This window comes from uncultured Sphingomonas sp., assembly GCF_964250165.1.
In the GTDB taxonomy this organism is placed as follows: domain Bacteria; phylum Pseudomonadota; class Alphaproteobacteria; order Sphingomonadales; family Sphingomonadaceae; genus Sphingomonas.
This window is the reverse complement of sequence record NZ_CAXUEK010000004.1, coordinates 1-53,604: the sequence shown is the minus strand read 5'-3', so window position 1 is coordinate 53,604 and position 53,604 is coordinate 1. Positions and strand designations below refer to the sequence as shown.

The following is a 53,604-nucleotide window of genomic DNA, read 5'->3' as shown; positions in this document are numbered from 1 at the left end:
AGCTGCGCTTCGTGCTGCTCGCCGCCGACGGGGCGGTCGACTTCGCCGAGGCCAATCTCGATCTGGCGGTGCGCTGGGGCGAAGGGCCGGGGGCGGAGGAGGGCGAGGCGATCGAGTCGGAGGGGCTGGTGACGGTCGCCGCGCCCGGCGGCGGCGCGGCGGGGACGATCGCCTGGCCGGGGCTGCCCGATCCTACCGCCCCGCTGCAGGTCGGCGATGCCGGGCTGGCGATCGACGCCGCGGCGGCGGGGCTGGGCCGCGCGACGGTGCCCGAGCTGCTCGCGCGCACCGACCTCGGCACCGGACGCGTCGTCGCGCTGGACGAGGCGCGGCCGAGCGCGCACGGCTATTGGCTGGTCGCCCCGCTGCCGCAATGGCGCCAGCGCAAGGTGCAGGCGCTGGTCGACGCGCTGACGGCATGACGCCGATCCTTGCGACGGAGCGGCTCCGGCTGCGGCCGGCGCGGGTCGACGATGCCGAGGCGCTGCACCCCGGCTATGCCGATGAAGCGGCGATGCGCTACTGGTCGCACGCGCCCCACACCGATCCGGCGCAGACCCGCGCGAAGCTGACGCGCAACCTGGCGGCCGAGGGCTGGCGCATGTGGGTCGCGACGCTGGCCGACGACGACCGGGCGATCGGCACGGCGTCCGTCCACGATACCCGGCCGGGCGAGGTGGCGGAGATCGGCTATTCGCTGGTGCGCGCCCACTGGGGCCGCGGGCTGGCGCGCGAGATGGTGGCGGCGCTGCTCGACCGGCTATTCCGCGCCGAGGGGCTGCGCCGCGTGTTCGCCGACACGGACCCGGACAATGCCGCCTCCAACCGCCTGCTGGCGGCGCTCGGCTTCACGCTGGAGGGGCGGCTGCGGGGCGAATGGCGGACGCATCTCGGCGTGCGCGACTCGCTCATCTGGGGGCTGCTCGCCGACGAATGGCTCAGTTCTTCAGCTTCCACCCGCTCCGCAGCAGCGCATAGCACAGCATCGCCAGCGCCGCGTCCGCCACCAGCATGATCGCGCCGCCCAGCCGCACCGGCGAGTCGGCGAAGCCCAGGAAACCGTAGCGGAAGCCCGAGATGATGTAGAAGAACGGATTGGCGTGGCTGAACGCGCGGAACGCCGGCGCCAGCCGGTCGACCGAATAGAAGGTGCCTGACAGCAGCGACAGCGGCGCGATCACGAAGTTGGTGACCGCGGCGGCATGGTCGAACTTCTCGGCCCAGATCGAGGTCAGCACGCCCAGCAGCGCCAGGAACGCGGCGCCCATGAACCCGAACCACAGCACCGCCAGCGGGTGCACCGGCGTGACGTGGACGCCCGGATACAGCGCCATCGCCGCCCAGCAGATCAGCCCGACGAGGAACGCCCGCGTCATCGCGCCGCCGACCAGCGCGGTCAGCAGCTCGCCGGTCGAGAGCGGCGGCTGGAGATAGTCGACGATCGTGCCCTGGATCTTGCCGACCAACAGCGAGAAACTGGCGTTGGCGAAGGCGGGCCCCATCATGCCCTGGCTGATGATGAGGCCGGGCGCGATGAAATCGGCGAAGGGGATCACCGTGCCGCCCACCTGCACCGGCCGCCGCGCGCCGGTCGAGACGGTGAAGACGATCAGGAACAGCAGCGTGGTGGCCGCGGGCGCCCACAGCGTCTGGAGCTGCACCTTGAAGAAGCGGCGCACCTCCTTCACATAGAGGGTCTTCAGGCCGCCCCAATTGACGTTGCGGATCACCGGCTCGCCGGGCGCATGTCCGATCGCAGAGGGTGGCCGGGTGCTCATGGGGGGCGGGTAACCGCTGGGGCCGCCGCCCGCAACGCTTTAAGGAACGTGCATGTCCTGGACCGACGACCGCATCGACCAGCTCAAGACGATGTGGGAGGCGGGGCAGACCGCCAGCCAGATCGCCGACGCGCTGGGCGGGGTCAGCCGCAACGCCGTGATCGGCAAGGCGCATCGCCTGGGGCTGCAGGCGCGCCCCTCGCCGGTCAGGCCCAACGAGCCGGAGGCCGTCGCGCCCGAGCCGGAGCCCGTCGCGCCGCCACCCCCGCCCGCGCCCGAGCCGGTGCGCGAGGCCGCGCCCGCGGAACCCGCCACGATCGAGGTCGACGACGATGCCGCCCCGTCGCCCTCGCCGCCGCCGCTGCCGCCGGCACCGGTGATGCGCTCGGTCGGCCCGGGCGGCTTCGTGCGTCAGACGCCGGGCGAGCAGCAGCCGCCGTCGCAGCCCGCGCCGCCGCGCCGGCTGGTCCCCGCCAAGCCTTCATCCGAAGTCGCCGGCAAGACCTCGCTGCTCGACCTCAACGACCGCATCTGCAAATGGCCGCTCGGCCATCCCGGCGAGCCCGACTTCCACTTCTGCGGCGACAAGGTGAATCCCGGTTTCCCCTATTGCGTCGCGCATTGCGGGCATGCCTATCAGGCGCAGCTGCCGCGCCGCGATCGCCGCGCGCCGCCGCCGCTGCCGTTCGGCGGGCCACGCGTGCGCTGACGCAAGGGGCAGCGCTGCTGCCGCCCGGTTTCCCCGAACTTCCACTATATTCCACAAGCGTGGATCGCGGCGGGCCCAAGGTGGTCCGCCGACGGCGGAGCGTGACGGCCGCAGCTTGCCCGTCGCTCCCGCGTCCCCCATACGTTCCCCATGGCCGACGACCTGTTCGCTTCCCCGCCCGCGACCTCGGGCGCCTATGACGCTTCCGCCATCGAGGTGCTGGAGGGGCTGGAGCCGGTGCGGCGGCGGCCGGGCATGTATGTCGGCGGCACCGACGAGCGCGCGCTGCACCACCTCGCCGCCGAGGTGCTGGACAACGCGATGGACGAGGCGGTGGCAGGCCATGCGACGCGGATCGAGGTGACGCTGGAGCCGGGCAACCGGCTCACGGTTGTCGACAACGGCCGCGGCATCCCCGTCGATCCGCACCCGAAGTTCCCGGACAAGTCGGCGCTGGAGGTGATCCTGTCGACGCTGCACTCGGGCGGCAAGTTCGCGGGCAAGGCCTATGCGACGTCGGGCGGTCTCCACGGCGTGGGCGTGTCGGTGGTCAACGCGCTGTCGAGCGATACGGTGGTGGAGGTCGCGCGCGACCGCCAGCTCTATCGCCAGCGGTTCGCGCGCGGGCAGACGCTGGGGCCGCTGGAGCATGTCGGCGCGGCGCCCAACCGGCGCGGCACGACCGTCGCCTTCACGCCCGACGCGGAGATCTTCGGGCCGGAGCTGCACTTCAAGCCGCAGCGGCTGTATCGGCTCGCCCGGTCCAAGGCCTATCTGTTCGCCGGCGTCGAGATCCGGTGGCGGTGTGCGCCCGAGCTCCTCGGCGACGACACGCCCGCCGAGGCGGTGTTCCAGTTCCCCGGCGGGCTCGCCGATCATCTGCGCGAGCAGGTCGGCGGGCGCGAGTGCGCGACGGCCGAGTTCTTCTCGGGTGCGCAGGATTTCCCGAAGGCCTCGGATGGAGCTGGGGCGGGCCGTGTCGAATGGGCCGTCGCCTGGCCGCTGTGGAGCGACGGCAGCTACAGCTGGTATTGCAACACCATCCCGACGCCCGACGGGGGCACACACGAGCAGGGGCTGCGCCAGGCGCTGGTGCGCGGCCTGCGCCAGTTCGGCGAGCTGGTGAAGGACAAGCGCGCGAAGGAGCTGACCGCCGACGACGTGATGGTCGGCTCCGAGTTGATGCTCTCCGTCTTCGTCCGCGAGCCGCAATTCCAGTCGCAGACCAAGGACCGGCTGACCTCGCCCGAGGCGGCGGGGCTGGTGGAAAAGGCGCTGCGCGACCATTTCGACCATTGGCTCTCGGCGCACATGGATCGCGGCAAGGCGCTGCTCGGCTATGTCGTCGAGCGCATGGAGGATCGCCTCCGCCGCAAGCAGGAGCGCGAGGTCAAGCGCAAGACCGCCACCTCCGCGCGCAAGCTGCGCCTGCCCGGCAAGCTGACCGACTGCGCCAGCGACAGCCCCGCGGGGACCGAGCTGTTCATCGTCGAGGGTGATTCGGCCGGCGGCTCGGCCAAGCAGGCGCGCGACCGCAAGACGCAGGCGATCCTGCCGATCCGCGGCAAGATCCTGAACGTGGCGTCCGCGACCGCCGCGAAGATCGGCGCGAACGCCGAGATCGCCGACCTGATCCAGGCGCTCGGTTGCGGCACGCGCAAGGATTGCGACGTGGGGGCGCTGCGCTACGAGCGCGTCGTCATCATGACCGACGCCGACGTCGACGGGGCGCACATCGCGACGCTGCTGATGACCTTCTTCTTCCAGGAGATGCCGGACCTCGTGCGGCGCGGCCACCTCCACCTCGCCCAGCCGCCGCTCTACCGGCTGACGAGCGGCGCGAAGTCGCTTTATGCCCGCGACGATGCGCACCGCGCTGCGATCGAGGCGGGACCGTTCAAGGGCAAGAAGGTGGAGGTCTCACGCTTCAAGGGGCTGGGCGAGATGAATCCCATGCAGCTGCGCGAGACCACCATGGACCCCAGGACGCGCGGCATGATCCGCATCACCCTGCCGCAGGAATATGAGGAGCGCGCCGGCGTGCGCGACCTGGTCGACCGGTTGATGGGCAACAACCCCGCGCACCGCTTCGCCTTCATCCAGGAGAATGCGGGGCGGCTGGAAGAGGAGGCAATCGACGCATGACGGCGTCAGCGTCATCTACTCCATTTGGGTGATGCGCGGCACCGCCATCGCGGTTCTGCTTGACGACGGCGCGCGCGAGTCGCGCCTCGGCGTTGAGGGGGAACAGATGCGACTCCGTTTGCTGGTGTGCGCGATTGCGACGGTTGGTCTATCTTCGGCCAGCGCCGCGTCGGTCAGGATCTATACGGATCAGGGCGAGTTCATCGCCGCGCTCGAACGGTCCGTCACCGCCGATCTCAATGCTCTGGGCAATGGCTTCTACGGCGGTCGCAGCTACGGCCCGGGGAGCTTGTCCGACCATGGCGTGACGGTGCGGAGCACCAACGACTACATCTTCTCCAGCAACAACAACGCCTACGGCCCGGGGTCCTACTTGCAGATCCAGCAAGGAACCCCGACCGACGCCACGTTCAGCGTGGCCACGGCGGGGAACGCCTTCGGTTTCAACGTCGCGGGCGGCGCGCCTATTTCGCTGACATTTGGGAGCGACACGGTCACCCTGCCGATCAACGGCTACCCGACCTTCTCGTATATCGGCTTCATCGCGGATCATGCCGGCACGAGCGTCACGCTGTCCAGTCCGGGCGGCGGCGTGGACGTGGACAACATTACCTTCGGCAACGGCGATGGCGCCGGTTATGCGCCGCGCGAATATGCCGGCGGCACCCCGGACGACCCGCAACGGCTCTCCGGCACCGCCGTCACCGACGTCGGCGGACACATCTCCGGCCAATACGGACCGCAGGCCTATGTCGGCTTCGACTGGGCCGGGGGCGACTTCACCGCACTGGGTGCGCTGACCGGGGCGGACCCGGCCGCGACGTTCAGCTTCAATCTCTACGCGAGCGGCGACCCTCTCAACCCGCTCACCACGGTGTCGCTGACGAACGCCAACAGTTTCTCCGGCTTCCTGTCGCGCAGCCTGGCGGCGGGTTCCTATAGCATCGGGTTCACGACCACGAGCGCGTTCGACCCGGATTGGACGATCCGCTTCGAAACGCCGGTCGCCGGCGACGCCTCCGCAGCGCCCGAGCCGGCGACCTGGGCGATGACGGTCGCCGGGTTCGGCCTGATCGGCGGCACGATGCGGCGTCGTGCCAGAGTGCCGGCCAGGGCGTGAATCGGCCCCTGCGCTAACGGAGGGCGACGCGCCGGTGACGTGGGGTTGTGACGCTCCGGTCGCGCCGGTATGACGGGAGAGGGCGGTCCAGCGCGGGCCGCCCTTTCGCGTTAGGAGCTCGTACCGTGGCGATCACCCCCCTCATGCCCGTCTACCCGCGCTGCGGGGTGAGGCCGGTGCGAGGCGAGGGCTGCTACCTCTATGGCGAGGACGGGACGCAGTATCTCGACATGGCGGCCGGCATCGCGGTCAACGCGCTCGGCCACGCGCATCCCAAGCTGGTCGAGGCGATCGCCCGCCAGGCGGCGACGCTGATGCACGTCTCCAACCTCTACGGCAGCCCGCAGGGCGAGCGGCTGGCGCAACGGCTGGTCGACCTCACCTTCGCCGACACGGTGTTCTTCACCAATTCGGGCGTCGAGGCGGTGGAATGCGCGATCAAGACCGCGCGCCGCTTCCACCATGCGGAGGGCAACCCGCAGCGGAACACGCTGATCTGCTTCAACCAGGCGTTCCACGGCCGCACGCTGGGCGCGATCTCGGCGACCAACCAGGCGAAGATGCGCGACGGCTTCGAGCCGCTGCTGCCCGGCTTCGTCTATGCGCCGTTCAACGATCTCGACGCCGCGCTGGCGCTCGTCGACGACCGCACCGCGGGTTTCCTGGTCGAACCGATCCAGGGCGAAGGCGGGGTGTCGGTCGGCACCGACGCGTTCCTGCAGGGCTTGCGCGCCGCCTGCGATGCGCATGGCCTGATGCTGGTGTTCGACGAGGTGCAGTGTGGCTACGGGCGCACCGGCACGATGTTCTACCACGAACAGGTTGGAATCGTCCCCGACATCATGGCGGTGGCGAAGGGGATCGGCGGCGGCTTCCCGCTCGGCGCGTGCCTGGCGACCGAGCAGGCCGCCAGGGGCATGGTGGTCGGCACCCACGGCTCGACTTATGGCGGCAACCCGCTCGCCATGGCGGCCGGCGAGGCGGTGCTGGACGTGATGGGCGAGCCCGGCTTCCTGGCGCATGTCGGCGCGATGGGCGAGCGGCTGCGGGCGTCGCTGGAGCAGATGATCCCCAATCACGATCACCTGTTCCAGGAGGTGCGCGGCAAGGGACTGATGCTCGGGCTCAAGCTGAAGCCGCCGGTCGAGGCGCGCGCGTTCGTGGGCTTCCTGCGCGACGAGTACCGGCTGCTGACGGTGTCGGCGGGCGAGAACGTCGTGCGCATCCTGCCGCCGCTGGTGATCGACGAGCACCACATCGCCGAATGCGTCGAGACGCTGAGCGCGGCGGCGCGCGTGTATGTGACGCCGAGCGATGACTGAGGCGATTTTACTCCTGCCCCGCTCTGCGGGGGAGGAGGACCGCGTCGCGTCAGCGGCGTGGTGGAGGGGGCGCGGCGGCGAAGCCGACGCTGGCGCGGCAGCCCCCCACCACCATGCTTCGCATGGTCCCCCTCCCCCGCGGAGCGGGGGAGGAGAATAGCCGTGCGCCACTTCCTCTCTTTCTCCTCCGCCGGCGCCGACGGGGTCGCCGCGATCCTCGCCGATGCGCTCGACCGCAAGGCGGCGCGGGCCGGCTGGCCGAAGGGCAGGGCGGACGCCGACGCGCCGCTCGCTGGGCATGTCCTCGCCTGCGTGTTCGAGAAGAACTCGACGCGCACCCGCGTCTCCTTCGACGTGGCGATGCGCCAGCTCGGCGGCGCGGCGCTGGTGCTCGACAGCGCCACCAGCCAGCTCGGCCGCGGCGAGACGGTGGCGGACACCGCGCGCGTGCTGAGCGGCTATTGCGACGCGATCATGTGCCGCACCGACCAGCACGCCAAGCTGGCGGAGATGGCGGCCCATGCCACCGTCCCGGTCATCAACGGCCTGACCGACGCGTCGCATCCGTGCCAGATCATGGCCGACCTGCTGACCATTCTGGAAACCGGCAAGGCGCTGCCCGGGCTGAAGGTCGCCTGGCTGGGCGACGGCAACAACGTGCTCGCTTCGATCGTCGAGGCGGCGTCCCTCCTGCAGTTCGACGTGGTCGCCGCCTGCCCGCAGGGGTTCCAGCCCGCCGAGGCGGCGATCGCGGCGGCGTCGGGGCGGGCCCGCGTCGTCGCTGACCCGCGCGAGGCGGTGGCGGACGCGGACGTGGTCGTCACCGACACGTGGATCTCGATGGGCCAGGATCATGCCGAGACCAAGCTCCGGGCGCTCGCCCCCTATCAGGTCGACGCGGCGCTGATGGCGGCGGCGAAGCCCGACGCGAAGTTCCTGCACTGCCTGCCCGCGCATCGCGGCGAGGAGGTGACGGCCGACGTCATCGACGGCCCGCAATCGCTAATCTGGCCCGAGGCGGAGAACCGCCTGCACGCGCAGAAGAGCATCCTGCGCTGGTGCTTCGGCCAGATCGGCTAGACGGAGGCTCGGTTGATCGGGACGCGCGCGATCACCACCTGACGGCATGATCAAAACGCCAGCAGATATCGACCGCGCGCTCGGTTTCGCCATCCCCGGTCGCCATGCGCGTGGCCGCCTCGTCCGGCTCGGGGCGACGCTGGACAGCATCCTGCGCGCGCACGCCTATCCGCCCGCGATCGAGCGCCTGCTCGCCGAGGCGCTGACGCTGACGGCGCTGATCGGCGCGACCCTGAAGGACCCGTCCGGCCAGCTGACGATGCAGACCCGCGCGGAGGCCGGCGTCGTGCGGCTGCTGGTCTGCGACTATCGCGGTGGCGAGCTGCGCGGTTACGTCGACTATGACGCCGTCGCACTCGCCGCGGCGCCGGTTGAGCCGGACGTCCAGGCGCTGTTCGGCGCGGCCTATCTCGCCATCACCTTCGACCTGGCGTCCACGGGCGAGCGGTATCAGGGGATCGTGCCGCTCGACGGCGCGACGCTGGCGGCGGCGGCGGAGCATTATTTCGTTCAATCCGAGCAGATCCCGACGCTGGTGCGCGTCGGCATCGGTCGGGGCGCGGACGGCGGCACGATCGCGGGCGCGCTGCTGCTCCAGCACCTGCCCGAGGGCGAGGAAGGGCGCGAGCGGCTGCACGTGCGGCTCGATCACCCCGAATGGGAGCATGTCGCCATCCTCGGCCAGACCATCGCGGCGACCGAGCTCGCCGATCCGGCGCTGCCGCTGGAAACGCTGTTGTGGCGGCTGTTCAACGAGGACGAGGTGCGCGTGCTCGCCGCCACACCCGTCGCGCGCGGCTGCCGCTGCGATCCGGACCATATCGCGGGCGTGCTGGCGCGGTTTCCGGCCGACGAGCGGGCCGCGATGGCGGACGCGGACGGCATGATCCAAGTCGACTGCGCCTTCTGCGCGCAGGCGTTCCGCGTGCCCGCCGAGCCACGATCGCCTGATCCCTATTAACCTGGTCTTCATTTCTCCCCGGCTATCCGGCTCCCGTGCTTCGGCACGCTTTTCTCCCTTGATGAACGCCTCGGGCCGCCTTCGGGCGGCCCCTTTTTCGTTGCGGCGCGGCAGGGGCGCGCCTAGCTCCGATGGCATGACCGCACCGCTCGCCGTGGCGCTCGTTTCCGGCGGGCTCGACTCGATGGTCGCCGCCGCCGGCGCGCGTGCGGACGGCTTCGGCCTGCTCGCGCTCTCGATCGATTACCATCAGCGCCATCGCGTCGAGCTGGACGCGGCACACCGCGTCGCCACCGCGCTCGGAGCGGAGCGGCACATCGTGCTGCCGCTCGATCTGTCGGCGTTCGGCGGCTCGGCCCTGACCGCTGACATCGCCGTGCCCAAGGGCGGCGTCGAGCCCGGCATCCCCGTCACCTACGTGCCGGCGCGCAACACGATCTTTCTCGGCCTGGCGCTCGGCTGGGCGGAGGCGGCCGGCGCGCGCGACCTGTTCATCGGCGTCAACGCGCTCGACTATTCGGGCTATCCGGATTGCCGGCCCGAGTTCATCGCCGGCTTCGAGCGGCTGGCGGAGCTCGCCACCAAGGCCGGCGTGGAGGGCAGCCCGTTCCGCATCCACGCCCCGCTCCAGGCGATGACCAAGGCCGACATCGTGCGCGAGGGGATGCGGCTCGGGCTCGATCTGGGGCTGAGCTGGTCCTGCTACGATCCGACCCCGGCCGGCCTGCACTGCGGGCGGTGCGACAGCTGCCGGCTGCGCCACAAGGGTTTCCTCGACGCCGGCGTCCCCGATCCGACGGCTTACGCGCAGGTCCCGTGAGCTACGCCGTCAAGGAAATGTTCCTCACGCTCCAGGGGGAAGGCGTGAACGCCGGCCGGCGTGCGGTGTTCGTGCGCTTTGCCGGATGCAACCTGTGGTCCGGCCGCGAGCAGGATCGCGCAACCGCGGTGTGCCGGTTCTGCGACACCGATTTCGTCGGCGTCGACGGCGCGGGCGGCGGCCGCTTCGCCGATGCGGACGCGCTGGCCGACGCCGCGCAGGGGTTCTGGGGCGCGGGGACCGAGGACCGCTTCGCCGTGCTCACCGGCGGCGAACCGATGCTCCAGGTGGACGATGCGCTCGTCGATGCGTTGCACGCGCGTGGCTTCCGTATCGCCATGGAGAGCAACGGCACGTTGCCCGCGCATCCGCGCATCGACTGGCTATGCATCAGTCCCAAGGCAGGCAGCAGCGTGGTCCAGCGTGCGGGCGACGAGCTGAAGCTGGTCTGGCCGCAGCCGGGCACCGATCTGGCGGCGCTGGATACTTGGGATTTCGCCCACCGCCTCATCCAGCCGCTCGACGACGGGGATGCCGAGGCGAACCGCGCCGCCTGCGTCGAGCTCATCATGGCGCAGCCGCGCTGGCGGCTGTCGCTCCAGACCCACAAGCTGCTGGGTCTGCGCTGATCCTAGTTCGCGGCAGTCGCCACCGGCGCCGGAGGCCAGGCCAGCGCGCCGCACTTCTTGGCGACCCACAGCCCCTTCTTGTCCCAGCACACCGGATCGAAGCGCGGCAGCGCGGTGCCGTCGGCGACGTGGACGAAGCCGGGGCGCACCTCGTCTCCCCAGGAGCCGAACAGGCTGTTGCGCATCTGCTGCAGCCGGTCAGCCGCGAGGGCGCCGAACTGGCCGCGCGGCTGGAACACCGCGTCGCGGCCGATCGCCGCGGCCGTCTGGCAGAAACCGAGCTGGCCACCGACGGTGACGAAACTGGAATAGGTGCGGGTGCCGAACTGGTCGAGCGCCTTCTGCCCCGCGCCGGCGGCTTTGTTGGTGCGGGCGAAATATTTGGTCAGGATCCGTTGCGATCCGTCGAACTCGGCGTCGTGGTCCTTCAGGACGGCGTTGTAGTTGGGCACGGTGAGCAGGGTCGGCTCGAACTGGCATTGCAGCGCGGCGACGTTGAGCGCGGCGCGCATGTTCCAGACCATCGCGGCGCGCACTTCGGCGGGCGTCGCGTCGGGCAGCTTCTGGCTGAGGACGCCGGGTTCGCCGCCCGTCACCGTCGCGCCGTCGAACCGGTGGCTCTGGAGGTGGAACTGCGCGGCCGCCGGCCCGGCGAGGGCGAACGCAGCGGCGGCGGCGAGGGCGAGGCGGGAGACGATCATGGGGGCGGCTTCCTCCACTGAAGCGGTGACTTGGACGGATTCTACCCCCTGGCGAATCCAAACCCAAGCCTTTCCAGCGTGCTGAGCCGCCCGATTGCCACACTGTTGCGACGAACGCCCGCGCCACACGCGAGAAAGGGCCGCCCGGCATCCCGGACGGCCCCGCATCGCACGCTCGCCTAGCGAACGAGATTACATGTTGCCGGTGGTGTTCGCCGACATCGTGTCGTTGGCCGACATCGTGTCGTTCGACATCGCCGTGTCGTTGGCCATTGCCCCCGTGTTGGCGCCGCTGTCGACGGAGGTCATGTTGTCCGTGGCCATCGTGTCGGTGTCGCCAGTGGCGTTCATGTCGGTGACCATGGTGTTGTCGGTCGTGGTGGTGTCGGCCTTGGGGCCACAGGCCGAGACGGCCAGTGCCGCGCCGACGAGGACCGAGCCGGTCAGGACCTTGGAAATGAGTGCACGCATATGAAGCTCCCTAATGATAAAGGATTTGGACCGGCTTGGCTGCTCGAAACTCCCAAATCGCCGTGGGTATTAACTGCTACGCGCAAGTCCCTCAAGCCTCGATTTTGTGCGGACAAGAAAGAGTTTGCAGGAACTCGGCCGCGGTGAACGCCAGCGCCGCGTCAAAAGTTGCAAGATCGCCCTGGCGGCCCAGGGCGGCGAGGCTCGTCACGGGGTATTCCGCCAGCCCACACGGCACGATTCCTTCGAAATGCGTGAGATCGGGCGCGATGTTGACCGCGAAGCCGTGCAGGGTGACCCAGCGCCTGACCCGCACGCCGATCGCGCCGATCTTCGCCTCGCGGCCCCGGTCGAGCGTCCAGATCCCCACCCGGCCGGGCGCGCGGAACGCGGCGACGTCGAGCCGGGCGAGCGCGGCGATCACCCAGCCCTCCAGCGCATGGACGTAGCAGCGGACGTCGCGCCCGCGCCGGTTGAGATCGAGCACCGGATAGCCGATCCGCTGGCCGGGGCCGTGATAGGTATAGCGGCCGCCGCGCCCCGCCGCGACCACCGGAAAGCGCGGATCGATCAGTTCCGACGCTGCGGCGCTGGTGCCGGCGGTATAGACCGGCGGGTGCTCCAGCAGCCAGATCAGCTCGCCCGCCGCACCGGCCGCGACGGCGGCGGCGCGCGCCTCCATCGCCGCCAGCGTTTCGGCATAGGGCGACAGGCCGGGGCTGACGCGCCATTCGGGCAGGGGAAGCGGCTCCACGCCCGGGATGTGCGGCGGGGTGGGCGTCGGCGCAAGGTTGCCCGCCGCGCCCGTGCCGCCTACACGGCGGCGCGTAGCGGGAGGGCGACATGGCGAGGATCGGCGACGTCTGGGACAGCACGACGGATGTGCTGGCGGGCAGGGCGGGCGTGATCGCGCCGCTGGCGCTGGTGGCGTTCGTGCTGCCGTCCGCGGTGCAGAACGCCATCCGGCTCTACGGCGCGCCAGGCCCGGGCGCCGCGGCGCTCGTCGCGCTGATCGGACTGGCGGGGCTGCTGGCGAACCTCTGGGCGCAGCTCGCGATCATCGCGGTGGCCAGCCATCCGGCGACGGACCGCGCCGAGGCCGGGCGGCTCGCGCTGCGCCGGCTGCCGGCCAACCTCCTCGTGCTGCTTGTCCTGTTCGGGCTGGGCGTGCTGCTGGCGCTGCCGGTGGTCGCGACGCTGATCGCCACCCATTACGATTTCACCGCCGCGGCCGCTTACAAGGGAACGGGTACGATGCCGTCGATCGCGCCCGGCGCGTTCGGCTTCCTGGCGCTCTATTCGCTGGTCCTGATCGGGCTGGGCCTGTGGATCAGCGCGCGGCTGTTCCTGGTCAACGCCGTCATCCTGAACGAGCATCGCGCGCTGGGCGCGCTGCGCCGCTCGTTCGAACTGACCCGCGGGCTGACGTGGAAGCTGATCGGCGTCGCGCTGCTGTTCTTCGTGGTGTTCACGGTCTCGCTGCTGGCCGCACAATCGGTGGTCGGGATCGTGTTCCGGCTGGTGCTGGGGCCCGAGAACATCGCCACCGCGCAGTTCATGGCGGCGATCGCGGCCGCGCTGGTGACGGCGGCGTTCACCTCGGTCGTGCAGGTGTTCGCGGCGCGGCTGTATGCGGCGGTGACGGGCGGCGGGAGCGCGCCGGTCCCGGCATGAGGGTGACGGCCGCCGGTGTGGTGGCGGACGCGGCGGCCCTGGCCCGCCGCGACCGCGCGCTCCTGCTTGCGGTGGCGGGGCCGTTCTGGTTCCTGCCGGCCTATGCGCTGGGTTTGCTGCTGCCCGCGCCGCCGAAGCTGCCGCCGACCGCCGACATGCCCGCGCGCGCGCAGGTGCTGGCGCAATGGCTGACCGCGCAGGCGCCCTGGTATCTGCTCGCCTTCGGGCTCGGCTTGTGGGGCTCGGCAACCGTCTACCGGCTCTACCTCGACGAGACCCGACCCAGCGTGGCGACCGCGCTGCGGCGCGGCGCGGCGCTGTGGCCGCGCCTGTTGCTGGCGAGCGGCCTGGTGGCGCTGATGGCGGGGGCGGGCCTGCTGCTCTGGGTGCTGCCGGGCATCTATGTCCTCGGGCGGCTGCTGCCTGCCGGGCCGGCGCTGGCGGCCGAGCCGCGGCTGTCCGCCATCGCCGCGGTCGCACGCGCCTTCCGGCTGACGCGCGGCTCGGGCGGCGCGCTGGCCGTGGTGACGGCGGCGGTGCTGGGGATCGGCTGGCTCGCCGCCGAGCCGCTGCTGCTGCTCGAAGGATGGCTGCGCGCGCAAGGCGACGGGGGCAATCCGATCGCCATCGCCATGGTCGATGCGGGCGCGGCGGCGGTGTCGGCGGCGACCGCGCTCGCCTCGGCGCTGCTGGCGGTGTCGGCCTATCGGCGGCTGGTCAGGTAGGGAACCTGGGGCGCGCAGTCTTCGGGCAGCACGCCCAGCGCGCGCGGGTCGGCGAACGTCTCGATCGTGCGGGCGATCGGCGTGAAGCCCTGCGCGCGGTAGAAGCCGAGCGCGGAAGGGTGATCGAGCGTGCAGGTGTGCAGCCACACCCGCGTGACGCCCGGCCGCCACGCGCGCGCCAGCGCCTCCGCCATCAGCCAGCGGCCCAGCCCGCGCCCCGCCAGCTCGGGCGCGAGCGCGAAATAGCTGATCTCGCAGGCGCCGGCGACGCGGATGTCTAGCTCCAGCATGCCGACCTCGATCCCGGCGCGATCGACCGCGGCGTAGACCTCTACGGAAGAATCACGAATGATCGCCAACAGTTGCGCGTCGTCCATCACGAGCCGCGAGAACCACAGCCAGCGCGCGCCCACACGCCGGAACAGCGCCCGGTAAGCGTCGGGCGCGGGCGCGGGCCACCGTACCAGCCGCAGCGGCGCGTCGGGCAGCGGCCGCGGCCTGGGTCGTTCGCGCATCTCCAGCGTGGTGACGATCGTCGCCAGCTGCTCCGGCGGGACCGGCGTCAGGCCCATGCGGAAGCCTCCCCCCGACGCCTCACGACCATGTCGCGACCGGCGGCAGGCTCATCAGGATCGCGTCGATGTTGCCGCCGGTCTTGAGCCCGAACAGCGTGCCGCGGTCGTAGACCAGGTTGAACTCGGCATAGCGGCCCCGCCACGTCCGCTGCGCCGCCACCTCGACGTCGGTGAACGGCGTGTTCATGCGACGCCGCACGATCGCCGGATAACTCTCCAGAAAGGCTTGACCCACGTCCTGAGCCAAAGCGAGACCGGCGTCGAACGGGACCTCCAGGTGATCGTAGAAGATACCGCCGACCCCGCGATGCACCTGCCGGTGGGGGATGTAGAAATACTCGTCCGCCCATTGCCGGAAGCGGGGATAATAGCCGGGGTCATGTCGGTCGCACGCCGCCTGCAGCGCCGCGTGAAAGTCGGCGGTGTCGGCCGCGATCGGCAGTGGCGGGTTCAGGTCGGCGCCGCCGCCGAACCATTGCTTGGTGGTGCGCAGGAAGCGCAGGTTCATGTGGACTGCGGGCACGTGCGGGTTCGCCATGTGCGCGACCAGGCTGATACCGGTCGCGAAGAAGCGCGGGTCGTCGCCGGCGCCGTGGATGGTCCTGCCGAACTCGCCCTCGAAGGTGCCGCCGACGGTGGAGACGTTGACGCCCACCTTCTCGAACACGCGGCCCTTCATCACCCCGCGCACGCCGCCGCCATTTTCCTTGGCGCCGCCGGGCACGCCGGACGGGTCGGTGCGATCCCAGGGAATGTATTCGAAGGTCGCCCCGGACGCCGCCTCGCGCTCGATCGCTTCGAAGGCGGCGCAGATGCGGTCGCGCAGACCCTCAAACGCGACGCGGGCGGCGGCTTGCTGAGCGTCGAGCGGCGGCATGACCGGGCCCATAGCAATCCTCGCCCGGCTTGCCAGGCGGCGTTTCACTCTGGCCAGCCATGCGTCTGGCGCAGCGCCTCGCCCAGCGCGAGCGCCGCCGCGAGCGCGACGTTGAGCGAACGCAGCCCCGGCCGCATCGGAATGCGCACGCGCAGATCGGCGCGGGCGTGCACGGCCGCGGGCACGCCGGCCCCTTCCGAGCCGAGCAGCAGCACGTCGTCGGTGCGGAAGCGCGCCGCCGGCAGCGGCTCGGCGCCGGCGGTGGTGAGGAGCACGACGCGGCCCGCGACCTGCTCGGCGAAGGCGGCCCAGTCCGCATGCCGGTTTACCGCGACGGCGTCGGCGTAATCCATGCCCGCGCGGCGGAGCGCCCGATCGCTCCAGGCGAAGCCCATCGGTTCGATCAGGTCGACGCCGACGCCCAGGCACGCCGCCAGCCGGAGGATCGCGCCGACATTGCCGGCGATGTCGGGCTGGTGGAGGGCGAGACGCACCGCCGTTGTGTAAACCCGGTCGCCCATTGGGTAAAAGGGAGTTGGCAAAGCGGCGAGGGGGCGTTTATGGCAGCCCCACGCCCGCATTTTGCGCGGGAAGCGGCAGGGCGTGCGCCCCAGGATGGATCAGAGGTTTCGACGCGAATGGCGACCGTGAACGATCAGCTTCCTCCCGGCGAAGACCCGGCGCTGCTGACGGAGGAGGTGCATGATCCCCGCCGCCGCGACTTCCTGAACATCGCCGCGATCGCCTTCGCCGGCGCGGGCGGGGTGGCGATCGTGCTGCCGCTGGTCAACCAGATGAACCCGTCCGCGGACGTGCTGGCGGATTCGACCACGGAGGTCGATCTCAGCAAGATTGCGCCGGGCCAGGCGATCAAGACCTCGTTTCGCAAGCAGCCGCTGTTCGTCCGCAATCTGACGCCGGCCGAGATCAAGGCCGCCGACGCGGTGGCGATCGGCGACCTGCGCGACCCGCAGACGCTGGAAGCGCGAACCAAGGCCGGCAAGAAGAACTGGCTGATCACCATGGGCGTGTGCACCCATCTGGGCTGTATCCCGCTCGGGGCGGCCGAGGGCGAGAACCGCGGCGAGTTCGGCGGCTATTTCTGCCCGTGCCACGGTTCGCAATACGACACCGCCGCGCGCATCCGCAAAGGCCCGGCCCCGCGGAATCTCGAGGTTCCCCCGTATAATTTCACATCCGACACCGCCGTGACGGTCGGTTGAGCGAGACAGACGCATGAGCTTTCCCTGGGCCAAGCATTATGAACCGAAGCAGCCGCTGATGCGCTGGCTGGACGAGAAGCTGCCGCTGCCGCGCCTCGTCTACAACGCCGTCGGCGCGGGCTATCCGGTGCCGCGCAACCTCAACTATTTCTGGAACTTCGGCGTGCTGGCGGGGGCGGCGCTGGGCATCCAGATCGTCACCGGCATCGTGTTGGCCATGCACTACGCCGCCAACGGCGCGGTCGCCTTCGACAGCGTCGAGGCGATCATGCGCGACGTGAACGCGGGCTGGTTCCTGCGCTATGCCCACGCCAACGGCGCGTCGATGTTCATGGCGGTGGTCTACATCCACATCTTCCGCGGGCTGTACTACGGCTCGTACAAGGCGCCGCGCGAGATGGTGTGGCTGCTGGGCGTCACGATCTTCCTGCTGCTGATGGCGACGGCCTTCATGGGCTATGTCCTGCCGTGGGGGCAGATGAGCTTCTGGGGCGCGCAGGTCATCACCGGCTTCTTCTCCGCCATCCCGCTGGTGGGGGAGAGCATCCGCATCTGGCTGCTCGGCGGCTACTCGCCCGACAACGCCGCGCTCAACCGCTTCTTCTCGCTGCATTACCTGCTGCCGTTCGTGACGGCGGGGGTCATCATCCTGCACATCTGGGCGCTGCACATCCCGGGCTCGAACAATCCCACCGGGGTCGACGTGAAGGGCGAGCAGGACACGGTGCCGTTCCACCCCTATTACACGGCCAAGGACGCGGTCGGGCTGGGCGTGTTCTTCGCGATCTTCGCCGCGCTCCTGTTCTTCGCGCCCAATTATCTGGGGCATCCGGACAATTACATCCCGGCCAACCGGCTCTCGACGCCCGCGCACATCGTGCCGGAATGGTATTTCTGGCCGTTCTACGCCATCCTGCGCTCGTTCACGGTCAACTTTCTCTGGATCCCGGCGAAGCTGTGGGGCGTGATGGCCATGTTCGGCTCGATCCTGCTGCTGTTCTTCCTGCCCTGGCTCGATCCGTCGCCGATCCGTTCGAACAATTTCCGGCCCAAGGCGCGGATCGCGTTCTGGGTGCTGGTGGTGGACGTGCTGCTGCTCGGCTGGGTCGGCGGATCGGAGGCGTCGCCCGCCTTCCTCACGCTAGGGCAAATCACCGCCGCCTATTATTTCGCGCATTTCCTGATCGTCCTGCCGCTGCTCTCCGCGATGGAGCGTCCGCGGGTGCTGCCGAACTCGATCACGGAAGCGGTGCTGGCCAAGCATGGCGGCACCAGCCCGGCTCAGACGGCGCTCGCGCTCGCCTGAGCCGATCCACCAAAGGGGTTTGAACAGACATGGTTCGTTGGATCGGCAGCTTGGTGGGGCTCGGCTTTGTCGCCGCGCTGCTGATCGGGCTGTTCTCGACGTTATCCGATTGGATCAGGAACCCGCCGGCGGAGACTGCCGCGGAACGGGTCCTGGCGGAAAACAAGGAGAATGGCGGGCGCGTGCTCGACGCGGGGCTGCCGTCCGCCGGCGTGGTCGGTCGCTTCGACAAGCGCCAGCTGCAGCGCGGCTACCAGGTCTACAAGGAGGTCTGCTCGGCCTGTCACTCGATCCGGCTCGTCGCGTTCCGCGATCTCGCGCAGTTCGGCTACAGCGTCGGCCAGGTGAAGACGCTGGCGGCGGCGTGGGACCAGATCCCGAGCGTGAATGCCGACACCGGCGAGGCGACCACGCGCAAGGGCGTGCCGTCCGATCACTTCCCGCTGATCTTCGCCAACGATACTGCCGCGCGCGCGGCGAACGGGGGCGCCATCCCGCCGGACCTGTCCGATATGGTGAAGGCGCGCGAAGACGGCGCGAACTACATCTACTCGCTGGTCGGTCACGGCTATGTGCCGCAGCCCGCGGCGCTGGTGAAGGAGTTCCCGGACGCGGCGACGCCCAAGGGCCGCTACTACAACAAGTACTTCGCCAATCTGAACATCGCGATGCCGCCGCCGCTCAAGCAGGAAGGGCAGGTCCAATATGCCGACGGCACCAAGCCGACGGTGGACCAGATGGCCAGGGACGTCGCCGCCTTCCTGACCTGGACGGCCGAGCCGCGCCTGGAGACCCGGCACGCCGCCGGCCTGGCGGCGGTGATCTTCGCGCTGATTTTCGTGTTCCTGGCCTGGGGCTCGTACCAGAACGTGTGGCGCGACGTGAAGCATTGAGCGGGCGGCCTGCGCGTGCGCAAGCACGAGCAGGACTCGCCGCGGCGGGCAGCGTGGTCGGCGCAGCCGGCCACGTCTGACGGCGTGGCGTTGAGATGGAAGGCGTGATGAACGACGACATCAAGGCGCTGATCCGCACCATCCCGGACTTTCCCAAGCCCGGCATCCAATTCCGCGACGTGACCACGCTGCTGTTGGATCCCGCGGGGTTGGCGGCGGTAGTGGCGCGGATGGTCGCGGCGGTATCGGGGCCGGTGGATCTCGTCGCCGGGATCGAGGCGCGCGGCTTCCTGTTCGCCGCCGCCGTCGCGGTGCCGCTCGGGGCCGGGGTGCTGCTCATCCGCAAGGACGGCAAGCTGCCGGGCGCGACCATCGCCGAGGATTATGCGCTGGAATATGGGCAGGATCGCATCGCCATGCATGCCGACGCCTGCACGCCGGGCGCGCGCGTCGTGCTGATCGACGACCTGATCGCGACCGGCGGCACCGCCCGCGCCGCCGTCCGCCTGCTGCGCCGCGCGGGCGCGGCCGTCAGCCAGGCGCAGTTCCTGATCGACCTGCCCGATCTGGGCGGCGCCGACGCGCTCCGCGCCGACGGGATCGCGGTCGACGCGCTGGTCAGCTTTCCCGGCCATTAACCTTTCGGAACGGATCGGGGACATCGCCCGTTTCCGAGATGCTGGCGATGGTCCCGGCCATCGCCTGAGCGCGTGGGAGAAGCGTGATGGTACGGCATATCGTGATGGCGGCCGCGCTGGGAGCGGCAGGACTGGCGCTCGGCGGCTGTGCGGACCGCGACGGCTATGGCGGCGGGCTCGGCTATGCCGGCTATTACGATGAGAGCGCGTACGGTGGCTATGGTCCTGCCGGTTATTACGAGCCCTATGGCTATGGCGGCTACGGCTTCGGCTGGTATGGCGACTTCTATTACCCCGGCGTCGGCATCTACGTCTATGATCGCGAGCGGCGGCCCTACCGCTGGACCGACGGCCAGCGGCGCTATTGGCAATCGCGGCGCGGTTACGGCAACCCGCAGGGCCGCGATAACTGGCGGGCGTTCGGGGGAGGCGTTCGCGACGCGCGGCAGGGCGATCGGCAGGATGTGAGCCGCGGCCGGCAGGCGCTGCAGGCCGGCGCGTTCCGGGCGCAGCGGGGCGGGGCCCGGCAGGCTTACCGGCAGAGTGTCCGCCAACAGGATCAGGCGGTCGGGGCGAGCACGCCGCGCTCCGGCTTCGTCGGCGGGGGGCGCGCTGACAGCGCACGGAGCGGGGGTGGACGCGGGCCTCGTTAGGCCGAGGGCTCCGCCGGCGTGCGGGTGCGGATCAGGCCGTTGCTGACCATCGTCATCACCGCCACGTCATCCTGATTGAAGACGGTGACCCGGCTCTTGTAGATGCCCATGTCCGGCCGACTGGTGGAACGGCGCTTCTCCAGCACCTCCGATTCCACCCGCAGCGTGTCGCCCGGATAGACCGGCTTGAGCCAGCGCAGCGCGTCGATCCCCGGCGAACCCAGGCCGGCCTCCTGGTGGTCCTTCAGATTCTCGACCAGCATCGCCATGGTCATCGCGCAGGTGTGCCAGCCGCTCGCCGAGAGCCGGCCGAAATGGGTCTGCGCCGCCGCTTCGTCGGACAGGTGGAAGGGCTGGGGATCGAAGCGGCGCGCGAAGTCGGTCGCCTCCTCGCGCGTGACCGCGTAGCTGCCGAAGCGCGCCGTGGCGCCGACCGCGATATCCTCGAAATACTGCATCGCTAGCGTCGCAGCACCGGATCGAAGCGCTTGGCGCTGCCGTCGATGCCGGTCGCGGGCGGCAGGCCGATCAGCTCGCGCACCAGCGGGTAGACGTCGACATTGTCGAAATCGGCCAGCTGCCTGCCGGGCGCGAAGGCCGGCCCGACCGCGAGGAACAGCGCGCGCATCGCCGGGTCCGCCGGATCGAAGCCGTGATCCCCCTTCACATAGGTGAGCGGCGCGTCGGTGGAAAAGCGCCAGCCGCCATCGGCGAGGCAGACGAACGGCGGCACGCGCGGGTTGCGGCCGTAATGGAAGCGCGCCGGCAGGTCCGCCTTGCGCCAGCAGCGGCTGTGCGGGTGACGGCCGACGACGCGCACCGCCACCGCGGCGTCCTGGCCCGCGACAGGGTAGAAATAGAGCAGCGGTCCGCCGATCTGCGCGCGCGCCAGCGTGGCATCGTCCAGGATCGCGCGGGGATCGAGCTGGTGGTCGGGCGGCACACCCTCCATGCCGTGATCGGCGACGATCACCATATTGGCCGCCATACCCATCGCCACCAGCCCGTTGGTGAGCTGGCCGATCGCGGTGTCCACCTCGCGGATCGCGGCGAGCTTCTCGGGCGAATCATAGCCCTGGTTGTGCGACGTCTTGTCGACCACGTCGAAATAGAGCGTCTCGAACGCGGGCCGGTCGGCCGCCGGGCGGCGCAGCCAGTCGAGCGCGAAGCGGACACGCTGCGGGCTGGTGATCGCCGCGGTGTAGGGCACCCACACGCTCGGCCGGACACCGCCGATCGGCGCGTCGGCGCCCGGCCAGAACATCGTGCCGGTGCGGATGCCGGCGCGCTCGGCAGTGACCCAGAGCGGCTCCGCCGCGTCCCACCAGAAGCGGTCGCCGACCTGCTTGGCGTCATGGATGTCGAACGTCACGCCGGGGCGGCGCGGGTCCTGCATCGTGTTCTCGACGATGCCGTTGCGGTCCGGGCGCAGGCCCGTGACGAGCGTATAGTGGTTCGGGAAGGTGATCGTCGGGAAGGACGGCCGCATTGCGCCGGATACGCCCGCCTGCGCCAGCGCGTCGAGATTGGGCGTGTCGCCGCGGTGAAGGTAATCGGGGCGGAAGCCGTCGATCGAGACGAGGATGGTGACGGGCGGGCGCTGGCCGGGCGCTTCGGCGGTCAGCGGGGTCACCGGCGCGGTGGCGGGTGGCAGCGACGGCGGATTATAGGGGTAAGCGCAGCTGGCGAGCGCCAGCAGGCCGGTCGTCATCCCGGCCTTGAGCCGGGATCCGAGCCGGGCCGGGAGCGAAGGTTCGTGCATCATCCGGACCGCGATCCTCGTTCCTCGTTGGACCCCGACGCCGGGCCGGGGTGACGGCGCATCACTATAGTCCGACCGCCAGCTTGCCGAACAACGTCCAACTCACCGGCGCGTTGCCATAGGCGGCGTCGAGCGCGGCGGGTTTCGCATAGCCGGCGAGCGTGCCGCCCAGCGCGATGCCGAGCGGCCCGGCCAGCGCGATGCGATAGGCATAGCCGCCCTCGGCCTTGGTGACGCGGAACGGCCGGTCGTGCAGCGGATCGGCGGGGTCCGGGAACAGCTCGTCGTTCTTCACATGCTCGATCCGGCCGAACAGCGTATGGTGGCGGCCGATCTCCCATGCGGCCTCGCCGATCCAGGCCGGCAGCGCGCGGCCGGGCAGCTTCGCCTTCAGCCCATAGCCCACCATCGCGGTCAGCCCGCCGGCCGCGTAGCTCACCGTCGCCGTGGTGCGGCGCTCGTCGGCGTTGGGCTCCTGCGCTTCCGGGCTGTGGAGCCGGCCGTGGCTGACCTGTGCGGCCCAGTGCGGCGAGGGCGTCCAGGTCGCGCGCACGCTCCAGCTGTCGAGCGCCGGCGCCTCGATGTCCCAGCGATGCTCGTCGGGCTCGCGGCCGCGGAAGGCGGAGCCCTCCAGCTGAAGCTGCGGCCCCGCATAGCCGGCGGTGACGACACCATAGGTGATGTGCGTCGAATCGAACCAGTGGTGGGTGATCGGTGCGAGCGGCAGATAGCGCGCCGAACCGCGGTGCATGAAGGCGGCGGGGCCGAGCGCCGGCTCCGCGACCGGGCCGCCATAGAGGAACAGGCTGTCCTTGCCGCCCAGCCGGTAATCGACGCGGCCGGACAGCTCCATGAACAGGTCGTGCGGATGCTGCCGATCGACCAGCGGCCGTCCGTCCGCCGTCTCGCCGGTAGCGAACAGGTTGGGGTAGCCGCGCGGCCCCATTAGCGGATCGAGGCTGAGCATCGATGTCAGCTGGAGGTGGACGCGATCCGACAGGTCGCGGTCGCCCATCAGCATCGCCATCGAGGTGATAAAGGCTTCATCCTGTCCGCGCGGGCCGCCCTGATCGGTGACGACGCCCCAGGCATAGCCGTGCGTCATCAGCATCCAGCCGCCGGCATGGATCATCTGCCCCCGCATCGGCCCCTCGGCCGCGGGCACGCGCGCGGTGCCCGAGCCGGACTCGTATGCTCCCCCGCCGATGCTCATCGCCATGCGCTGATCGCCCGCCATGCCGGGCATCGTCATCTGACGGCCAGCGCAATCACTGTCCGCCCCGGGACGGGGAGGGGGACCATGCGCGTCAGCGCACGGTGGAGGGGGCTCGGTTGCGCGCGACACGGTTCCTGACGGAGCCCCCTCCACCACCGGCTTCGCCGGCGGTCCCCCTTCCCGTGCCGGGGAGGAGCCTGGCGCCATGTCCATGCCCGGCATCGCCTGCGCGAGCAGCAGGGCGAGAGGGGCGCTCATATCCCCCTCACCGCTGCGGTGCCGCTTGCGGCGCGCCGATCACGCGAACCGTTGCCCTGTGTTGCCGGGGTGAACGAATCCGGTTCGGACGCGGACCTCCGGCGTCGGTGCCCTCGTTGCGCCCTCGATCCAGAGGAGAAGAGGTCATGGCTATCAAGTTCGCAGGCACCATCAACGCGATCAATCGCGGGTTGGAGTCGACCAAGCCCGACAAGGGCGCCCACCTGATCGAGGATTGGGAGGCGGCGTTGGCCGAGACCGAGGTAGCGGGCGCGAAGGGGATTCTCCGTGACCTGACCGCGCTGCGCAAGCAGCTGGAAAAGGCCACACCCGACGCCGATCGGATCCACGCGCTGTTGCATCGACTGGGCGAAGCGACGGTCAGGATCGCCGACAAGGCGGACAAGCAGGGCGACAAGCTGAAAGAGCTCGGCGCGGCACTCGGCGAGGCCGGCGAAGAGGAGCATGACGAGGAAGAGGACGCGGAGGCCGCCGCGGCCCCCAAGCGTAGCCGCAAGAAGGCCGCCTGATCTGATCGGCAAGGGGGCACGTTGCCCCCTTACACGTTGAAGCGGAACAGCATCACGTCGCCGTCCTGGACGACGTAATCCTTGCCCTCGCTCCGCAGCTTGCCCGCCTCGCGCGCCGCTGCCTCGCCGCCCAGCCGGACGTAATCGTCGTAGGCGATGGTTTCGGCGCGGATGAAACCGCGTTCGAAATCGGAGTGGATCGCACCGGCCGCCTGCGGGGCCTTGGCGCCGACCGGGATGGTCCAGGCGCGCGCCTCTTTCGGGCCGGCGGTGAAGAAGGTGAGGAGGTGCAAGAGCCGATAGCCCGCGCGGATGACGCGGGCGAGACCGGTTTCGGTCAGGCCCAGCTCGGCCAGGAACTCGCCGCGCTCGACGGCGGGCATGGTCGCAATCTCCGCCTCGATAGCGGCGGAGACGACCACCGCCTCGGCACCTTCGGCCCTGGCCTTCTCGAACACGCGCGCGGACAGCGCGTTGCCGTTGGCCGCGTCCGCCTCGTCGACATTGCAGACATAGAGGACGGGCTTGGCCGTGAGCAGCTGCGCCTGGTCGAGCAGGCGCGCCTCCTCCGGATCCCGCGCGTCGGCCAGCCGGGCGGGCTTGCCGTCGCGCAGCAGGTCCAGCGCGCGGCCGAGCACCTGCGCGGCCGCCTTGGCCTCCTTATCGCCGGCCTGACCCTTCTTGGCGAGCGCAGGAACGCGCTTCTCCAGGCTCTCCAGGTCGGCGAGCATCAGCTCGGTCTCCACGGTCTCGGCGTCGGCGATCGGGTCCACCTTGCCCTCGACATGCGTCACGTCACCGTCCTCGAAGCAGCGGAGCACATGAACGACGGCGTCGACCTCGCGGATGGTGGCGAGGAACTGATTGCCGAGTCCCTCCCCCTTGGACGCACCGCGCACCAGCCCGGCGATGTCGACGAAGCCGAGCTGCGTCTCGATCACCTTGGCCGAATGAGCGAGACCCGCGAGCGCCGTCAGTCGCTCGTCGGGCACGGCGGCGGCGCCGACGTTCGGTTCGATCGTGCAGAACGGATAGTTGGCGGCCTGCGCTGCCGCGGTCTCGGTCAAGGCGTTGAAGAGGGTCGATTTGCCGACGTTCGGCAGGCCGACGATGCCGCAGCGGAAACCCATGGGTGAACGGTCCTGATCGGGAAACTGGCTCGCGCCTTTACGGGCTGGCGCGCGACGACGCCAGAATGATGGTTTAGCCCCGTTTCGGCACATCTGGTCGCAACCGGCCGGGCTGACCGGATGACGACCCGTTCACTTTATGACACGAAGCTCACGACGGCGTCCGGAGACTCGGCGTCGCGGCGGATCGGGGGCGATCATGCGGCTTGCGGCGACAACGCTAGGGATCGTGGCGATGGGGGGACCGGCCTTGGGGGCCGCGCCGACCAGCGTTCAACTGTCGCCCGCGAAGCCGCATCCGGCGGCCGAGTTCCGGCTGAAGCCGATTGCGGTGCCCGCGAACCCCATCTTCCAGGTCGACGATCCGCGCTCGATGCTGGCGACGGGATATGGCGGCGCGATGATCGACCTGTTCCCGATCGCGGGCGGCAAGCTGCACTTCTCGGGCGGCCCGAGGCTGTTCGGGCGCGCCGGGCGGCCGCACCTGCTCGACTCGGAGCCGCTGCGCTACCTGCCGGCGTTCCGGATGCCCGGCCTGCGCGCCAGCCGCCGCATGGCACCGGCGATGCTGGTCGGCTATGGTCGCCCGGTCGAGAACGGGCTGTCGCTGGGCATCGACGCCGGCTTCGTGATCGGCAAGATCACGCCCATGCCCGATCGCATCGGCCGCCTGAACGCCTCGCGCGTCGCCGCCGAGCTCGACCGCGGTCAGCCGGCGATGCCGATCAACCAGCTGATGCGGGTGACGGCGCTGTATCGCTTCTGACGGGCGGGCCCGCGCTCAACGATAATTGAAACTGACGCTGATCCGCTCGCCGCTTGCGCTGCGCGACGGGACTTCGTGGCGCAGCCAGCTCTCCCACAGCAACACCGCGCCGGGCGCCGGCGTGACCTCGACGAAGGTCTTCAGCGGCTCGGGCGCATCCGGCCGCCGCGGCGGGGCGGCCATCATCATGGCGAGGCGCGGGTCCTCCAGCTTCAGCCCGCCCGCGCCCGGCGGAACGGCGATGTAGACGGTGCCCGAGACGGTGCTGTGCGGGTGGAGGTGCGCGGCATGGCCACCGCCGGACCGGAGCAGGTTGACCCACAGGCTGTCGAGCTTCAGCCGCCGCCCGCCCAGGTCGAAGGCGCAGGCCTGCGCGAAGGCGGCGACGTGGCGGTCGAGCCGGCGCCGGAGATCGGCGAAGGCGGGGTCGCGGACGGGCAGGTCGTTCAGCGACGCATAGGAGGTATAGCCCCGATACGCGTGGTCGCGCGCCCAGCGGCGCCCGGCGGCGTCGTCCCGCGCCAGCGCGCGGACGGAGCGTTCCAGCTCGGCGATCAGGGCCGGATCGTCGAGTGCGCCTTCGTAGAAGGGCGTGGCGAAGAGCTGGCGAACGGGCATGCTCGGCCTCTACCGAGCGCCACTTCCTGCGTCACCCCGGCCGGGTGCCGAGGTCCGCCGCAGTCTGTTCCGACCCTTGTCGTCGGGGCACGGCCGATCGGACCACCCTCGACATGGACGCCGGCCCAGGGCCGGCACGGCCGTCATCCCGTCAGCGCGGCCTTGAGCTTGTCCGCCAGGTCGGTGCGCTCCCAGGTGAAATAATCGCCGTCGGCGGTGCGCCCGAAATGGCCGTAGGCGGCGCTCGGGGCGTAGATCGGCTTGTTGAGCGCCAGGTGGGTGCGGATGCCCTTGGGCGTCAGGCGAACGAGGCGTGGCAGCACCTCCTCGATGCGCGCTTCCTCGACGGTGCCGGTGCCGTGCGTGTCGACATAGAGCGACAGCGGCTCGGCGACCCCGATCGCGTAGGACAGCTGGATCGTGCAGCGCGTGGCCAGCCCCGCCGCGACGATATTCTTGGCCATGTAGCGCGCGATATAGGCGGCGGAGCGGTCGACCTTGGTCGGATCCTTGCCGCTGAACGCGCCGCCGCCGTGCGGCGAGGCGCCGCCATAGGTGTCGACGATGATCTTGCGCCCGGTCAGCCCGGCGTCGCCGTCCGGTCCGCCGATCTCGAACGCGCCGGTGGGGTTGATGTATGTCGCCGTCTCTTCGGTGATGAAGCCCTCCGGCAGCACATCGTTCAGCACGCCTTCCACATAGGCGCGCAGCTCGGCATATTTCGCCAGGTCGGCGTGCTCGCCCTTCTCGGCGTAGCCGCGCTTGTGCTGGGTCGAGACGACCAGCGCGGTGGCGCGCACCGGCTTCTCGTTCTCATAGTGCAGCGTCACCTGGCTCTTGGCATCGGGCTCGAGGAACGGGGCGGCGCCGCTGTGCCGGTCGGCCGCCATCCGCTCGAGGATGCGATGCGAGTAATAGAGCGTGGCGGGCAGGTAATCGGGCGTTTCGTCGGTCGCGTAGCCGAACATGATCCCCTGGTCGCCGGCGCCCTCGTCCTTGTTGCCGCCTTCGTCGACGCCCATCGCGATCTCGGCCGACTGGGCGTGGAGGTTGTTGTCGAAGCTGGCGGTCTGCCAGTGGAAGCCCTCCTGCTCATAGCCGATCGCCTTGACCACGTCGCGCGCGGCGGCCTCGATCCGGCGCTTGCCCTCCGCCGTGAGGTTCCCCTTCTCGTCGATCAGCGACCGGTCGGAGGAGCGAACCTCGCCCGACAGGATGATCTTCTGCGTCGTCACCATCGTCTCGCAGGCGACGCGCGCCTCCGGATCGGTGGCGAGGAACAGGTCCACGACCGCGTCGCTGATCTGGTCGGCGACCTTGTCGGGATGGCCCTCGGAGACGGATTCGGAGGTGAAGAGGAAGTTCTGGCGCATGGGACCCCGTGAGGATGGGATATAAGGAAAGCTTTATATCGTGCCGCCTAGCGGGCGCGGCGGCGCAACGCAACGGCCGCGGCGGCGAGCAGCAGTCCCACACCGAGCGCCAGCCGGTTGCCCAGCCGGGAGAACAGCGTCGGCGGCGAGGGCTGGGGCAGCGGCACGGTCAGCGTCCCCGTCCGGCCGAGCGGCAGCTGCGCAAGCAGCGCACCGTCCGCGCCGATCACCGCCGAGATGCCGGTCGGCGTCGCGCGGACGATCGGCAGCCCTTCCTCGATCGCGCGCAGCCGCGCCTGCGCCAGGTGCTGCGGCGGGCCCCAGCGGCCGAACCAGGCGTCGTTGGAGGGATTGAAGATCAGCCGGGGGCGCTGGGCGCGGTCGACAACCTGGCCGGAGAAGACGATCTCGTAGCAGATCTGCACGCCCACCGCGCCGATGCCGGGGATGTCGATCGCGCGCGGGCCGGGACCGGGATCGAAGTCGAGGCCGCCCGGCACGAGGCGGGCGAGGCCGAGCGGCTTCAGCAGCCAGGGCATCGGCAGATACTCGCCATAAGGCACCAGATGGGCCTTGTCGTAGCGGCCGTGCAGCCGCGCATCGGGGCCGATCGCCTGCACGGCGTTGCCCGCGCCGACCGGCTCCTCGCCCGCACCGAAGCGCAGCGGCGTCGCGCCGACCAGCAGCGTGTCGCGCGCGCCCAGCACCCGCGCCAGGCGGGGGCGGATACGCCAGGGATAGCGGCCGCCGTAGATCCAGAAGGGATAGCCGTCTTCGAGATAGTCGCGCACCATGCCTTCGGGCCACAATATCAGGCGCGGGTAGGGGGCAGGCCCGCCGGACAGCGAGAGGAGTCGGCGCAGGATCGGCTCGGCATCGTCGTCGCCGCGCGCGTTCTGGTTGACGTTGGGCTGAACAACGACGAGGCGAGGGTAGCTGTCGGGGGGCGACCTGGCGGTGCCCTGGGAATAGCTGAACGCTTGTGCCGCCAATAGCGCGGCGAGCACACCGATCGCCGCGGCGAGCGGCCGAGGCCGCCGAGGGATCGAGCGCAGCAGCGCCGCGGCGGCCACCGTCACCCCGCTCAGCGCATAGGTTCCGACCCAGGCCGCCACGCTCGCGATCGGCTGCACCGGCACCCAGATCGCGGCGATCGGGTCCCACGGATAGCCCGTGAACAGCCGCCCGCGCAGCCATTCGGTCGCGATCCACGCCGCGCCGGCGGCCAGCGCGAAGGCGGCGTCCGGCCGCCGCCCGCGCGCCGACCACGCGATGGCCGCCGCCGTCATCGGGAACAGCGCCAGATAGAGCGCCAGCCCGACCGCGGCGCCGTAGCCGAGCACCGGCGGCATCGCGTCCTGGAAATCGAAGGCGTGCTGGATCCAGTTGTCGTTGACCGTGAAATGGCCGACCCCGAACAGCCAGCCGCGCCACATCGCCGCGCGCCGCGTCGGCGCGGCGTGGACCAGCGCCAGCCAGCCCGCGAGCCCGGCGAGCGTCAACGGCCACAGCTGCAGCGGCGCGAAGCCGAGCGCGGCGAGCGCGCCGAGCAGGAGACAGGCGAGGGCGGGGGGCACGGGTGGCCCTTAGCCAATCCTCCCCGGGACGGGGAGGGGGACCATGACGGCGCAGCCGGCCTGGTGGCGGGGGCTCCGGTCTGGGCGCACCGGGGAGGATTGTGTAAGACCCGTTGGATGTCGCCCCGCCCCTTCCATCTCGCCTTCCCCGTCCACGACCTCGCCGCCGCGCGCGCCTTTTACGGGGGCGTGCTCGGTTGCCCGGAAGGGCGGTCGAGCGAGGGCTGGATCGATTTCGACCTGTTCGGCCATCAGATCGTCGCGCACCTCGATCCCGCCGCGCAGCCGGTCGCGGTCGTCAATCCGGTCGACGGGCATGACGTGCCCGTCCCGCATTTCGGGGTGGTGCTCGCGATGTCGGACTGGGAGGCGCTCGCGGGGCGGTTGCAGGCGGCCGGCGTCCGCTTCGGCATCGCGCCGCACATCCGCTTCCGGGGCCAGACCGGCGAGCAGGCGACCATGTTTTTCCAGGACCCCAGCGGCAACGCGCTGGAATTCAAGGCGTTCGCCGACGACCAGCAGCTATTCGCCAAGGAGCCGCGCCCGTGACCCAGCCCATCTCGCTCGACATCCCCCACCAGCTCGGCAAGGCGGGCGTCCGCGCGCGGCTGGAGGGCGGCATCGGCCGGCTGGGCGAGAAGATCCCCGGCGGCGCGCAGGTGCAGCACCGCTGGGACGGCGACACGCTGCATTTCACCGTGCAGGCGATGGGCCAGACGATCAAGAGCACCGCGGAGGTGTTCGAGCGTCACGTCCATGCAGTGGTGGACCTGCCCGCGCTGCTCTCGCTGTTCGCCGCGCCGCTGCGCGCCGCGATCGCGCGGGAAGCGCCCAAGCTATTGAAATAGATTGCAGCGTCGCGCGGCGTTCGCCGCCATGATTTGGTCCAACATCGCCATTAGCGGCACCCGCCGAGGATGGCTTCGAGGATCAGGATGACGAGCGCGACCGCCCATGCCCAGCCGAGTCCCGCGATGTGGCGGTCGGCCGAGGCAGGTACAGCGCTGATGCCCGACATTACGATCATTGCCGGCGCCCCGGCACCGGGCGCGCCAATGGCGGCGCAGACGGGCCGGCCGCTGGTGATCCGCGTCGGCAAGCACCTGCGCGGGCTGTTCGACCGGCTGATCGCCGCGGGCTCGCTGGTGCCCAACGATCCCGTGCTCGACATGCGCGACTTCGCCTGGACGCAGCTGCTGCGCGATCACTGGCGCGCGGTGCGCGACGAGGCGATCGCGGTGGCGTTGAAGGGCCAGGCGGCGCCGTCGCTCGCCACCATCTCGCCCGATCATCGCGCAATCGCGGAGATCGGCAAGTGGCGATCCTTCTTCCTGTGGGGCTATGGCTATCGCATCGACGAGAATGCCGATCGCTGTCCGGTGACGGCGGCGCTGGTGGCGCGCATCCCCGGCCTGAACAGCGCCTTCTTCTCGATCCTGGCCCCGGGCACGCACATTCCCGACCATCGCGGCGTCACCAAGGGGCTCATCACCTGCCATCTCGGGCTGATCGTGCCGACCGACGGCGACGTGCGGATGCGCGTCCACGACCGCGTGGTGCGCTGGGCGGAGGGCGAAACGCTGGTGTTCGACGACACCTACCATCACGAGGTCTGGAACGAGACGAGCGGCACGCGCGTGGTGCTGCTGGTCCAGTTCGCGCGGCCGCTGCGCCATCCGGGCAAGTGGATTGCCGAGGCCTTCCTCGGTGTCGTGAAGCGCTCGGCCTTCGTGCAGGAGGCGCGCGCCAACATCCGGACGTGGAACGCGGCGGTGAGGCAGCTGGATGTGTAGACAGCAGGTAGCAGGGCCATGCTTGCGCCGAGCCCCCGCCCACGCCACATGGCGCTCATGCTGATCGAGACCGAAGCCACGCCGAATCCGGCGACCCTCAAGTTCCTGCCGGGGCGCGTCGTGATGGAGGCGGGCACGCGCGATTTCGCCACCCCGGAAGAGGCGGAGGCCTCGCCGCTCGCCGAGGCGCTGTTCGGGCTGGGCGACGTGACGGGCGTGTTCTTCGGGCGCGACTTCGTCTCCGTCACCGCCGCGCCGGGGGTCGCCTGGCACGAGCTGAAGCCGGACGTGCTGCAGCTGCTGCTCGATCATTTCTCGGCCGCAATGCCGCTGTTCCGCCCGGCGGTCGCCGGGTTCGCCGTACCGGCCGAGGAGACCTTCGCGGACGATCCGGCCGATGCCGACATCGTCGCGCAGATCAGGGACCTGATCGACACGCGCGTGCGCCCGGCGGTGGCCAATGACGGCGGCGACATCGTCTATCGCGGCTTCGACAAGGGCAAGGTGTATCTGCGGATGCAGGGCGCCTGCTCCGGCTGCCCGTCCTCCTCCGCGACGTTGAAGCAGGGCATCGAGCAGTTGCTGCGCTATTACGTCCCCGAGGTGAGCGAGGTCCGGGCGGTCTGATGCCGCCGCTCGACGACACCGCGCTCGACCGGCTGTTCCGCACCGCGCGCACCTTCAACGGCTACACCGACGAGGCCGTGACCGAGGCGGACATCCGCGCCATCTACGCGCTCGTGAAGATGGGGCCGACATCGGCCAACCAGCAGCCTGCCCGCTTCGTGTGGCTGCTGAGCGGCGAGGGCAAGGAGCGGCTCGCCCAGACCGCCAGCGCCAATAACGGCCCCCGCATCCGCGCGGCGCCGGCGGCGCTCATCATCGCCTACGACACCGAGTTCCACGAGCACCTGCCGGACTTCTTCCCGCACGTCGACGCCCGGCCATGGTTCGCCGAGCCGGTCGGGCGCGAGCGCGCGGCGTTCCTCAACACGACGCTGCAGGCAGCCTATTTCATCATGGCCGCGCGCGCGCTCGGGTTCGATTCCGGGCCGATGACCGGCTTCGATGCGGCGGCGGTCGATGCGGCGTTCTTCGCCGATCAGCCGAATTACCGCTCGATCATCATCTCGACGCTCGGCCGCGGCGATCCGGCGAGCATCTTCCCGCGGCTGCCGCGCCCGGACTTCGAGAAGTTCAACCGGATCGGCTGACGCTGGTCGGGATGCGCACGCTGGTCATCGACGCCGCGACGGCCGCCTGCTCGGTCGCGCTGGTCGAGGCCGGCTCGGTGATCGCCGAGCGGCACGAGCTGGTCGAGCGCGGCCATGCCGAGCGACTGGTGCCGATGATCGCCGAGTTGCCCGGCGGCGGGCGGGCGGGCCACATCCTCGTCGATGTCGGGCCGGGCAGCTTCACCGGCATCCGCGTCGGCATCGCCGCCGCGCGCGGGCTGGGCCTGGGCTGGGGCGCCACCGTGGCGGGCTGCTCGTCGCTGGCGCTGGTCGCCGCGCGCCAGCTGGCGGACGGCGACGCCGGCTTGCCGGTTGCGGTCGTGCTGGAGGGCGGGCATGGCGAGGTGTTCATGCAGCGCTTCGCCGCCTCGCCGCTCCGCGCGCTCGGGCCTCTCGAGTCGCTCACGCCCGCCGCCGCGCGGGCGCGATTGGACGGAGCGGCGGCGGTGGGCGACGGGCTGCGCTGGCTCGACTCGGACGATCCCCGCCAGGCGCCGCGCGGGGCGCTGCCGCGCGCCGCCGACGCGGTGCTGCTGCCGCCCGCGCTGGCGACGCTGCCGCCGCGCCCGCTCTACGGCCGCGCGCCCGACGCCAAGGTGCCGGGCTGATGGCGACCGTGACCCGCGCGATCGCCCTGCGCCCCGGTAGCGCGCGCGACATCGACACGGTGGAGCGGCTGATGGCCGACGCGTTCGACCCGCGCTGGGGCGAGGCGTGGACGCGCGGCCAGTGCCTGGGCGTGCTCGCCATGCCCGGCGTGCGGCTGACCCTGGCCTATCTGGACGAGGCGCCGGCCGGCTTCGCGCTGGTGCGGCAGGTGCTGGACGAGGTGGAGCTGCTGCTGATCGCGGTCGCCGCCCATCGGCGCCGCCGCGGCGTCGGCGAGGCGATGCTCCGCGCCGTGATCGCCGATGCGCGTGGCGCAGGGGTCGCGCGCGTCCATCTCGAGGTGCGCGCCGGCAATACGGCGGTGCGGCTGTATCTCGCGCGCGGCTTCCACAAGGTCGGCGAACGGCGCGGCTATTATCGCGGTCGCGGCGGCCAGCTGCACGATGCGCATACCTACGCGCTGGTGGTCTGACGCGGGTCCTATTGCGAGTCGGTATCGCTTTTCGCAATAAGCGGCTTGGGGTAGGACAGGATCGTGGCGCGCAAGATCGACCTCGAGACGCTGTGCAACCAGAAGGGGCTGCGGATCACCGAGCAGCGGCGGGTGATCGCGCGCGTGCTGTCCGAGGCGGAGGATCATCCCGACGTAGAGAAGGTGTATGAGCGCGCCTCCGCCGTCGATCCTGGCATCTCGATCGCCACCGTCTATCGCACGGTGCGGCTGTTCGAGGAGGCGGGCATTCTCGACCGCCACGATTTCGGCGACGGCCGCTCGCGCTACGAGCCCGCGCCCGAGGCGCACCACGACCATCTGATCGACGTCGAGACCGGCAAGGTGATCGAGTTCGTGGATCCGGAGCTGGAACAGCTGCAAAAGGCGATCGCGGAGAAGCTGGGCTTCCGCCTGGTCGACCACCGCATGGAGCTTTACGGCGTCAGCCTCAATCGCAAAGATTGAGCCGGTGAGCGCACGCCGGCAGCGTCCGCTGGTGGCGAGACGCGGCCGCCCGGCCGGCGGGGCGACGCGCCCGTTCGAGGACGCGGCTTTGCCGCGGCGGGCAGTTTCGTCGCGCTAGCATGAGCCGTCTCCGCTTCACGCTCCGCCTGGCCGCGATGGTGCTCGCGCTGCTCCTCGCGCTCGCCGGCCACGGCCTTTGGCGCCTGTGCCGCCGCCGTTCGCCCTGGCCGCGCTGGCTGCTCGGCCGCATCGCCCGGATCAGCGGCGCGCGCGCCCGGATCGTCGGGGCGCCGCTCGCGCGCGACGTGGTGTTCGTCGCCAACCATCTGAGCTGGCTCGATATCCTGTTGATCGCCGGAGCGACGGGAAGCTGCTTCGTCGCCAAGGCCGAGCTCCGCCGGGCGCCGCTGGTCGGCTGGCTGGCGACGCTCAACCACACGCTGTTCGTCGCGCGCGGCGACCGGATGGGGGTGGCGGCCCAGGTGGAGCAGGTCCGTGGGGCGCTGCGCGATGGCTGGGCGGTGACGCTGTTTCCCGAGGGCACGACCGGCGACGGCGTGGCGCTGCTGCCGTTCAAGGCGGCGCTGCTCGCCGCGCTCGACCCGCCGCCGCCGAGCGCGCGCGTGCAGCCGATCCGCATCGACTATGGCGACGCGACGCGCGCGCTCGCCTGGGTGGGGGCCGAGCCGGGGCAGTCTCATGCGGCGCGGGTCCTGCGCCGGCCGGGGACGTTCGTCGCGACGCTGCGCTTCCTCGACGCCTTCGCCCCCGCCGACCATCCCGGCCGCAAGGCGATCGCGGTCGAGGCGCGACGGCGGATCGAGGCGGCCGCTATTTCCTGACCGGCACGCCCTCCGGGCTGCTCCACGTCCACGACTGGATCTTCCAATCCGCGGCCTGCCTTACGAGCGCGAAGGTCATGGTGCCGGTCTCGCGCATCCTCCGCCCCTTCTGCTGGAAGGTGTAGGCGGAGGGCACGAGCACATAGGCGCGGTCGCCGATCACCGATTCGCGCGTGACGGGGCCGAGCGCGACCTTGCCGCCAGTCTTGCCCGCGCCAGCTCCGAGCGTCAGTCTTCCGTCGCCCAAAGCCAGAGATACCAGCGCTCTTCGCCCTTGCCCGATAGCTGCCGCTCGTTCAGCCTGCTCAAATGACTGGTAGGGGCTATCGTGGGGCAGGAACACCCGGAGGCAGGTGGGGCTGCGCACTCGCTGCCATAGTCGGGCTACCGCTGCTCGGGCTGGCTGTGCTGGTTAGCGCCTTGGGAGATTGCATACCCGACGCGCCGTGCAATCACGACATCGTGTGGAAGCTGATCCTCGGAGCGCTCGTCATCGCGCTCGCGGCTGGGATCATCACTCGATTGCTAATCAACCATCTCTCCCGGCGACGGAACGGTAGCCGGTGACGGTCTACTTGAAATCGTTGGCCCTGCTATTCAAAATCGTCTGATGGTAGCTATCATCTATCTGTCTCCCGACGAGAAAATGCCGGATCAAGGTGACGATCAGCGGTGGCTTACAATCGACGCCTCTAACGATGGAAGGTTCTTTGGTTCGGGTGGCTCATTCAAGGCCAACGGCGAATGGGTTGGATATGGCTCCTTGGCCGAGAACGACGTTTCATTAAAAGTCGCATTGGCAGCCGCACAGCAATGGGCCGCAGAATACGATGTCCCGACCATTTGGGTTCAGCTCAAATCCTACGGCAGCTAAACACCCCCGCGCACCCGAAAGCGGACGGACGGCTCACCACCACTTCGCGACGTTCGCGAACGGCACAGCGGCCCCCGCAAGCGGCCCGGCAGCTTTCGGCGCGATCCCGATCGGGAGGCCAGGCGCGCGCAGGACGGTTGGGAAGCCGCGCGGCTTGGCCTAAAGGAGCCGCCATGCGCGCGCCCAGGACCTTCCACGTCAAATCGTTCGGCTGTCAGATGAACGTCTATGACGGCGAGCGGATGAGCGAGCTGATGGCGACGGACGGGCTGGTGGCGGCCGATGCGGACAGCGCCGACCTGGTGGTGCTCAACACCTGCCACATCCGCGAGAAAGCGACGGAGAAGGTCTATTCGGACATCGGCCGGATGCGGAAGACCGCGCGGCTGGCGGGCCGCGCCGCGCCGATGATCGCGGTGGCGGGCTGCGTCGCGCAGGCGGAGGGCGAGGAGATCGTCGCGCGCGCCAAGGTGGACGTGGTGGTCGGCCCGCAGGCCTATCACCGGCTGCCCGCGCTGGTCCGCGACGCCGCCGCGGGCGCGCCCGCGATCGACACCGCGCTGCCGGCGCTCGCCAAGTTCGCCGGCCTGCCCGCCCGCCGCCGGGTCGCGCCGAGCGCGTTCCTGACCGTGCAGGAGGGCTGCGACAAGTTCTGCACCTATTGCGTCGTCCCCTACACGCGCGGCGCGGAGGTGAGCCGGCCGTTCGCGGCGATCGTCGACGAGGCCAAGGCGCTGATCGATGCCGGCGCGAAGGAGATCACGCTGCTCGGCCAGAACGTCAACGCCTGGGCGGATGGCGAGCAGGGCCTGCACGACCTGATCCGCGCGCTGGACCGCATCCCCGGTCTCGCCCGCATCCGCTACACGACCAGCCATCCCAACGACCTGACGCAGGGCCTGATCGACGCGCACCGCGACGTGGCAGGCCTGATGCCGTTCCTGCACCTGCCCGTGCAGGCCGGCAGCGACCGGGTGCTCCGGGCGATGAACCGCTCGCACACGCGCGACGGCTACCTGCGGCTGATCGACCGCATTCGCGCGGCGCGGCCGGACATCGCGCTGTCGGGCGACTTCATCGTCGGCTTTCCAGGCGAGACGGAGGCCGAGTTCGCCGAGACGCTCGGGCTGGTCGACGCGGTCGGCTATGCCCAGGCCTTCTCGTTCAACTATTCGCCGCGTCCGGGCACCCCGGCGGCGACGTTGCCGGGCCGGATCGCGCCGGAGGAGATGAACGAGCGGCTCCAGCGACTACAGGCCGCGATCAACCGGGATCAGCTCGCCTTCAATCGGGCCAGCGTCGGCCGGATCTGCGAAGTGCTGATCGAGCGGCCCGGCAAGCGGCCGGGGCAGGTGCTCGGCAAATCGCCCTGGCTGCAATCGGTCCATCTCGACGCGGCGGCGCCGATCGGCGATCTGATCGCGGTCGAGCTGGTCGAGGCCGGGCCGAACTCGCTCGCCGGCGTGGCGCGCATCCAGGCGGCCGCATGACCCTCGCGCCGCTCATCCTGGTTCCCGGTCTCGGCTCGGACGAGGCGGTGTGGCGCGGGGTGATCGAGCGGCTGGCCGCTGTCGCCGCCTGCCAGATCGCGGAGACGCGGCTGGACGACAGCATCGCCGCGATCGCGGCGCGCGTGCTGGCGAGCGCGCTGCCCGCGTTCGCGCTCGCGGGCATCTCGATGGGCGGCTACGTCGCGCTGGAGATCGTGCGGCAGGCGCCGGGCCGGGTAGTGCGCCTGTCGCTGTTCGACACCAACGCGCGGCCCGACACGCCCGAGCAGAGCGCCGGGCGCCGCGCGGCCGTCGCCGCGCTGGACAAGGCGCCGATGGCGACGCTGTCGCGCCTGTCGCTGCCGCAGCTGGTCGCCGACGACGCCTCGGACGAGGTGCGGGACGCGGTCGTGGCCATGGGCGTCCGCGTCGGCAAGGACGCGTATGCGCGCCAGCAGGCGGCCAACATCGCCCGCAGCGACTCGCGCCCGCATCTCGCCGCGATCGCCGTGCCGACGCTGATCGCGGTCGGCGAGCGCGACGTGCTGACCCCGCCCGTGCTCGCCGAGGAACTGCGCGATGGCATTTCCGGGGCGCGGCTCCACGTCATTTCGGGCAGCGGTCACCTGCCGCCGATCGAACAGCCCGACGCCGTCGCGGCGCTGCTGCGGGACTGGCTGGCCGGCTAGGCGCGCGCCGCGCGGATGCGCCGCAGCGCCTCGTCGAGCCTCCGGTCGGCCGGCACCGCCACATCGGGCGCGGTGCCGACGCCCTCCCAGTCCCGGCCGGTCGCCGGATCAATGGCGGCCGAGTCGGGGTGCACCACCTGCAGGTCGGGTGCGGCCGTCGGCCCAGCGCGGCCGGCTCGGCGATCACACGGAGGGTTCGCTTGCCACCAGGCTGCGACGAGCGCGGCGGCGGTTGCCAAAGGGCCGGTCACGCCTCACCTTGGCGCTCGAAGGAGTCGCATGAGCCGCAAGCCCGTCCCCGCCCGATCCGGCGACCGCAGTCGTGTGGAATTGAGCTTCGATCGTCCGCAGGCGCTCGTCGCGCTGTTCGGGCAATATGACCAGAATCTGGTCGCGCTGGAGAACCGACTGGGGGTCTACATCACCGCGCGCGGCAACCGGGTGGGGCTGGAGGGGCCGGCCGAGCAGGTGGCGCTCGCGCGCGACGTGCTCCAGGATCTCCATGCCCGGATCGGCCGCGGCGAGCAGGTCGACACCGGGCTCGTGGACGCCGCGATCGCGATGGCGGCGGAGCCGCACCTGGACGGCATCATCCGCGCCGACGGCGGCGGCGACGCGCCGTCGGTGATGATCCGCACGCGCAAGAAGACGATCGTGCCGCGCACGCCCGCGCAGGCGCAGTACATGCGCGCGCTGACCAGCCACGAGATGATCTTCGCGCTCGGCCCGGCGGGCACGGGCAAGACCTATGTCGCGGTGGCGCAGGCGGTGGCACAGCTCATCACCGGCTCGGTGCAGCGGCTGATCCTGTCGCGCCCGGCGGTGGAGGCGGGCGAGCGGCTGGGCTTCCTGCCGGGCGACATGAAGGAGAAGGTCGATCCCTATCTCCGCCCGCTCTACGACGCGCTGTACGACTGCCTGCCCGCCGAGCAGGTCGAGCGGCGGATCGCGTCGGGCGAAATCGAGATCGCGCCGATCGCCTTCATGCGCGGGCGCACGCTGGCCGACGCCTTCGTCATCCTCGACGAGGCGCAGAACACGACGCCCGCGCAGATGAAGATGTTCCTCACCCGCTTCGGCCAGAACAGCCGCATGGTGATCTGCGGCGACCCGAACCAGACCGACCTGCCGGGCGGCGTCAACGCCTCGGGGTTGGCGGACGCGACGCGGCGGCTGGAGGGCGTCGAGGGCATCGCGATGGCCCGCTTCGGCGCCGGCGACGTGGTGCGCCATCCGATCGTGGGAAGGATCGTCGAGGCCTATGAGGGGGTGGATTGATCAAAGGGATATCCTGAGATAGTCGCGAGGATATCCTGATGGAGGAACGCCATGGGCGCTCTATACGTCAAAGACGATGAAGCTTTTCAGATGGCGAAGAGATTGGCCGAACGGCGTGGATTGACCAAGGCCGCAGCGGTTAAGCTCGCCTTGTCGAACGAGTTGGGACGGGACGAGCCGAAGCGCTCGGTGCATGAAATTGTCGAGGAATTACGGCGTACTTCAACCCTGACTTACGATCCCAGCATCGTTGTCGACAAGGCATTCTGGGATTCGCTCAGTGACGAGGAGGACGATTGAGCCTTTTCGTCGACGCGTCCGCTCTCACCGCCATCATCGGCGATGAGCCCGAACGGCAGGCGTTGGAAACGGCGTTGGATGCCGACCAGGCCCGCCTGATCAGCGGTCTCGCCATGTGGGAGACCGCTCGCGCGGTAAGCCGGGGTCGCTCCATCGAGAGCGGATTGTTCGAGGTCGAGCGATACTGCGCGATCCTGGGCATCTCCGTCGTTCCGATCGGGCCGCGGGAGGCGGCGGCGGCAGTCCAGGCCCATGCCCGATATCGCAAGGGGACCGGCCATCCTGCCCGGCTCAACATGGGCGATTGCTTCGCCTATGCCTGTGCGCGGACGAACAACGCGCGCCTGCTCTACAAGGGCGATGATTTCGTCCACACGGACTTGCGATGATCCACGTAGAGCTTTCTCGCGAAGACCCCTGGCCCGAGACGGACTGGGACGCGCTTGCCACCCGCGCCGCCCGGGCGGCCATCGAGCGCACGCCGCACGGCGAGCTGCTCACCACCCCGGCGCTGGTGGAGCTGTCGGTGCGCCTGACCTCCGACGACGAGGTCCGCGCACTCAACCTGCAATATCGGGGCAAGGACAAGCCGACCAATGTCCTCTCCTTCCCGATGATCCAGCCCGACCTCCTCGACACCGTCACGCAGAACTCGGACGCCGGTGCTGGTGGCGCAAGCACCACGGGCGGCGAGGTGCTGCTGGGCGACATCGTCCTCGCCCAGGGCGTCTGCGCGGCGGAGGCGGTGGAGCGGGGCGTCTCGGTCGAGGACCATGCAACCCATTTGATGGTGCACGGCGTCCTGCATCTGCTAGGTTACGATCATCTGGAGGACGCGGACGCGGACGCGATGGAGGAGATCGAGCGGCAGGCGCTCGCCGGCCTCGGCATCGCCGATCCGTATCGCGTGAGGGAGGACTGAACCCACGGCCATGGCCGACGATCGAAGTAGCACCCGCCCCGGCACGCCGCCCGCCGCTGACGAAGGCAGTATCTGGCGCGGGCTGAAGGACCTGATCTTCGGCCGCGGGGACGAGGACACGCTGCGCGACCAGCTGGAGGAGGTGATCGACCGGCACGAGGGCGATCCCGCCCCCGACGAGCCGGGCGACCTCTCACCGCTGGAGCGGCAGATGGTGCGCAACCTGCTCCATTTCGGCGAGCGCGACGCCGGCGACGTCGGCGTGCCGCGCGCCGACATCATCGCCGTGGAGGAGGGCACTCCCTTCGATCACCTCGTCCAGATCTTCGCCGAGGCGGGGCACAGCCGGCTGCCCGTCTATCGCGGCCAGCTCGATACGATCATCGGCATGATCCACATCAAGGACGTGTTCGCGATCCTGGCGACGGGGGCCGACCCCCCCGACAGCATCGCCGCGCTGATCCGCGAGCCACTCTATGTGCCGATGGCGCGCGGCGCGCTCGATCTGCTTGCCGACATGCGCTCCAGCCGCGTCCATCTCGCCATCGTGCTCGACGAATATTCGGGCACGGAGGGCCTCGTCACGATCGAGGACCTGATCGAGGAGATCGTCGGCGAGATCGAGGACGAGCATGACGAGGCGCCCCAGCAGCTGCTGGTGCCGCTGGACGGCGGCGCGTGGGAGGCGGATGCACGCGCCGAGCTGGAGGATGCCGGCGCCACGATCGATCCGCGGCTGGCGGAGGCGGCAGGCGATGTCGATACGCTCGGCGGCCTGACGGCGCTGCTGGCGGGCCACGTGCCGGCGCGGGGCGAATGTGTCGATCATCCCTCCGGCTGGAAGCTGGAGGTGATCGACGCCGACGAGCGCCGCGTTCACCGGCTGCGCCTGCACCCGCCCAGGCCGGTGCCGGAAGGGGCGGAGTAGGCGGGCGACGATCGGGGACCATCCCCGTATCCCGCCTCTTCCCTCCGGCCGCGCGTCCGCTTACCTTCTCGCTTATGCTCAAGCACATCCTGCGCGTCGGCGGCATCCTGGTCGTCCTGGTGATCGGTGTCGTCGTCTATCTCGCCTGGCCGGACACGGCGCGGCTCGACATCAGCGCCGTTGAGGGCGCGCGGCCGCGGATCACCGCGCCGCGCACGCAGGTGCTGCCGACGATCAACGTCGCCGACGTCGTCGGCTGGGGCAAGGGCGAGACGCCGACTCCCGCGGCGGGGCTGAAGGTGCAGGCGTTCGCCGCCGGGCTCGATCACCCGCGCTGGCTGTATCGGCTGCCCAACGGCGACGTGCTGGTCGCGGAGAGCAACTCCCCGACCCGCGGCGGCGGCGGGATCACCGGCTGGGTGATGCGGCACCTCATCAGCAAGGCCGGCGCGGGCGGCGCCTCGCCCAACCGCATCGTCCTGCTGCGCGACGCCGACGGCGACGGTGTCGCGGAGACACGCACGACCTTCATGACCGGGCTGAACTCGCCCTATGGCATGGCGTTGCTGGGCGACCAGCTCTACATCGGCGACACCGACGCGCTGGTGCGGGTGCCCTACACGCTCGGCGACACGAAGATCACGGCCAGGCCCGAACTGGTCGTGAAGCTCGCCGGCGGCGGCAATCACTGGGCGCGCAACGTACTGGCGGCGCCGGACGGCAAGTCGCTGTATGTCAGCGTCGGCTCCTCCAGCAACATTGCCGACAACGGGCTCGACGCCGAGAAGAACCGGGCCAACATCCTGGAGGTCGATCCGGCGAAGAAGACCTTCCGCATCTACGGGGCCGGCCTGCGCAATCCCAACGGCATGGCGATCAATCCCGTCACCGCCGAGCTGTGGACGGTGGTGAACGAGCGCGACATGCTCGGCTCCGATCTCGCGCCCGATTATCTGACCCAGGTCGAGCTCGGCGACCATTTCGGCTGGCCCTGGTATTATTGGGGCGGCTACCCCGACGAGCGCGTCGAGCCGAAGAACCCGGCGCTGCAGGAATATGCCAAGCGCCCCGATTACGCGCTGGGTCCGCATGTCGCGGCGCTGGGGCTCGCCTTTTCCAGCGAGGTGAAGCTGGGCGGCCGCTTCGCGAGCGGCGCGTTCATCGGCGAGCACGGCTCGTGGAACCGCAAGCCCGCGTCCGGCTACAAGGTCGTATTCGTGCCGTTCGCGGGCTCCGGCTTTCCCGTGCCGAACGCGAAGCCGGTGGACGTGCTCGCCGGCTTCCTGGCGGCGAACGGCAAGGCGCACGGCCGGCCCGTCGGCGTGATCGCCGACCAGGCGGGCGCGCTGCTGGTCGCGGACGATGTCGGCAATGCGATCTGGCGCGTGAGCCCCGGCGGGCAGGTGGCGGCCAGATAGTCTGGCCCTGACGAGACGCCGCAAGGTTCTGGCGGCGTTCATCGGGAGCGCCTACATGCCGCGCCGATGGCGTTATCACTCCGCGCGCTCGGCGCCCCTTGTCTCATTCTCCTCACCATCGCCGGCGCGGCTTCGGGTCAGCAGGCCCGGCCCGCGGCGCCCGTCAAGGTCGATACGGCGGCCTGGCTCTACAAGGGCAGCGACATCACCCCCGATCCGGCGTGGCGGTTCGGCACGCTGCCCAACGGGCTGCGCTATGCGGTGCGCCGCAACGGCGTGCCGCCCGGGCAGGTCTCGATCCGCATCCGCATCGACACCGGCTCGCTCTACGAGACGGACAGCGAGCGCGGCTATGCGCACTTCATCGAGCACCTGTCCTACCGCGCCTCGCAATATGTGCCCGACGGCGAAGCCAAGCGCATCTTCCAGAACTTCGGCGCGACGTTCGGGCTCGACACCAATGCCGAGACCTCGCCGGTGTCGACCACCTACAAGCTCGACCTGCCGTCGGCGACGACCGAGCGGCTCGACCAGAGCCTAAAGATCCTGTCGGGCATGATGGCCCACCCGGTCATCTCCGCCACGACGCTCAACGCCGAGCGGCCGGTGGTGCTGGCGGAGCGGCGCGAGCAGCCGGGGCCGCAGGTGCGCTTCGGCGATGCGCGCAACGCCGCCTTCTTCGCAGGCCAGCCGCTCGCCGACCGCTCGCCGATCGGCCATCTCCAGAACCTGCAGGAGGCGACCGCCGCGACCGTGCAGGCGTTCCACGACCGCTGGTATCGCCCCGAACGCGCGGTGGTGGTGATCGCCGGCGATCTCGACCCCGCGGTGCTGGGCCAGCTCGTCACCAGGAACTTCGCCGACTGGAAGGGCGTCGGCGCGAACCCGCCCGATCCGGATTTCGGCAAGCCCGATGCGGGCAAGCCGGTCACCGCCGCGCTGGCCGAACCGGGCCTGCCGACCGTGGTGATCGCGGCGACGCTGCGGCCGTGGACGTTCAACTTCGACACCGTGATCTTCAATCAGAAGCGGATGATCGACAGCCTCGCCGCGCGGCTCGTCAGCCGGCGGCTGGAGACGCGCGCGCGCGCCGGCGGCAGCTTCCTCCAGGCGAGCGTCGCGCTCGACGACATCGCCCGCTCCGCCAACATCACGCAGGTCACGATCCTGCCGGTGGGCGACAATTGGGAAGCTGCGCTGAAGGACGTCCGCGCGGTGATCGCCGACGCGGAGGCCTCGCCGCCCAGCCAGGCGGAGGTCGAGCGCGAATATGCCGATTACGAGACGGCGCTGCGCAACGACGTCGCCACCGCGCGCGTCGAGGCGGGCGCTCGCGAGGCCGACGACATGGTGCAGGCGCTCGACATCCGCGAGACCGTGACCGCTCCGGAGACCTCCTACGCCATCCTCAAGGACGCGCACGACAAGGGCATGTTCACGCCCGCGACGCTGCTCGCCAGCACCCGCAAGCTGTTCCAGGGCGACGCCACGCGCGCGCTGGTCAACACGCCCCGGCCCGAGCCGGACGCCGCCGACAAGCTGGCGACGGCGCTGAAGGCCGAGGTCACGGGCGCGGGCGTGACCCGGCGCAACCAGGCGGCGGTCAGCTTCGCGGCGTTGCCGGCGCTCGGCGCGCCCGGCACGGTGACGGCGCGCGAGAAGATCCCCGATCTCGACATGGAGAAAGTGACGTTCGCCAACGGCGTGCGCCTGCTGCTCTATGCGTCGACGTCGGAGACGGGGCGCGTCTATGTCCGCACGCGGTTCGGCGGCGGCTACGAGGCGCTGCCCGCCAAGCCCAGCCCCGCCTGGGCGGGCGAGCTGGCCCTGGTGCAGGGCGGGATCGGCAAGCTCGATCAGGGCGATCTCGACCAGCTGTCCGCCGGGCGGGTGATCGGGCTCGATTTCGACGTCAATGCCGATGCCTTCTCGCTCAATGCGGTCACCTCGCCCGGCGACTTCGCCGACGAGCTGAAGCTGATGGCGGCGAAGCTGCAGTTCCCGGCCTGGGACGCCGCACCGGTGGCGCGCGCCAAGGCCGTCAAGCTGGCCGGCTCCACCGGCTACGACGCATCCCCCGACGGCGTGCTGAGCCACGATCTGGAAGGCCTGCTGCACGACGGCGATCCGCGCTGGGCGCAGCCGACCCCGGCGCAGGTGGGCAAGCTGACGCCCGCCGCGTTCCGCAAGCTGTGGGCGCCGGTGCTCGCCAGCGGCCCGATCGAGGTCTCGGTGTTCGGCGACGTCAAGGCGAACGACGCGATCGCGGCGGTGGCGGCAAGCTTCGGCGCGCTGCCGCCGCGCGGACCGTGGGGCACGGAAAAGCACGTCGCGCACTTCCCGAAGCATCGCGCGCAGCCGCTGTTGCGCACGCACCGGGGCGGCGAGGATCAGGCGGTGGCGGTGATCGCCTGGCCCACCGGCAGCGGCGTCGACGGCATCGCCGACAGCCGCCGGCTCGACGTGCTCGCGCAGGTGTTCAGCGACCGGCTGTTCGAACGGCTGCGCCAGACCGCGGGCGCGAGCTACAGCCCCAGCGTGTCGTCGAGCTGGCCGATGGGGCAGGCGGGTGGCGGCCGGCTGCTCGCGATCGGGCAGGTGGTGCCGGACAAGGTGCCGTTCTTCTTCCAGCTCGCCCGCGAGATCGCCGCCGACCTGGCCGCGCACCCGATTCCGAACGACGAGCTCGCGCGCATCATGCGGCCGATGGCGCAATATATCGTCCGCGCCTCGTCCGGGAACCAGTTCTGGCTCAACCAGCTGGGCGGCGCGACCTTCGACCCGAAGCGGATCGACGCCACGCGCAACCTCGCCCAGGACTTCATCTCGATCACGCCCGCGCAGCTGCAGACGGTCGCGGCCAAATACCTGCGGCCGGACCGGGACTGGACGATGGCGGTGGTGCCCAAGGGCAAGCACAGCGCCGCGCTGGTCGGCGGCGAGCCGGCCGCGACCAACTAGGGTTCGATCCCCTTAGGGCCGGTGGTGACCAGCCTGGCTCGTCCGACCGCTCCTTTTCCGTCATCCCCGCGAAGGCGGGGATCCAAGCTGATCCGCTCGATGGGAACACATCATCGCTGACCGCCCGGTCGGGCTTGAATCCCCGCCTACGCGGGGATGACGAAGTGGGAGAAGAGGGCCGCCGCGACCGGCTCCACCACTGGCATGGCCCCGGCCGCCCCGGAGATCGCAAACCGCTCTAGCTGACGCGAGTGCCTGTGTCCCCGCGAAGGCGGGGACCCAGTCTTGCGGGACAAATCGCCTGCCGGCGAGCCTGGGCTCCCGCCTGCGCGGGAGAACCGCTTCGGCTTTGCCGGATCAAGGCAGGCATCAGCTCTTGTAGAGCGCGTCCAGTCGCTCGCCGTAGATCTCCCGGATCATGTGCCGCCTGATCTTGAGCGACGGCGTCAGCTGGCCGTTCTCGATCGTGAAGGGCTCGTCGGCCAGCACGAAGCGGCGGACGCGCTCGATCACCGACAAATCCCGGTTCACCCGCTCCACCGCGCGGCCGAGCGCGGTCCGGAAGGCGCTGTTCTCGGCCAGCCCCGTGAAGCTGCACGTCTGGCCATTGGCCGCGCACCATTCCTGCACCCATTCGGGATCGGGCACGAGCAGCGCGACCATATAGGGGCGGCGGTCACCCGCGATCATCGCCTGGATGATCTCCGGCTGGAGGGTGAGCATCCCCTCCACCCGTTGCGGCGCGACATTGTCGCCCTTGTCGTTGATGATGAGGTCCTTCTTGCGGTCGGTGATCCTGATCCGGCCGCCGTCGTCGAACAGCCCGATGTCCCCGGTGTGCAGCCAGCCGTCCTGCAGCACCCGCGCGGTCTCGGCGTCGTTGCGCCAATAGCCGTGCATCACCTGCTCGCCGCGCACCAGGATCTCGCCGTCGTCGGCGATCCGCACCTCGACGCCCGGCAGCGGCGGGCCGACCGTGTCCATGCGGATACCCGCCCCGGGCCGGTTGCACGAGATCACCGGCGCCGCCTCGGTCTGGCCATAGCCCTGCAGCAGCTCGATCCCGATCGACTGGAAGAACAGCCCGACCTCCGGCGTCAGCGGCGCGCCACCCGACACCAGCGCCTTCAGGCGCCCGCCGAACCGCTTGCGCATCTTGGGCCGCAACAACGTGTCGACGGCGATCTTCGCGGGCCGATCGCGCCAGCGCAGACCGCCGGCCTGCTCGCGCGCGCCGAGCTCGAGCGCGGTCGCCAGCAGGCGCCGGGCCAGCCCGCCCTGCTTCTCCACCGCCTTGGTGATCCGCGCGCGCAGCACCTCGAACAGCCGCGGCACGACCACCATCAGCGTCGGGCGCGCCTCCTCGATATTGGCGGCCAGCCGATCGAGCCCCTCGGCATAATAGATCTGGCCGCCCAGCCCGATCGGCACGTGCTGGCCGGCGGTGTGCTCATAGGCGTGGCTGAGCGGCAGGAAGGACAGGAAGACCTCCTCGCCCCAGCCATAATCCTCCGAGATCACGGCGACCGTGCCAGCGACGTTGTGCAGGATCGCGCCGTGATGCTGCATCACCCCGCGCGGGGCGCCGCCGGTGCCCGAGGTGTAGATGATGCAGGCCAGGTCCTCGCGCGCGAACGGAAGGGGGAGGGTGGCCGGCTCGGTCGGGTGGCGCGCGATCAGGTCGCGCCAGTCGTGATGCTCGACGGTGGCGGGGAAGCGCATCTCGTCGATGCCGATCAGCAGCTGGCCCTGGTTGGAACGGATCACCGCGGGCATCAGCGTGCGCGCCAGCTTTTCGGTGGAGACGATCACCGCGCACGCGCCGGAATTCTCCAGCACGTGTTGGTGGTCGCGCTCGGTGTTGGTGACATAGGCGGGGACGGTGACCAGCCCCGCGGCCATGATCGCCAGATCGGAGATGCACCATTCCGGCCGGTTCTCGCTGACCAGCATCACGCGGTCGCCGCGCTGGAGCCCCAGCGCCTGGAGCGCGGTGGCGAGGCTGGCGACCTTGCGCGCCGCCTCGGCCCAGCTCGTCGGCTGCCATATGCCGTCGTGCTTGCGCCACAGGAACGGCCGCTCGCCCTTCTCGGCAGCGCGCGCGAAGAACATCGCGACGAGATTGGGGAAATGTTCGAGGTGACGCATTCTCTCTCCCGGAACGGCCCTGTTGGGCTCGCGCGCTTTATTCGGGCGGACGGCCCGGCAGCGGCTGGACCCGCACAGGCGCCGTGACGTGGCCGGCGGTGTCGATGGCGACCCCCTCGCTGCGCGGGTCCGCCGCGCCCACCCAGCGCCCGTCGACCCGCTCGACGGCATTGGCCTTGAGGCCCAGCGGCGCGCTCTGGATGTGTTCGCCGAGCCGGCGCAGCGCCGGCAGCATCGCATCCAGCTGCGTGCCCTCTTCGGCATAGGCGGTCTCGCCCGGCGCGAAGATCAGGCCGAGCGCGATCGCGTCCTGCGCCGAGAGCTTCCAGTCGAGCACCCCGACCAGCGCCTTGGCGATCTGCGCGATGATGGTCGGCCCGCCTGCCGCGCCGAGCGCCAGCCGCACCTGGCCGTCGGGGCCGTAGACGATGGTCGGGGACATCGACGAACGCGGCCGCTTGCCGGGCTCGACGCGGTTGGCGACGAGATAGCCGGCCTGTTCGGGCACGATGTCGAAGTCGGTCAGCTGGTTGTTGAGGATGATCCCATCCATCGACAGCCCGGAGCCGAACACGCCTTCGACGGTGGTCGTCACCTCGACGACGTTGCCGCGGCCGTCCGCCACCGCCAGATCGGTGGTGCCCGGCACCTCGGCGGGCGTGGCGCGCGTGCGCGACGGCGCGCCGGGTGGCGTGCCGGCGGCGATGGCGGTCAGCGATCGGTCGGGCGAGAGCAGTGCCGAGCGCGACGCGAGATAGGCCGGGTCGAGCAGGCCGGCGATCGGCACCTGCACGAAGTCGGGATCGCCAACATAGAGGTTGCGGTCGGCATAGGCGAGCCGCGAGGACTCGGCGAACAGGTGCCAGGCGACGGGCGAGTCCTTGCCCATGCCCGTCAGATCGAACCGCTCCAGCTGCTTCAGGATCATCAGCACCGTGATCCCGCCAGACGAGGACGGCCCCATGCTGCAGATACGGTAGACGCGATACGGCGCACAAACCGGCGCGCGCGCCTTCGCCGCATAGCCGGCGAGGTCGGCCGTCACCATCTTCGACGGGTTGCGCGCGGCGCCGTCGACGGTCTGGACCAGCTTCGCCGCCTGCGGGCCGACATAGAAGCTGTCCGGGCCCAGCCGTGCCAGCCGCTCCAGCAGCGCCGCCTGCGCCGGGTTGTGGAGCGTGCCGCCGGGCCGGATCGGCTGTCCGTCGGACCCCGTGAAGAGCGCGCGCGTGGCGGGCGTGATGTGACCGCCATAGCTGGCCAGTCCGCCGACGAAGCGGGGGCTCGCGACCCAGCCGCCTTGCGCCAGCCTGATCGCCGGCGCGAACAGCCGCGCCCAGGGCAGCTTGCCGCCGTTCCGCCACGCCAGCGCCATGCCGCGCACGGCGCCCGGCACGCCGACGCTGCGGCCGCCCGGCACCGCGTCGTCGTGGCTGAGCGGCTTGCCGTCGCCAGCGTCCGGCGGCGTGTAGAACCAGCGCGGGCCGGCCGCCATCGGCGCGATCTCGCGCGCGTCGATCGTGTCGGTCCTGCCGGTCGCGGCTGCGTGCCGCACCCAGTAGCTGCCGCCGCCCAGCCCGGAGCTTTGCGGCTCGACGACGCCGAGCGCGAGCATGGTGGCGATCGCCGCGTCGGTGGCGCTGCCGCCTGCCTTCAGGATCTCCACGCCCGCCGCGGCGGCGCGCGGGTCGGCGGCGCTGACCATCCCCTGCGCTGCAGGTGCGGATCGCCTTGCAGTCGTCTGTCGGGCATCCGCCGGCGCGACGAGCAGGCCCAAGGCGGCGGTGGCGAGGAGCGACATCTTCATCGAGGTCGACCGTAGCGGCGGCGAAACGACGCGCAAGACGCTACGTCACCCCCGCTCCGACAGCGTCGCTCACGCGCGCGAACCCGTCGCGCGCGAGCAGCGCGTCCAGGTCGCGCAGCATGCGCCCGATCAGCCCCGGCCCGGCGAACACCAGCGCGGTGTAGAGCTGCACCAGGCTCGCGCCGGCGCGGATGCGGGCATAGGCCTCCGCGCCGCTGTCGATGCCGCCGGCCGCCACCAGCGGCAGCGTGCCGCCGGTCGCCCGGCGGAAGTCGGCGAGCCGCTGCCGGGCGAGGGCCGCCAGCGGCCCGCCCGACAGGCCGCCCGCCTCGCCTTTGTGCGGCGAGCGCAGCGGCGGGCGCGAGACGGTGGTGTTGCCGACGATCAGCGCCGCGACGTCGCCGTCGATCGCCGCGCGCGCGATATCGTCCACCTGCGCCGGCGTCAGGTCGGGCGCGACCTTCAGGAACAGCGGCCTGGTCCCCCGCACCTCGCCGCACACCGCGAGCAGGTCGCGCAGCGCTGGGCCGTGCTGCAGGTCGCGCAGGCCCGGCGTGTTCGGCGAGCTGATGTTGATCGTCACCCAGCCCGCATGCGGTGCGGCGCGCGCGACGCCGTGGCGATAGTCGGCGATGCGGTCGGCCGAGTCCTTGTTCGCGCCGACATTGATGCCGAGGATGCCCCGATCCGCCCGCCGGTTCGCCCCGGCGACTCGCGCCAGCGCGGCGGCGAGGCCGCCATTGTTGAAGCCCAGCCGATTGATGATCGCGCGATCGGCTGGGAGGCGGAACAGTCGCGGGCGCGGGTTGCCGGGTTGGGGCAGGGGCGTCAGCGTGCCGATCTCCACCCCGCCGACGCCGAGTGCCATCAGGCCGCCGATCGCGCGCCCGTCCTTGTCGAGCCCCGCCGCGATCCCCACCGGATTGCGGAAATGCAGCCCGGCCACCGAGACGGCCAGCCTTGGGAAGGGGTCGGGCGGATCGGGCAACAGCACCGGCGGCCGCCATCGCGCGCGCGCGCCGAGCCAGCGCAATCCTAGCGCATGCGCCTGCTCGGGCGGCAGCAGCGCGGCGAGGCGGGTGGCGATCGGGATCACCGCCGGCTCCTGGCATTGCCGACCCGGGCAAGTCAAAGCGGCCGATGCGGGACTGTCGTTTTCGTCCAATACGCGCGCGTCGCGTTCTGATTAACAAAGGTTGCGACCCAAGGGCGGCGCAAGCCGCTCTCCCTTACGGCCCGGCCATGGAACCCACGGCCGGGCCGCTTTTCCATGGGGGTCGCGGGGCGTAGCCTCCGGGCAAAGGCGACTCGATATGCAGGACGTCGAGCTGGAGTTTGTGCTGCCGCCGGAGGATCTCCGGCCGTATGTGGGGCTGTTCTATGCCTTCCACACCCGAACCGAGGATTGCTTCGACGATCTGGAGCGGGCCGGCACGGCCCAGCTGCGATTCCGGCTGTCGCCCGGCCACGCCTGCTACCATTTCGCGGACGGGCGAGTCGTCGAGGCGCCGGCGGTCCATCTGCTCGGCCCGACCATGGGCGCGGTGCGCACCTGTGTGGACGGCCCGGTCCGCGTGTTCGGCATCGGGCTTTCGCCGGCAGGCTGGGCGGCGCTGGTCGGGTCCGATGCGTCGACCTTGGCCGACGACTGCATCGATGCCACGCCCTTGCTCGCCGTGCATGCAGACCGGCTGATCGCCGCGCTCAGCCGGTGCAGCACACCGGCAGCCATGGTGGCGAAGGTCGAGCCCTGGCTTCGCCGGCAGATCGGCAATGGCCACGGGCCCAGCCTGGCGTTTTCGGAGGCCGTGGACGCCTGGCTGGCCGCGGCGGCGTCGCCGGAGCTGTGCGACCTGGAGGACGGGACCGGCCTGTCGCGACGGCAGGTCGAGCGTCGCTGCAACGCGATCTACGGCGCCCCGCCGAAGCTGATCGCGCGCAAATACCGCGCGCTGCGCGCCGCGGTGGCGATGGCGTCCGGCCAGACCATGCCGATCGACGGCTTCTACGACCAGAGCCACATGATCCGGGAGGTCAAGCATTTCACCGGTCTCACCCCGCGCAAGATGCGCGAGCGGCCGGGCCTGCTCGCGCAGCGCACGATCACGCAGCGCCGCGCGCTGGAGGGACAGGTGACGGTCCTCGTCAGCGATACCTGACACGCGCGATTGACTTGGCCGGTCGCGGCCACCATCTACCAATCGGAATGAAACGGTCCGATTGATGCGCCTGTCCAGCCTTGCCGATTATGCGGTCGTGATGATGGCCGCGGCCGCTCGAGGCGCGACCGGGCTCGGCGGCGCGCGGTCGAACGCGACCGCGCTCGCCGCGGAGACGGGCGTGCCGCTCCCGACCGCGCAGAAGCTGGTCGGCCGTCTCGCCGCGGCGGGCCTGATCGCCAGCGCGCGCGGCGGCGGCGGTGGCTTCCGCCTGGCGCGACCGGCCGCCGCGATCAGCCTCGCCGACATCATCGAGGCGGTGGAGGGGCCGATCGCGATGACCGTCTGCGTCGACGCCGATCGCCACGACTGCGCGCTCGACGGCCACTGCGCGGTCAAGCCGCATTGGGGCGTCGTCAACGCGGCGATTCGCGGCGCGCTGGCGGGCGTCAGCCTGGCGCAACTCGCCGATCCGCAGCCCTTCGTCCCGCGCGCAGCTCAGGGACGCGACCACCCCACCCCCGTCCCGCCATTGCGCGAGATGAACCCGATGATTGTGAGCGCCTGATGGCCACCCGTAACGCCGACGCCTATGCGGCCGTCTCCCAGAAATACGAGTGGGGCTTCGCCACCGACATTGAGCAGGACTTCGCGCCCAAGGGGCTGAGCGAGGACACCGTCCGCTACATCTCCGCCAAGAAGAACGAGCCCGAATGGATGCTCGACTGGCGGCTGAAGGCGTATCGCCGCTGGCTGGAGATGCCGACGCCGGATTGGGCCAAGCTCCACATCCCGCCGATCGACTATCAGAACGCCTATTATTACGCCGAGCCCAAGGCGAAGGCGACGATCGCCTCGCTGGACGAGCTCGATCCCGAGATCCTGCGCACCTATCAGAAGCTCGGCATCCCGATCGAGGAGCAGAAGCTGCTCGCCGGCGTCGAGGGCGCCGCGCCGTCGCGCCGGGTGGCGGTGGACGCGGTGTTCGACAGCGTCTCGGTCGCGACCACCTTCCGCGCCGAGCTGGAAGCGGCGGGCGTGATCTTCCGCTCGATCAGCGAGGCGATCCGGGAGTTTCCCGAGCTGGTCAGGAAGTGGCTCGGCAAGGTGGTGCCGCAGCACGACAACTACTTTGCCACGCTCAACAGCGCGGTCTTCTCCGACGGCACCTTCGTCTACATTCCCGAGGGCGTGCGCTGCCCGATGGAGCTGTCTACCTATTTCCGCATCAATGCCGAGAATACCGGCCAGTTCGAGCGCACGCTGATCGTCGCCGACAAGGGCAGTTACGTCAGCTATCTCGAAGGCTGCACCGCGCCGATGCGCGACGAGAACCAGCTCCACGCCGCCGTGGTCGAGCTGGTCGCGCTCGACGACGCCGAGATCAAGTATTCGACCGTGCAGAACTGGTATCCCGGCGACGAGAACGGCAAGGGCGGCATCTACAATTTCGTCACCAAGCGCGCGCTCTGCCAGGGCCGGAACAGCAAGGTGGCGTGGACGCAGGTCGAGACCGGCTCGGCGATCACCTGGAAATATCCGAGCTGCGTGCTGGTCGGCGACGGCTCGGTCGGCGAGTTCTATTCGGTCGCGGTCACCAACAACCGGCAGCAGGCCGACACCGGCACCAAGATGATCCACCTCGGCAAGAACACGCGCTCGA

At 70.5% G+C, this 53,604-nt stretch carries 60 protein-coding genes (1 of these 60 only partly in view); 41 read left to right on the top strand and 19 right to left on the bottom strand.

The features are described 5' to 3' along the window. Positions 1 to 422, top strand: the 3' portion of a protein-coding gene (locus ACFE64_RS01555; RefSeq protein ID WP_375390688.1) for a LysR family transcriptional regulator. It extends 364 nt beyond the left edge of the window; 422 of the gene's 786 nt are visible here — the last part of the coding sequence; the start codon falls outside the window, past its left edge; its stop codon occupies positions 420 to 422. Then, positions 419 to 1,015 (top strand): GNAT family N-acetyltransferase, encoded by a 597-nt coding sequence (locus ACFE64_RS01550; protein ID WP_375390687.1) that lies wholly within the window; start codon positions 419 to 421, stop codon positions 1,013 to 1,015. The genes ACFE64_RS01555 and ACFE64_RS01550 overlap by 4 nt, the downstream gene beginning before the upstream one ends. Here the strand turns inward: ACFE64_RS01550 and ACFE64_RS01545 are convergent. Then, entirely contained in the window at positions 939 to 1,778 is an 840-nt protein-coding gene (locus ACFE64_RS01545; protein WP_375390686.1) for an ABC transporter permease, read from the bottom strand. The two genes, ACFE64_RS01550 and ACFE64_RS01545, sit on opposite strands and share 77 nt — an antisense overlap. Positions 1,779 to 1,830: 52 nt before the next feature. On the opposite strand from ACFE64_RS01545, the gene ACFE64_RS01540 reads away from it, so the two are divergent. From ACFE64_RS01540 to queE, 8 genes are all read left to right on the top strand, one after another. Continuing rightward, on the top strand, positions 1,831 to 2,487 hold the full coding sequence (locus ACFE64_RS01540) for a GcrA family cell cycle regulator (RefSeq protein ID WP_375390685.1): 657 nt from the start codon (positions 1,831 to 1,833) through the stop codon (positions 2,485 to 2,487). 150 nt (positions 2,488 to 2,637) lie between these two features. Next, on the top strand, positions 2,638 to 4,632 hold the full coding sequence (gene parE, locus ACFE64_RS01535) for a DNA topoisomerase IV subunit B (RefSeq protein ID WP_375390684.1): 1,995 nt from the start codon (positions 2,638 to 2,640) through the stop codon (positions 4,630 to 4,632). A gap of 31 nt (positions 4,633 to 4,663) precedes the next feature. After that, the gene (locus tag ACFE64_RS01530) at positions 4,664 to 5,752 is read left to right on the top strand and encodes a PEPxxWA-CTERM sorting domain-containing protein (protein WP_375390683.1); all 1,089 of its coding nucleotides are present in this window, start codon (positions 4,664 to 4,666) and stop codon (positions 5,750 to 5,752) included. A 125-nt stretch (positions 5,753 to 5,877) separates the two neighbouring features. Continuing rightward, a complete protein-coding gene (locus ACFE64_RS01525; protein WP_375390682.1) occupies positions 5,878 to 7,074 on the top strand; it encodes an aspartate aminotransferase family protein in 1,197 nt (398 codons plus the stop codon). A 162-nt stretch (positions 7,075 to 7,236) separates the two neighbouring features. Then, positions 7,237 to 8,154 carry an ornithine carbamoyltransferase gene (gene argF, locus ACFE64_RS01520; RefSeq protein WP_375390681.1) on the top strand — a complete coding sequence of 306 codons (918 nt, stop codon included), beginning with the start codon at positions 7,237 to 7,239 and terminating at the stop codon, positions 8,152 to 8,154. 46 nt (positions 8,155 to 8,200) lie between these two features. Next, positions 8,201 to 9,115: an Hsp33 family molecular chaperone HslO gene (locus ACFE64_RS01515; protein ID WP_375390680.1), complete on the top strand. Its 915-nt coding sequence runs from the start codon at positions 8,201 to 8,203 to the stop codon at positions 9,113 to 9,115. A gap of 136 nt (positions 9,116 to 9,251) precedes the next feature. Continuing rightward, the gene (gene queC / locus ACFE64_RS01510; RefSeq protein ID WP_375390679.1) at positions 9,252 to 9,935 is read left to right on the top strand and encodes a 7-cyano-7-deazaguanine synthase QueC; all 684 of its coding nucleotides are present in this window, start codon (positions 9,252 to 9,254) and stop codon (positions 9,933 to 9,935) included. Continuing rightward, positions 9,932 to 10,564 (top strand): 7-carboxy-7-deazaguanine synthase, encoded by a 633-nt coding sequence (gene queE / locus ACFE64_RS01505; RefSeq protein ID WP_375390678.1) that lies wholly within the window; start codon positions 9,932 to 9,934, stop codon positions 10,562 to 10,564. Before queC ends, queE begins: the two co-directional genes overlap by 4 nt. A gap of 2 nt (positions 10,565 to 10,566) precedes the next feature. Here queE and ACFE64_RS01500 read toward each other — a convergent pair whose 3' ends face one another. The 3 genes from ACFE64_RS01500 to lipB all read right to left on the bottom strand — a co-directional run bounded on the left by ACFE64_RS01500 (position 10,567) and on the right by lipB (position 12,490). Beyond that, positions 10,567 to 11,265 carry a hypothetical protein gene (locus ACFE64_RS01500; protein WP_375390677.1) on the bottom strand — a complete coding sequence of 233 codons (699 nt, stop codon included), beginning with the start codon at positions 11,263 to 11,265 and terminating at the stop codon, positions 10,567 to 10,569. Positions 11,266 to 11,457: 192 nt separating this feature from the next. Further along, positions 11,458 to 11,736 carry a hypothetical protein gene (locus ACFE64_RS01495; protein ID WP_375390676.1) on the bottom strand — a complete coding sequence of 93 codons (279 nt, stop codon included), beginning with the start codon at positions 11,734 to 11,736 and terminating at the stop codon, positions 11,458 to 11,460. 91 nt (positions 11,737 to 11,827) lie between these two features. Beyond that, complete coding sequence (gene lipB / locus ACFE64_RS01490; protein ID WP_375390675.1) at positions 11,828 to 12,490, bottom strand: lipoyl(octanoyl) transferase LipB; 663 nt, start codon at positions 12,488 to 12,490, stop codon at positions 11,828 to 11,830. Between the two features lie 89 nt (positions 12,491 to 12,579). Here lipB and ACFE64_RS01485 point away from each other — a divergent pair, with 89 nt between their 5' ends. Beyond that, positions 12,580 to 13,410 (top strand): hypothetical protein, encoded by an 831-nt coding sequence (locus ACFE64_RS01485; protein ID WP_375390674.1) that lies wholly within the window; start codon positions 12,580 to 12,582, stop codon positions 13,408 to 13,410. Next, a complete protein-coding gene (locus ACFE64_RS01480; RefSeq protein WP_375390673.1) occupies positions 13,407 to 14,135 on the top strand; it encodes a hypothetical protein in 729 nt (242 codons plus the stop codon). The genes ACFE64_RS01485 and ACFE64_RS01480 overlap by 4 nt, the downstream gene beginning before the upstream one ends. Here the strand turns inward: ACFE64_RS01480 and ACFE64_RS01475 are convergent. The 3 genes from ACFE64_RS01475 to ACFE64_RS01465 are packed head-to-tail and all read right to left on the bottom strand — an operon-like array spanning position 14,114 to position 16,081. Continuing rightward, positions 14,114 to 14,707, bottom strand: a complete 594-nt coding sequence (locus ACFE64_RS01475; protein WP_375390672.1) for a GNAT family N-acetyltransferase — start codon at positions 14,705 to 14,707, stop codon at positions 14,114 to 14,116. The two genes, ACFE64_RS01480 and ACFE64_RS01475, sit on opposite strands and share 22 nt — an antisense overlap. Before the next feature lie 22 nt (positions 14,708 to 14,729). Further along, positions 14,730 to 15,587: an oxygen-dependent coproporphyrinogen oxidase gene (gene hemF, locus ACFE64_RS01470; RefSeq protein ID WP_375390671.1), complete on the bottom strand. Its 858-nt coding sequence runs from the start codon at positions 15,585 to 15,587 to the stop codon at positions 14,730 to 14,732. Positions 15,588 to 15,631: 44 nt separating this feature from the next. Further along, positions 15,632 to 16,081 (bottom strand): tRNA (cytidine(34)-2'-O)-methyltransferase, encoded by a 450-nt coding sequence (locus ACFE64_RS01465; RefSeq protein WP_375390670.1) that lies wholly within the window; start codon positions 16,079 to 16,081, stop codon positions 15,632 to 15,634. 144 nt (positions 16,082 to 16,225) lie between these two features. Between ACFE64_RS01465 and petA the strand changes: the two genes are divergently transcribed. From petA to ACFE64_RS01440, 5 genes are all read left to right on the top strand, one after another. Next, entirely contained in the window at positions 16,226 to 16,810 is a 585-nt protein-coding gene (gene petA / locus ACFE64_RS01460; RefSeq protein ID WP_375390711.1) for a ubiquinol-cytochrome c reductase iron-sulfur subunit, read from the top strand. Between the two features lie 13 nt (positions 16,811 to 16,823). Then, a complete protein-coding gene (locus ACFE64_RS01455) occupies positions 16,824 to 18,116 on the top strand; it encodes a cytochrome bc complex cytochrome b subunit (RefSeq protein ID WP_375390669.1) in 1,293 nt (430 codons plus the stop codon). A 29-nt stretch (positions 18,117 to 18,145) separates the two neighbouring features. Further along, positions 18,146 to 19,009 (top strand): cytochrome c1, encoded by an 864-nt coding sequence (locus tag ACFE64_RS01450; RefSeq protein WP_375390668.1) that lies wholly within the window; start codon positions 18,146 to 18,148, stop codon positions 19,007 to 19,009. A gap of 107 nt (positions 19,010 to 19,116) precedes the next feature. Then, positions 19,117 to 19,647, top strand: a complete 531-nt coding sequence (locus ACFE64_RS01445; protein WP_375390667.1) for an adenine phosphoribosyltransferase — start codon at positions 19,117 to 19,119, stop codon at positions 19,645 to 19,647. 86 nt (positions 19,648 to 19,733) lie between these two features. Further along, the gene (locus tag ACFE64_RS01440) at positions 19,734 to 20,300 is read left to right on the top strand and encodes a hypothetical protein (protein ID WP_375390666.1); all 567 of its coding nucleotides are present in this window, start codon (positions 19,734 to 19,736) and stop codon (positions 20,298 to 20,300) included. Here ACFE64_RS01440 and ACFE64_RS01435 read toward each other — a convergent pair. The 3 genes from ACFE64_RS01435 to ACFE64_RS01425 all read right to left on the bottom strand — a co-directional run bounded on the left by ACFE64_RS01435 (position 20,297) and on the right by ACFE64_RS01425 (position 23,314). Continuing rightward, the gene (locus tag ACFE64_RS01435) at positions 20,297 to 20,758 is read right to left on the bottom strand and encodes a MaoC family dehydratase (RefSeq protein ID WP_375390665.1); all 462 of its coding nucleotides are present in this window, start codon (positions 20,756 to 20,758) and stop codon (positions 20,297 to 20,299) included. The two genes, ACFE64_RS01440 and ACFE64_RS01435, sit on opposite strands and share 4 nt — an antisense overlap. Positions 20,759 to 20,760: 2 nt before the next feature. After that, the gene (locus ACFE64_RS01430) at positions 20,761 to 22,062 is read right to left on the bottom strand and encodes a nucleotide pyrophosphatase/phosphodiesterase family protein (RefSeq protein ID WP_375390664.1); all 1,302 of its coding nucleotides are present in this window, start codon (positions 22,060 to 22,062) and stop codon (positions 20,761 to 20,763) included. Between the two features lie 64 nt (positions 22,063 to 22,126). Further along, positions 22,127 to 23,314, bottom strand: a complete 1,188-nt coding sequence (locus ACFE64_RS01425) for a hypothetical protein (protein ID WP_375390663.1) — start codon at positions 23,312 to 23,314, stop codon at positions 22,127 to 22,129. Between the two features lie 368 nt (positions 23,315 to 23,682). Between ACFE64_RS01425 and ACFE64_RS01420 the strand changes: the two genes are divergently transcribed. Further along, a complete protein-coding gene (locus tag ACFE64_RS01420; RefSeq protein WP_375390662.1) occupies positions 23,683 to 24,066 on the top strand; it encodes a hypothetical protein in 384 nt (127 codons plus the stop codon). Positions 24,067 to 24,095: 29 nt separating this feature from the next. On the opposite strand, the gene ychF is transcribed toward ACFE64_RS01420, so the two are convergent. Next, positions 24,096 to 25,196 carry a redox-regulated ATPase YchF gene (ychF, locus tag ACFE64_RS01415; RefSeq protein WP_375390661.1) on the bottom strand — a complete coding sequence of 367 codons (1,101 nt, stop codon included), beginning with the start codon at positions 25,194 to 25,196 and terminating at the stop codon, positions 24,096 to 24,098. Positions 25,197 to 25,431: 235 nt separating this feature from the next. On the opposite strand from ychF, the gene ACFE64_RS01410 reads away from it, so the two are divergent. After that, on the top strand, positions 25,432 to 25,962 hold the full coding sequence (locus ACFE64_RS01410) for a hypothetical protein (RefSeq protein WP_375390660.1): 531 nt from the start codon (positions 25,432 to 25,434) through the stop codon (positions 25,960 to 25,962). Positions 25,963 to 25,977: 15 nt separating this feature from the next. On the opposite strand, the gene ACFE64_RS01405 is transcribed toward ACFE64_RS01410, so the two are convergent. The 3 genes from ACFE64_RS01405 to lnt all read right to left on the bottom strand — a co-directional run bounded on the left by ACFE64_RS01405 (position 25,978) and on the right by lnt (position 29,530). Further along, positions 25,978 to 26,580, bottom strand: a complete 603-nt coding sequence (locus ACFE64_RS01405) for a TIGR02466 family protein (protein ID WP_375390659.1) — start codon at positions 26,578 to 26,580, stop codon at positions 25,978 to 25,980. Between the two features lie 143 nt (positions 26,581 to 26,723). Continuing rightward, positions 26,724 to 27,953 carry a methionine adenosyltransferase gene (gene metK / locus ACFE64_RS01400; RefSeq protein ID WP_375390658.1) on the bottom strand — a complete coding sequence of 410 codons (1,230 nt, stop codon included), beginning with the start codon at positions 27,951 to 27,953 and terminating at the stop codon, positions 26,724 to 26,726. Between the two features lie 47 nt (positions 27,954 to 28,000). Further along, entirely contained in the window at positions 28,001 to 29,530 is a 1,530-nt protein-coding gene (gene lnt, locus ACFE64_RS01395) for an apolipoprotein N-acyltransferase (RefSeq protein WP_375390657.1), read from the bottom strand. A 117-nt stretch (positions 29,531 to 29,647) separates the two neighbouring features. On the opposite strand from lnt, the gene ACFE64_RS01390 reads away from it, so the two are divergent. The 9 genes from ACFE64_RS01390 (at position 29,648) to ACFE64_RS01350 (ending at position 34,967) form a co-directional block, all read left to right on the top strand. Then, entirely contained in the window at positions 29,648 to 30,079 is a 432-nt protein-coding gene (locus ACFE64_RS01390) for a VOC family protein (RefSeq protein ID WP_375390656.1), read from the top strand. Then, positions 30,076 to 30,378 carry a polyhydroxyalkanoic acid system family protein gene (locus ACFE64_RS01385; protein ID WP_375390655.1) on the top strand — a complete coding sequence of 101 codons (303 nt, stop codon included), beginning with the start codon at positions 30,076 to 30,078 and terminating at the stop codon, positions 30,376 to 30,378. The genes ACFE64_RS01390 and ACFE64_RS01385 overlap by 4 nt, the downstream gene beginning before the upstream one ends. Before the next feature lie 159 nt (positions 30,379 to 30,537). Next, positions 30,538 to 31,323 carry an aspartyl/asparaginyl beta-hydroxylase domain-containing protein gene (locus ACFE64_RS01380; RefSeq protein ID WP_375390654.1) on the top strand — a complete coding sequence of 262 codons (786 nt, stop codon included), beginning with the start codon at positions 30,538 to 30,540 and terminating at the stop codon, positions 31,321 to 31,323. Between the two features lie 57 nt (positions 31,324 to 31,380). After that, positions 31,381 to 31,950 (top strand): NifU family protein, encoded by a 570-nt coding sequence (locus ACFE64_RS01375; RefSeq protein ID WP_375390653.1) that lies wholly within the window; start codon positions 31,381 to 31,383, stop codon positions 31,948 to 31,950. Beyond that, on the top strand, positions 31,950 to 32,537 hold the full coding sequence (locus ACFE64_RS01370; protein WP_375390652.1) for a malonic semialdehyde reductase: 588 nt from the start codon (positions 31,950 to 31,952) through the stop codon (positions 32,535 to 32,537). The genes ACFE64_RS01375 and ACFE64_RS01370 overlap by 1 nt, the downstream gene beginning before the upstream one ends. A gap of 11 nt (positions 32,538 to 32,548) precedes the next feature. Then, positions 32,549 to 33,166, top strand: coding sequence for a tRNA (adenosine(37)-N6)-threonylcarbamoyltransferase complex dimerization subunit type 1 TsaB (tsaB, locus tag ACFE64_RS01365; RefSeq protein WP_375390651.1), 618 nt, complete (start codon positions 32,549 to 32,551; stop codon positions 33,164 to 33,166). Then, positions 33,166 to 33,639 carry a GNAT family N-acetyltransferase gene (locus ACFE64_RS01360; protein WP_375390650.1) on the top strand — a complete coding sequence of 158 codons (474 nt, stop codon included), beginning with the start codon at positions 33,166 to 33,168 and terminating at the stop codon, positions 33,637 to 33,639. The genes tsaB and ACFE64_RS01360 overlap by 1 nt, the downstream gene beginning before the upstream one ends. A gap of 63 nt (positions 33,640 to 33,702) precedes the next feature. After that, positions 33,703 to 34,125, top strand: coding sequence for a Fur family transcriptional regulator (locus ACFE64_RS01355; RefSeq protein WP_375390649.1), 423 nt, complete (start codon positions 33,703 to 33,705; stop codon positions 34,123 to 34,125). A gap of 119 nt (positions 34,126 to 34,244) precedes the next feature. Further along, positions 34,245 to 34,967 carry a lysophospholipid acyltransferase family protein gene (locus ACFE64_RS01350; RefSeq protein WP_375390648.1) on the top strand — a complete coding sequence of 241 codons (723 nt, stop codon included), beginning with the start codon at positions 34,245 to 34,247 and terminating at the stop codon, positions 34,965 to 34,967. On the opposite strand, the gene ACFE64_RS01345 is transcribed toward ACFE64_RS01350, so the two are convergent. Beyond that, positions 34,957 to 35,214, bottom strand: coding sequence for a hypothetical protein (locus ACFE64_RS01345; protein ID WP_375390647.1), 258 nt, complete (start codon positions 35,212 to 35,214; stop codon positions 34,957 to 34,959). The genes ACFE64_RS01350 and ACFE64_RS01345 overlap by 11 nt on opposite strands. A 363-nt stretch (positions 35,215 to 35,577) precedes the next feature. Between ACFE64_RS01345 and ACFE64_RS01340 the strand changes: the two genes are divergently transcribed. The 3 genes from ACFE64_RS01340 (at position 35,578) to ACFE64_RS01330 (ending at position 38,020) form a co-directional block, all read left to right on the top strand. After that, on the top strand, positions 35,578 to 35,841 hold the full coding sequence (locus ACFE64_RS01340; RefSeq protein ID WP_375390646.1) for a hypothetical protein: 264 nt from the start codon (positions 35,578 to 35,580) through the stop codon (positions 35,839 to 35,841). 173 nt (positions 35,842 to 36,014) lie between these two features. Continuing rightward, positions 36,015 to 37,331: a tRNA (N6-isopentenyl adenosine(37)-C2)-methylthiotransferase MiaB gene (gene miaB, locus ACFE64_RS01335; RefSeq protein ID WP_375390645.1), complete on the top strand. Its 1,317-nt coding sequence runs from the start codon at positions 36,015 to 36,017 to the stop codon at positions 37,329 to 37,331. Further along, positions 37,328 to 38,020 carry an alpha/beta fold hydrolase gene (locus ACFE64_RS01330; RefSeq protein ID WP_375390644.1) on the top strand — a complete coding sequence of 231 codons (693 nt, stop codon included), beginning with the start codon at positions 37,328 to 37,330 and terminating at the stop codon, positions 38,018 to 38,020. The genes miaB and ACFE64_RS01330 overlap by 4 nt, the downstream gene beginning before the upstream one ends. Here ACFE64_RS01330 and ACFE64_RS01325 read toward each other — a convergent pair. Then, entirely contained in the window at positions 38,017 to 38,154 is a 138-nt protein-coding gene (locus ACFE64_RS01325) for a hypothetical protein (protein ID WP_375390643.1), read from the bottom strand. The two genes, ACFE64_RS01330 and ACFE64_RS01325, sit on opposite strands and share 4 nt — an antisense overlap. A 145-nt stretch (positions 38,155 to 38,299) precedes the next feature. Between ACFE64_RS01325 and ACFE64_RS01320 the strand changes: the two genes are divergently transcribed. The 7 genes from ACFE64_RS01320 to ACFE64_RS01290 all read left to right on the top strand — a co-directional run bounded on the left by ACFE64_RS01320 (position 38,300) and on the right by ACFE64_RS01290 (position 45,827). Then, positions 38,300 to 39,298, top strand: a complete 999-nt coding sequence (locus ACFE64_RS01320; protein ID WP_375390642.1) for a PhoH family protein — start codon at positions 38,300 to 38,302, stop codon at positions 39,296 to 39,298. 51 nt (positions 39,299 to 39,349) lie between these two features. Continuing rightward, positions 39,350 to 39,598, top strand: a complete 249-nt coding sequence (locus ACFE64_RS01315; RefSeq protein ID WP_375390641.1) for a type II toxin-antitoxin system VapB family antitoxin — start codon at positions 39,350 to 39,352, stop codon at positions 39,596 to 39,598. Continuing rightward, positions 39,595 to 39,987 (top strand): type II toxin-antitoxin system VapC family toxin, encoded by a 393-nt coding sequence (locus ACFE64_RS01310; protein ID WP_375390640.1) that lies wholly within the window; start codon positions 39,595 to 39,597, stop codon positions 39,985 to 39,987. The genes ACFE64_RS01315 and ACFE64_RS01310 overlap by 4 nt, the downstream gene beginning before the upstream one ends. Further along, complete coding sequence (gene ybeY, locus ACFE64_RS01305; RefSeq protein ID WP_375390639.1) at positions 39,984 to 40,520, top strand: rRNA maturation RNase YbeY; 537 nt, start codon at positions 39,984 to 39,986, stop codon at positions 40,518 to 40,520. The genes ACFE64_RS01310 and ybeY overlap by 4 nt, the downstream gene beginning before the upstream one ends. A gap of 10 nt (positions 40,521 to 40,530) precedes the next feature. Then, complete coding sequence (locus ACFE64_RS01300; RefSeq protein ID WP_375390638.1) at positions 40,531 to 41,448, top strand: hemolysin family protein; 918 nt, start codon at positions 40,531 to 40,533, stop codon at positions 41,446 to 41,448. A gap of 74 nt (positions 41,449 to 41,522) precedes the next feature. Further along, on the top strand, positions 41,523 to 42,866 hold the full coding sequence (locus ACFE64_RS01295; RefSeq protein ID WP_375390637.1) for a PQQ-dependent sugar dehydrogenase: 1,344 nt from the start codon (positions 41,523 to 41,525) through the stop codon (positions 42,864 to 42,866). Between the two features lie 66 nt (positions 42,867 to 42,932). Further along, positions 42,933 to 45,827, top strand: coding sequence for a M16 family metallopeptidase (locus ACFE64_RS01290; protein WP_375390636.1), 2,895 nt, complete (start codon positions 42,933 to 42,935; stop codon positions 45,825 to 45,827). A gap of 369 nt (positions 45,828 to 46,196) precedes the next feature. Here the strand turns inward: ACFE64_RS01290 and ACFE64_RS01285 are convergent, their stop codons facing one another. From ACFE64_RS01285 to ACFE64_RS01275, 3 genes are read right to left on the bottom strand one after another with little or no spacing between them, the layout of a single operon-like run. After that, positions 46,197 to 47,975, bottom strand: a complete 1,779-nt coding sequence (locus tag ACFE64_RS01285) for an AMP-dependent synthetase/ligase (RefSeq protein WP_375390635.1) — start codon at positions 47,973 to 47,975, stop codon at positions 46,197 to 46,199. A 37-nt stretch (positions 47,976 to 48,012) separates the two neighbouring features. Then, positions 48,013 to 49,782 (bottom strand): gamma-glutamyltransferase family protein, encoded by a 1,770-nt coding sequence (locus ACFE64_RS01280; protein WP_375390634.1) that lies wholly within the window; start codon positions 49,780 to 49,782, stop codon positions 48,013 to 48,015. A gap of 40 nt (positions 49,783 to 49,822) precedes the next feature. Continuing rightward, positions 49,823 to 50,875 (bottom strand): quinone-dependent dihydroorotate dehydrogenase, encoded by a 1,053-nt coding sequence (locus tag ACFE64_RS01275; protein ID WP_375390710.1) that lies wholly within the window; start codon positions 50,873 to 50,875, stop codon positions 49,823 to 49,825. Between the two features lie 220 nt (positions 50,876 to 51,095). On the opposite strand from ACFE64_RS01275, the gene ACFE64_RS01270 reads away from it, so the two are divergent. The 3 genes from ACFE64_RS01270 to sufB all read left to right on the top strand — a co-directional run. Next, positions 51,096 to 51,941 carry a helix-turn-helix domain-containing protein gene (locus tag ACFE64_RS01270; RefSeq protein WP_375390633.1) on the top strand — a complete coding sequence of 282 codons (846 nt, stop codon included), beginning with the start codon at positions 51,096 to 51,098 and terminating at the stop codon, positions 51,939 to 51,941. A 64-nt stretch (positions 51,942 to 52,005) separates the two neighbouring features. Further along, complete coding sequence (locus ACFE64_RS01265; protein ID WP_375390632.1) at positions 52,006 to 52,509, top strand: RrF2 family transcriptional regulator; 504 nt, start codon at positions 52,006 to 52,008, stop codon at positions 52,507 to 52,509. Further along, a partial coding sequence (sufB, locus tag ACFE64_RS01260; protein ID WP_375390631.1) for a Fe-S cluster assembly protein SufB occupies positions 52,509 to 53,604 on the top strand: 1,096 nt, incomplete at its 3' end. The genes ACFE64_RS01265 and sufB, both read left to right, overlap by 1 nt.

Bases quoted from the DNA above. Each gene is read 5' to 3' on its own strand.
- petA (WP_375390711.1), top strand. From the start codon at position 16,226: ATGGCGACCGTGAACGATCAGCTTCCTCCCGGCGAAGACCCGGCGCTG.
- ybeY (WP_375390639.1), top strand. From the start codon at position 39,984: ATGATCCACGTAGAGCTTTCTCGCGAAGACCCCTGGCCCGAGACGGAC.
- ACFE64_RS01435 (WP_375390665.1), bottom strand. From the start codon at position 20,758: ATGCAGTATTTCGAGGATATCGCGGTCGGCGCCACGGCGCGCTTCGGC.
- queC (WP_375390679.1), top strand. From the start codon at position 9,252: ATGACCGCACCGCTCGCCGTGGCGCTCGTTTCCGGCGGGCTCGACTCG.
- ACFE64_RS01530 (WP_375390683.1), top strand. From the start codon at position 4,664: ATGCGCGGCACCGCCATCGCGGTTCTGCTTGACGACGGCGCGCGCGAG.
- ACFE64_RS01285 (WP_375390635.1), bottom strand. From the start codon at position 47,975: ATGCGTCACCTCGAACATTTCCCCAATCTCGTCGCGATGTTCTTCGCG.
- ACFE64_RS01350 (WP_375390648.1), top strand. From the start codon at position 34,245: ATGAGCCGTCTCCGCTTCACGCTCCGCCTGGCCGCGATGGTGCTCGCG.
- ychF (WP_375390661.1), bottom strand. From the start codon at position 25,196: ATGGGTTTCCGCTGCGGCATCGTCGGCCTGCCGAACGTCGGCAAATCG.
- tsaB (WP_375390651.1), top strand. From the start codon at position 32,549: ATGCGCACGCTGGTCATCGACGCCGCGACGGCCGCCTGCTCGGTCGCG.
- ACFE64_RS01515 (WP_375390680.1), top strand. From the start codon at position 8,201: ATGATCAAAACGCCAGCAGATATCGACCGCGCGCTCGGTTTCGCCATC.
- ACFE64_RS01430 (WP_375390664.1), bottom strand. From the start codon at position 22,062: ATGCACGAACCTTCGCTCCCGGCCCGGCTCGGATCCCGGCTCAAGGCC.
- ACFE64_RS01270 (WP_375390633.1), top strand. From the start codon at position 51,096: ATGCAGGACGTCGAGCTGGAGTTTGTGCTGCCGCCGGAGGATCTCCGG.
- ACFE64_RS01475 (WP_375390672.1), bottom strand. From the start codon at position 14,707: ATGGGCCTGACGCCGGTCCCGCCGGAGCAGCTGGCGACGATCGTCACC.
- ACFE64_RS01290 (WP_375390636.1), top strand. From the start codon at position 42,933: ATGGCGTTATCACTCCGCGCGCTCGGCGCCCCTTGTCTCATTCTCCTC.
- ACFE64_RS01295 (WP_375390637.1), top strand. From the start codon at position 41,523: ATGCTCAAGCACATCCTGCGCGTCGGCGGCATCCTGGTCGTCCTGGTG.
- ACFE64_RS01540 (WP_375390685.1), top strand. From the start codon at position 1,831: ATGTCCTGGACCGACGACCGCATCGACCAGCTCAAGACGATGTGGGAG.
- miaB (WP_375390645.1), top strand. From the start codon at position 36,015: ATGCGCGCGCCCAGGACCTTCCACGTCAAATCGTTCGGCTGTCAGATG.
- ACFE64_RS01265 (WP_375390632.1), top strand. From the start codon at position 52,006: ATGCGCCTGTCCAGCCTTGCCGATTATGCGGTCGTGATGATGGCCGCG.
- ACFE64_RS01425 (WP_375390663.1), bottom strand. From the start codon at position 23,314: ATGACGATGCCCGGCATGGCGGGCGATCAGCGCATGGCGATGAGCATC.
- ACFE64_RS01545 (WP_375390686.1), bottom strand. From the start codon at position 1,778: ATGAGCACCCGGCCACCCTCTGCGATCGGACATGCGCCCGGCGAGCCG.
- ACFE64_RS01410 (WP_375390660.1), top strand. From the start codon at position 25,432: ATGGGGGGACCGGCCTTGGGGGCCGCGCCGACCAGCGTTCAACTGTCG.
- ACFE64_RS01280 (WP_375390634.1), bottom strand. From the start codon at position 49,782: ATGAAGATGTCGCTCCTCGCCACCGCCGCCTTGGGCCTGCTCGTCGCG.
- ACFE64_RS01390 (WP_375390656.1), top strand. From the start codon at position 29,648: ATGTCGCCCCGCCCCTTCCATCTCGCCTTCCCCGTCCACGACCTCGCC.
- ACFE64_RS01500 (WP_375390677.1), bottom strand. From the start codon at position 11,265: ATGATCGTCTCCCGCCTCGCCCTCGCCGCCGCCGCTGCGTTCGCCCTC.
- ACFE64_RS01370 (WP_375390652.1), top strand. From the start codon at position 31,950: ATGCCGCCGCTCGACGACACCGCGCTCGACCGGCTGTTCCGCACCGCG.
- ACFE64_RS01420 (WP_375390662.1), top strand. From the start codon at position 23,683: ATGGCTATCAAGTTCGCAGGCACCATCAACGCGATCAATCGCGGGTTG.
- ACFE64_RS01405 (WP_375390659.1), bottom strand. From the start codon at position 26,580: ATGCCCGTTCGCCAGCTCTTCGCCACGCCCTTCTACGAAGGCGCACTC.
- ACFE64_RS01380 (WP_375390654.1), top strand. From the start codon at position 30,538: ATGCCCGACATTACGATCATTGCCGGCGCCCCGGCACCGGGCGCGCCA.
- ACFE64_RS01375 (WP_375390653.1), top strand. From the start codon at position 31,381: ATGCTGATCGAGACCGAAGCCACGCCGAATCCGGCGACCCTCAAGTTC.
- ACFE64_RS01495 (WP_375390676.1), bottom strand. From the start codon at position 11,736: ATGCGTGCACTCATTTCCAAGGTCCTGACCGGCTCGGTCCTCGTCGGC.
- ACFE64_RS01450 (WP_375390668.1), top strand. From the start codon at position 18,146: ATGGTTCGTTGGATCGGCAGCTTGGTGGGGCTCGGCTTTGTCGCCGCG.
- ACFE64_RS01455 (WP_375390669.1), top strand. From the start codon at position 16,824: ATGAGCTTTCCCTGGGCCAAGCATTATGAACCGAAGCAGCCGCTGATG.
- ACFE64_RS01320 (WP_375390642.1), top strand. From the start codon at position 38,300: ATGAGCCGCAAGCCCGTCCCCGCCCGATCCGGCGACCGCAGTCGTGTG.
- ACFE64_RS01330 (WP_375390644.1), top strand. From the start codon at position 37,328: ATGACCCTCGCGCCGCTCATCCTGGTTCCCGGTCTCGGCTCGGACGAG.
- ACFE64_RS01445 (WP_375390667.1), top strand. From the start codon at position 19,117: ATGAACGACGACATCAAGGCGCTGATCCGCACCATCCCGGACTTTCCC.
- ACFE64_RS01300 (WP_375390638.1), top strand. From the start codon at position 40,531: ATGGCCGACGATCGAAGTAGCACCCGCCCCGGCACGCCGCCCGCCGCT.
- ACFE64_RS01485 (WP_375390674.1), top strand. From the start codon at position 12,580: ATGGCGAGGATCGGCGACGTCTGGGACAGCACGACGGATGTGCTGGCG.
- hemF (WP_375390671.1), bottom strand. From the start codon at position 15,587: ATGCCGCCGCTCGACGCTCAGCAAGCCGCCGCCCGCGTCGCGTTTGAG.
- ACFE64_RS01360 (WP_375390650.1), top strand. From the start codon at position 33,166: ATGGCGACCGTGACCCGCGCGATCGCCCTGCGCCCCGGTAGCGCGCGC.
- ACFE64_RS01315 (WP_375390641.1), top strand. From the start codon at position 39,350: ATGGGCGCTCTATACGTCAAAGACGATGAAGCTTTTCAGATGGCGAAG.
- ACFE64_RS01340 (WP_375390646.1), top strand. From the start codon at position 35,578: ATGGTAGCTATCATCTATCTGTCTCCCGACGAGAAAATGCCGGATCAA.
- ACFE64_RS01480 (WP_375390673.1), top strand. From the start codon at position 13,407: ATGAGGGTGACGGCCGCCGGTGTGGTGGCGGACGCGGCGGCCCTGGCC.
- ACFE64_RS01440 (WP_375390666.1), top strand. From the start codon at position 19,734: ATGGTACGGCATATCGTGATGGCGGCCGCGCTGGGAGCGGCAGGACTG.
- metK (WP_375390658.1), bottom strand. From the start codon at position 27,953: ATGCGCCAGAACTTCCTCTTCACCTCCGAATCCGTCTCCGAGGGCCAT.
- ACFE64_RS01550 (WP_375390687.1), top strand. From the start codon at position 419: ATGACGCCGATCCTTGCGACGGAGCGGCTCCGGCTGCGGCCGGCGCGG.
- parE (WP_375390684.1), top strand. From the start codon at position 2,638: ATGGCCGACGACCTGTTCGCTTCCCCGCCCGCGACCTCGGGCGCCTAT.